The organism is Limnohabitans curvus, assembly GCF_003063475.1.
Lineage (GTDB): Bacteria > Pseudomonadota > Gammaproteobacteria > Burkholderiales > Burkholderiaceae_C > Limnohabitans > Limnohabitans curvus.
In genome coordinates this window covers 2,361,566-2,418,240 of record NZ_NESP01000001.1, presented here as the reverse complement: position 1 = coordinate 2,418,240, position 56,675 = coordinate 2,361,566, and the positions used below count along the sequence as shown (strand labels likewise).

The 56,675-nt window shown below is 56.1% G+C and carries 56 protein-coding genes (1 of these 56 cut by a window edge); 27 read left to right on the top strand and 29 right to left on the bottom strand.

The window, feature by feature from the left end:
- Nucleotides 1–531: 531 nt before the first annotated feature.
- Complete coding sequence (aceA, locus tag B9Z44_RS12160; RefSeq protein ID WP_108358955.1) at nt 532–1,863, bottom strand: isocitrate lyase; 1,332 nt, start codon at nt 1,861–1,863, stop codon at nt 532–534.
- 427 nt (nt 1,864–2,290) lie between these two features.
- On the opposite strand from aceA, the gene B9Z44_RS12155 reads away from it, so the two are divergent.
- Entirely contained in the window at nt 2,291–2,746 is a 456-nt protein-coding gene (locus tag B9Z44_RS12155; RefSeq protein ID WP_108358956.1) for an SWIB/MDM2 domain-containing protein, read from the top strand.
- Nucleotides 2,747–2,809: 63 nt separating this feature from the next.
- Here B9Z44_RS12155 and B9Z44_RS12150 read toward each other — a convergent pair whose 3' ends face one another.
- From B9Z44_RS12150 to B9Z44_RS12110, 9 genes are all read right to left on the bottom strand, one after another.
- A complete protein-coding gene (locus tag B9Z44_RS12150; RefSeq protein WP_108358957.1) occupies nt 2,810–4,018 on the bottom strand; it encodes an MFS transporter in 1,209 nt (402 codons plus the stop codon).
- A gap of 116 nt (nt 4,019–4,134) precedes the next feature.
- Complete coding sequence (gene clpB / locus B9Z44_RS12145; RefSeq protein ID WP_108358958.1) at nt 4,135–6,738, bottom strand: ATP-dependent chaperone ClpB; 2,604 nt, start codon at nt 6,736–6,738, stop codon at nt 4,135–4,137.
- Between the two features lie 151 nt (nt 6,739–6,889).
- Entirely contained in the window at nt 6,890–7,372 is a 483-nt protein-coding gene (gene moaE / locus B9Z44_RS12140; RefSeq protein WP_108358959.1) for a molybdopterin synthase catalytic subunit MoaE, read from the bottom strand.
- A 27-nt stretch (nt 7,373–7,399) separates the two neighbouring features.
- On the bottom strand, nt 7,400–7,675 hold the full coding sequence (moaD, locus tag B9Z44_RS12135; protein ID WP_170108502.1) for a molybdopterin converting factor subunit 1: 276 nt from the start codon (nt 7,673–7,675) through the stop codon (nt 7,400–7,402).
- Nucleotides 7,672–8,913 carry a molybdopterin molybdotransferase MoeA gene (locus tag B9Z44_RS12130; protein WP_108402550.1) on the bottom strand — a complete coding sequence of 414 codons (1,242 nt, stop codon included), beginning with the start codon at nt 8,911–8,913 and terminating at the stop codon, nt 7,672–7,674. Before B9Z44_RS12130 ends, moaD begins: the two co-directional genes overlap by 4 nt.
- Entirely contained in the window at nt 8,910–9,440 is a 531-nt protein-coding gene (mobB, locus tag B9Z44_RS12125; protein WP_108358962.1) for a molybdopterin-guanine dinucleotide biosynthesis protein B, read from the bottom strand. The genes B9Z44_RS12130 and mobB overlap by 4 nt, the downstream gene beginning before the upstream one ends.
- Nucleotides 9,437–10,870 carry a threonine synthase gene (gene thrC / locus B9Z44_RS12120; protein WP_108358963.1) on the bottom strand — a complete coding sequence of 478 codons (1,434 nt, stop codon included), beginning with the start codon at nt 10,868–10,870 and terminating at the stop codon, nt 9,437–9,439. The genes mobB and thrC overlap by 4 nt, the downstream gene beginning before the upstream one ends.
- Nucleotides 10,870–12,180, bottom strand: coding sequence for a homoserine dehydrogenase (locus B9Z44_RS12115; protein ID WP_108358964.1), 1,311 nt, complete (start codon nt 12,178–12,180; stop codon nt 10,870–10,872). Before B9Z44_RS12115 ends, thrC begins: the two co-directional genes overlap by 1 nt.
- Nucleotides 12,177–13,400 (bottom strand): pyridoxal phosphate-dependent aminotransferase, encoded by a 1,224-nt coding sequence (locus B9Z44_RS12110; protein ID WP_108358965.1) that lies wholly within the window; start codon nt 13,398–13,400, stop codon nt 12,177–12,179. The genes B9Z44_RS12115 and B9Z44_RS12110 overlap by 4 nt, the downstream gene beginning before the upstream one ends.
- A 64-nt stretch (nt 13,401–13,464) precedes the next feature.
- Here B9Z44_RS12110 and B9Z44_RS12105 point away from each other — a divergent pair, with 64 nt between their 5' ends.
- The 3 genes from B9Z44_RS12105 to B9Z44_RS12095 all read left to right on the top strand — a co-directional run bounded on the left by B9Z44_RS12105 (nt 13,465) and on the right by B9Z44_RS12095 (nt 16,285).
- Nucleotides 13,465–13,851, top strand: coding sequence for an Mth938-like domain-containing protein (locus B9Z44_RS12105; protein WP_108402549.1), 387 nt, complete (start codon nt 13,465–13,467; stop codon nt 13,849–13,851).
- A 149-nt stretch (nt 13,852–14,000) separates the two neighbouring features.
- Nucleotides 14,001–14,480, top strand: coding sequence for a peroxiredoxin (locus tag B9Z44_RS12100; protein ID WP_108358967.1), 480 nt, complete (start codon nt 14,001–14,003; stop codon nt 14,478–14,480).
- Nucleotides 14,481–14,635: 155 nt separating this feature from the next.
- Nucleotides 14,636–16,285 (top strand): PhoH family protein, encoded by a 1,650-nt coding sequence (locus tag B9Z44_RS12095; protein WP_108358968.1) that lies wholly within the window; start codon nt 14,636–14,638, stop codon nt 16,283–16,285.
- Nucleotides 16,286–16,288: 3 nt separating this feature from the next.
- On the opposite strand, the gene dnaB is transcribed toward B9Z44_RS12095, so the two are convergent.
- The 8 genes from dnaB to ppsA form a co-directional block, all read right to left on the bottom strand.
- Entirely contained in the window at nt 16,289–17,701 is a 1,413-nt protein-coding gene (gene dnaB / locus B9Z44_RS12090; protein ID WP_108358969.1) for a replicative DNA helicase, read from the bottom strand.
- 145 nt (nt 17,702–17,846) lie between these two features.
- Entirely contained in the window at nt 17,847–18,299 is a 453-nt protein-coding gene (rplI, locus tag B9Z44_RS12085) for a 50S ribosomal protein L9 (protein ID WP_108358970.1), read from the bottom strand.
- An 11-nt stretch (nt 18,300–18,310) separates the two neighbouring features.
- Nucleotides 18,311–18,592, bottom strand: a complete 282-nt coding sequence (gene rpsR / locus B9Z44_RS12080; RefSeq protein WP_044397946.1) for a 30S ribosomal protein S18 — start codon at nt 18,590–18,592, stop codon at nt 18,311–18,313.
- Between the two features lie 12 nt (nt 18,593–18,604).
- Complete coding sequence (priB, locus tag B9Z44_RS12075; protein WP_104799311.1) at nt 18,605–18,895, bottom strand: primosomal replication protein N; 291 nt, start codon at nt 18,893–18,895, stop codon at nt 18,605–18,607.
- A 20-nt stretch (nt 18,896–18,915) separates the two neighbouring features.
- Nucleotides 18,916–19,281 carry a 30S ribosomal protein S6 gene (gene rpsF, locus B9Z44_RS12070; RefSeq protein ID WP_104799310.1) on the bottom strand — a complete coding sequence of 122 codons (366 nt, stop codon included), beginning with the start codon at nt 19,279–19,281 and terminating at the stop codon, nt 18,916–18,918.
- 73 nt (nt 19,282–19,354) lie between these two features.
- The gene (locus tag B9Z44_RS12065; RefSeq protein ID WP_170108501.1) at nt 19,355–21,349 is read right to left on the bottom strand and encodes a VC_2705 family sodium/solute symporter; all 1,995 of its coding nucleotides are present in this window, start codon (nt 21,347–21,349) and stop codon (nt 19,355–19,357) included.
- A complete protein-coding gene (locus B9Z44_RS12060) occupies nt 21,339–21,566 on the bottom strand; it encodes a hypothetical protein (protein WP_108402547.1) in 228 nt (75 codons plus the stop codon). Before B9Z44_RS12060 ends, B9Z44_RS12065 begins: the two co-directional genes overlap by 11 nt.
- A 9-nt stretch (nt 21,567–21,575) precedes the next feature.
- Nucleotides 21,576–23,966 (bottom strand): phosphoenolpyruvate synthase, encoded by a 2,391-nt coding sequence (gene ppsA / locus B9Z44_RS12055; protein ID WP_108358974.1) that lies wholly within the window; start codon nt 23,964–23,966, stop codon nt 21,576–21,578.
- 179 nt (nt 23,967–24,145) lie between these two features.
- On the opposite strand from ppsA, the gene ppsR reads away from it, so the two are divergent.
- Nucleotides 24,146–24,973, top strand: coding sequence for a posphoenolpyruvate synthetase regulatory kinase/phosphorylase PpsR (gene ppsR, locus B9Z44_RS12050; protein WP_108358975.1), 828 nt, complete (start codon nt 24,146–24,148; stop codon nt 24,971–24,973).
- A 70-nt stretch (nt 24,974–25,043) separates the two neighbouring features.
- Here the strand turns inward: ppsR and B9Z44_RS12045 are convergent, their stop codons facing one another.
- Nucleotides 25,044–25,451: a GlcG/HbpS family heme-binding protein gene (locus tag B9Z44_RS12045; RefSeq protein WP_108358976.1), complete on the bottom strand. Its 408-nt coding sequence runs from the start codon at nt 25,449–25,451 to the stop codon at nt 25,044–25,046.
- Nucleotides 25,452–25,623: 172 nt separating this feature from the next.
- On the opposite strand from B9Z44_RS12045, the gene B9Z44_RS12040 reads away from it, so the two are divergent.
- Nucleotides 25,624–26,310 (top strand): Bax inhibitor-1/YccA family protein, encoded by a 687-nt coding sequence (locus tag B9Z44_RS12040; RefSeq protein ID WP_108358977.1) that lies wholly within the window; start codon nt 25,624–25,626, stop codon nt 26,308–26,310.
- A gap of 73 nt (nt 26,311–26,383) precedes the next feature.
- Here the strand turns inward: B9Z44_RS12040 and rlmD are convergent, their stop codons facing one another.
- The 9 genes from rlmD to B9Z44_RS11995 are packed head-to-tail and all read right to left on the bottom strand — an operon-like array spanning nt 26,384 to nt 34,389.
- Nucleotides 26,384–27,778 (bottom strand): 23S rRNA (uracil(1939)-C(5))-methyltransferase RlmD, encoded by a 1,395-nt coding sequence (gene rlmD, locus B9Z44_RS12035; RefSeq protein ID WP_108402546.1) that lies wholly within the window; start codon nt 27,776–27,778, stop codon nt 26,384–26,386.
- On the bottom strand, nt 27,778–28,560 hold the full coding sequence (locus B9Z44_RS12030) for a peptidoglycan DD-metalloendopeptidase family protein (RefSeq protein WP_108402545.1): 783 nt from the start codon (nt 28,558–28,560) through the stop codon (nt 27,778–27,780). Before B9Z44_RS12030 ends, rlmD begins: the two co-directional genes overlap by 1 nt.
- A 16-nt stretch (nt 28,561–28,576) precedes the next feature.
- Nucleotides 28,577–29,380, bottom strand: coding sequence for a protein-L-isoaspartate(D-aspartate) O-methyltransferase (locus tag B9Z44_RS12025; protein WP_108402544.1), 804 nt, complete (start codon nt 29,378–29,380; stop codon nt 28,577–28,579).
- Nucleotides 29,377–30,135 (bottom strand): 5'/3'-nucleotidase SurE, encoded by a 759-nt coding sequence (gene surE / locus B9Z44_RS12020; RefSeq protein ID WP_108358981.1) that lies wholly within the window; start codon nt 30,133–30,135, stop codon nt 29,377–29,379. The genes B9Z44_RS12025 and surE overlap by 4 nt, the downstream gene beginning before the upstream one ends.
- Before the next feature lie 26 nt (nt 30,136–30,161).
- Nucleotides 30,162–30,512 carry an AzlD domain-containing protein gene (locus B9Z44_RS12015; protein ID WP_108358982.1) on the bottom strand — a complete coding sequence of 117 codons (351 nt, stop codon included), beginning with the start codon at nt 30,510–30,512 and terminating at the stop codon, nt 30,162–30,164.
- Nucleotides 30,509–31,237 carry an AzlC family ABC transporter permease gene (locus B9Z44_RS12010; RefSeq protein WP_108358983.1) on the bottom strand — a complete coding sequence of 243 codons (729 nt, stop codon included), beginning with the start codon at nt 31,235–31,237 and terminating at the stop codon, nt 30,509–30,511. Before B9Z44_RS12010 ends, B9Z44_RS12015 begins: the two co-directional genes overlap by 4 nt.
- Complete coding sequence (locus B9Z44_RS12005; RefSeq protein ID WP_158268547.1) at nt 31,234–31,563, bottom strand: bactofilin family protein; 330 nt, start codon at nt 31,561–31,563, stop codon at nt 31,234–31,236. Before B9Z44_RS12005 ends, B9Z44_RS12010 begins: the two co-directional genes overlap by 4 nt.
- The gene (locus tag B9Z44_RS12000) at nt 31,556–34,090 is read right to left on the bottom strand and encodes a cation-translocating P-type ATPase (RefSeq protein ID WP_108358985.1); all 2,535 of its coding nucleotides are present in this window, start codon (nt 34,088–34,090) and stop codon (nt 31,556–31,558) included. Before B9Z44_RS12000 ends, B9Z44_RS12005 begins: the two co-directional genes overlap by 8 nt.
- Complete coding sequence (locus B9Z44_RS11995) at nt 34,087–34,389, bottom strand: hypothetical protein (protein WP_108402543.1); 303 nt, start codon at nt 34,387–34,389, stop codon at nt 34,087–34,089. Before B9Z44_RS11995 ends, B9Z44_RS12000 begins: the two co-directional genes overlap by 4 nt.
- Before the next feature lie 198 nt (nt 34,390–34,587).
- Between B9Z44_RS11995 and B9Z44_RS11990 the strand changes: the two genes are divergently transcribed.
- The 9 genes from B9Z44_RS11990 to otnI all read left to right on the top strand — a co-directional run bounded on the left by B9Z44_RS11990 (nt 34,588) and on the right by otnI (nt 43,090).
- A complete protein-coding gene (locus B9Z44_RS11990) occupies nt 34,588–35,358 on the top strand; it encodes a FadR/GntR family transcriptional regulator (RefSeq protein ID WP_108402542.1) in 771 nt (256 codons plus the stop codon).
- 118 nt (nt 35,359–35,476) lie between these two features.
- The gene (locus B9Z44_RS11985) at nt 35,477–36,463 is read left to right on the top strand and encodes a TRAP transporter substrate-binding protein (RefSeq protein ID WP_108358987.1); all 987 of its coding nucleotides are present in this window, start codon (nt 35,477–35,479) and stop codon (nt 36,461–36,463) included.
- A 60-nt stretch (nt 36,464–36,523) separates the two neighbouring features.
- On the top strand, nt 36,524–37,036 hold the full coding sequence (locus tag B9Z44_RS11980) for a TRAP transporter small permease (RefSeq protein WP_108359328.1): 513 nt from the start codon (nt 36,524–36,526) through the stop codon (nt 37,034–37,036).
- Nucleotides 37,033–38,325, top strand: a complete 1,293-nt coding sequence (locus B9Z44_RS11975) for a TRAP transporter large permease (protein WP_108358988.1) — start codon at nt 37,033–37,035, stop codon at nt 38,323–38,325. Before B9Z44_RS11980 ends, B9Z44_RS11975 begins: the two co-directional genes overlap by 4 nt.
- 16 nt (nt 38,326–38,341) lie before the next feature.
- On the top strand, nt 38,342–39,250 hold the full coding sequence (gene ltnD / locus B9Z44_RS11970) for an L-threonate dehydrogenase (protein ID WP_108358989.1): 909 nt from the start codon (nt 38,342–38,344) through the stop codon (nt 39,248–39,250).
- Nucleotides 39,251–39,265: 15 nt separating this feature from the next.
- A complete protein-coding gene (gene denD / locus B9Z44_RS11965) occupies nt 39,266–40,279 on the top strand; it encodes a D-erythronate dehydrogenase (protein WP_108358990.1) in 1,014 nt (337 codons plus the stop codon).
- Between the two features lie 6 nt (nt 40,280–40,285).
- Nucleotides 40,286–41,590 (top strand): 3-oxo-tetronate kinase, encoded by a 1,305-nt coding sequence (gene otnK, locus B9Z44_RS11960; RefSeq protein WP_108358991.1) that lies wholly within the window; start codon nt 40,286–40,288, stop codon nt 41,588–41,590.
- Nucleotides 41,591–41,597: 7 nt separating this feature from the next.
- Nucleotides 41,598–42,257 carry a class II aldolase/adducin family protein gene (locus B9Z44_RS11955; protein WP_108402541.1) on the top strand — a complete coding sequence of 220 codons (660 nt, stop codon included), beginning with the start codon at nt 41,598–41,600 and terminating at the stop codon, nt 42,255–42,257.
- A gap of 23 nt (nt 42,258–42,280) precedes the next feature.
- Entirely contained in the window at nt 42,281–43,090 is an 810-nt protein-coding gene (otnI, locus tag B9Z44_RS11950) for a 2-oxo-tetronate isomerase (protein WP_108402540.1), read from the top strand.
- A 15-nt stretch (nt 43,091–43,105) separates the two neighbouring features.
- Here the strand turns inward: otnI and B9Z44_RS11945 are convergent, their stop codons facing one another.
- Complete coding sequence (locus tag B9Z44_RS11945) at nt 43,106–43,654, bottom strand: SRPBCC family protein (RefSeq protein WP_170108500.1); 549 nt, start codon at nt 43,652–43,654, stop codon at nt 43,106–43,108.
- 150 nt (nt 43,655–43,804) lie between these two features.
- Here B9Z44_RS11945 and B9Z44_RS11940 point away from each other — a divergent pair, with 150 nt between their 5' ends.
- The 12 genes from B9Z44_RS11940 to B9Z44_RS11885 all read left to right on the top strand — a co-directional run.
- Complete coding sequence (locus B9Z44_RS11940; RefSeq protein ID WP_108402538.1) at nt 43,805–44,881, top strand: alkene reductase; 1,077 nt, start codon at nt 43,805–43,807, stop codon at nt 44,879–44,881.
- Between the two features lie 13 nt (nt 44,882–44,894).
- Nucleotides 44,895–45,314, top strand: coding sequence for a VOC family protein (locus tag B9Z44_RS11935; RefSeq protein ID WP_108358996.1), 420 nt, complete (start codon nt 44,895–44,897; stop codon nt 45,312–45,314).
- 58 nt (nt 45,315–45,372) lie between these two features.
- Entirely contained in the window at nt 45,373–46,026 is a 654-nt protein-coding gene (locus B9Z44_RS11930) for an ANTAR domain-containing response regulator (protein WP_108402537.1), read from the top strand.
- 221 nt (nt 46,027–46,247) lie between these two features.
- Nucleotides 46,248–47,492 (top strand): CmpA/NrtA family ABC transporter substrate-binding protein, encoded by a 1,245-nt coding sequence (locus tag B9Z44_RS11925; RefSeq protein ID WP_108402536.1) that lies wholly within the window; start codon nt 46,248–46,250, stop codon nt 47,490–47,492.
- A 36-nt stretch (nt 47,493–47,528) separates the two neighbouring features.
- A complete protein-coding gene (gene ntrB / locus B9Z44_RS11920) occupies nt 47,529–48,314 on the top strand; it encodes a nitrate ABC transporter permease (protein WP_108358999.1) in 786 nt (261 codons plus the stop codon).
- Nucleotides 48,311–49,144, top strand: a complete 834-nt coding sequence (locus B9Z44_RS11915; protein ID WP_108359000.1) for an ABC transporter ATP-binding protein — start codon at nt 48,311–48,313, stop codon at nt 49,142–49,144. Before ntrB ends, B9Z44_RS11915 begins: the two co-directional genes overlap by 4 nt.
- Before the next feature lie 10 nt (nt 49,145–49,154).
- Nucleotides 49,155–51,626 (top strand): nitrite reductase large subunit NirB, encoded by a 2,472-nt coding sequence (gene nirB, locus B9Z44_RS11910; protein WP_108402535.1) that lies wholly within the window; start codon nt 49,155–49,157, stop codon nt 51,624–51,626.
- A gap of 11 nt (nt 51,627–51,637) precedes the next feature.
- On the top strand, nt 51,638–51,988 hold the full coding sequence (nirD, locus tag B9Z44_RS11905; RefSeq protein ID WP_108402534.1) for a nitrite reductase small subunit NirD: 351 nt from the start codon (nt 51,638–51,640) through the stop codon (nt 51,986–51,988).
- A gap of 50 nt (nt 51,989–52,038) precedes the next feature.
- Nucleotides 52,039–54,936, top strand: a complete 2,898-nt coding sequence (locus tag B9Z44_RS11900; RefSeq protein ID WP_108402533.1) for a nitrate reductase — start codon at nt 52,039–52,041, stop codon at nt 54,934–54,936.
- Complete coding sequence (gene cobA, locus B9Z44_RS11895; protein WP_108402532.1) at nt 54,933–55,724, top strand: uroporphyrinogen-III C-methyltransferase; 792 nt, start codon at nt 54,933–54,935, stop codon at nt 55,722–55,724. Before B9Z44_RS11900 ends, cobA begins: the two co-directional genes overlap by 4 nt.
- Nucleotides 55,725–55,751: 27 nt before the next feature.
- Complete coding sequence (gene cynS, locus B9Z44_RS11890) at nt 55,752–56,195, top strand: cyanase (RefSeq protein WP_108359329.1); 444 nt, start codon at nt 55,752–55,754, stop codon at nt 56,193–56,195.
- Nucleotides 56,196–56,197: 2 nt separating this feature from the next.
- Nucleotides 56,198–56,675 carry the 5' portion of a nitroreductase family protein gene (locus tag B9Z44_RS11885; protein ID WP_108402531.1) on the top strand. 107 nt of this gene lie beyond the right edge of the window, so the window shows 478 of its 585 coding nt (coding positions 1–478); its start codon is at nt 56,198–56,200; its stop codon lies beyond the right edge, outside the window.

Sequence of the window (56,675 nt, the reverse complement as noted above, 5' to 3'; positions counted from 1 at the left end):
CGCTGAGCGGCCTCAACCCTGTTGAGCCTTTTTGTGCCGCCTACTGATACGGTCCATTTTTATCTTGCGTACACACAACCGCCATCACAGACAGCTAAGCCAGCTGGGTTTATTCTCGCACCACCGCCAGGCACTCTAGAACACAGACTACGCCCCAATTCATCCGTTACACACTGCCCGGGCCCCGTTACTACTCGGCCACTCTCATTGACTACTGCCCCTGCCCCTGGAGTTCTTCCACAAACAACGATTCCAAATTCATTTTTTGCGCAATGTCCTTGACCGAAGACACTCCCAACAGCCGCCGTAAAAATTAAAGTTATAAATAAATTTTTCATAGATGGTTACCTTCGATATATGTATTCGAATCATGATTTTAGTTATCTGGCCTTGTTTGAGTATTTATCTATCGTATGGACCGCCACGCCACATCCAAAAATTACCCAATAAAAAACCACCCAACGCTCTCACGCTGAGTGGTCTCAACAAACCAAGAGACAGCCCTCTCAGGCTATCTCTCACTTGAAGTGCTTAGTGGAACTGCTCTTCTTCCGTAGAACCTGTGAGGGCTTTCACAGAAGATGAACCGCCTTGGATCACAGTCGTCACGTCGTCGAAGTAGCCTGCGCCCACTTCTTGTTGGTGTGACACGAAGGTGTAACCCTTGTCGCGTGCTGCGAATTCAGGCTCTTGCACCATGTTGACGTAGTGCTTCATGCCTTCGCCGTTGGCGTATGCATTGGCGAACTGGAAGGTGTTGTACCAGTTGATGTGGATACCAGCCAAGGTGATGAACTGGTACTTGTAGCCCAAAGCCGACAAGTCTTCTTGGAACGACGCAATTTGGCTGTCGTTGAGGTTTTTCTTCCAGTTGAAAGAAGGTGAGCAGTTGTAAGACAACAGCTTGCCTGGGCACGCAGCGTGAACCGCTTGTGCGAATTCACGAGCGAAGCCAATGTCTGGCACGCCTGTTTCGCACCACACCAAGTCAGCGTAGGGAGCGTAAGCAACGCCGCGGCTGATGGCTTGTTCCAAACCGTTTTTAACGCGGTAAAAACCTTCTTGCGTGCGCTCGCCGGTCAAGAAAGGCTTGTCGTTGGCGTCGTGGTCAGAGGTGATCAAGTTAGCCGCTTCAGCATCGGTACGGGCCAACACGATGGTGGATGTACCCATGACGTCAGCCGCGAAACGTGCAGAGATCAATTTCTCGCAAGCTTCTTGTGTTGGCACCAACACTTTGCCGCCCATGTGACCGCATTTCTTCACAGCCGCCAATTGGTCTTCGAAGTGAACGCCAGCTGCACCTGAGGCAATCATGTTCTTCATCAATTCGAACGCGTTCAACACGCCGCCGAAACCGGCTTCAGCGTCAGCCACGATGGGCAAGAAGTAGTCGATGAATTCTTTGTCGCCTGGGTTGATGCCACGGCCCCATTGAATTTCGTCAGCACGCTTGAACGTGTTGTTGATGCGGCGAACCATGGTGGGCACAGAGTCATACGCGTAGAGCGATTGGTCTGGATACATGGTCTCTGACGTGTTGCCGTCAGCAGCCACTTGCCAGCCTGACAAATACACAGCTTCCAAACCCGCTTTGGCTTGTTGCATGGCTTGACCAGCAGAGATCGCGCCGAATGCGTTGACGTAGCCCTTCTTGGCACCGCCGTTGACTTTTTCCCAGAGCTTTTCAGCACCGCGCTTAGCGAGTGTGTGTTCGATAGGCATGCTGCCGCGCAGACGCACAACGTCTGCAGCAGAGTACCCACGCTTCACGCCTTTCCAGCGTGGGTTGGTGGCCCAGTCTTTTTCGAGAGCGGCAATTTGTTGTTCGCGGCTGAGTTGTTCGTTCAGTGATTGAGGCATGGTTCACTCCAGAAAGTTAAGTTGTTGACGATGGATCAACTATAAGTCTTCTATAAGAGTTGAATCACCTCTTATGTCTTATATAAGAATTTATTTATTTTCAATTAAAACAACAGGTTACAAAACATATTCTGAATTATGAAATTCAATTTCTCATATCAAGAAAAATTATTGCAGTGCAGCAAGTTAATTCACCGCAATGTGAAATGTATTTTCAGCATTAAGGCGATGTGCCTCTCGATCACAAATAAGGCGTGCGAGCGCATCAACTCGGTGCGCAGCAAAGCACACTCACAAAAAACAACATTCTCGAGAGAAAAAAGTCGTTTTAAGCTTGGAAAGACGTGCGTTCTCAATTAGCATCCGCAATGGCTTAGAGCGATATCTCTAAGGCTTGAAAACAAACACTTCTAGAAGGAAATCAACCATGGCAACTGCAAAGAAAGCTCCGGCAAAAAAAGTAGCAGCAAAGAAAGCTGTTCCCGCGAAAAAAGTAGCAGCTAAAAAAGCTGCTCCAGCAAAAAAGGTTGCGGCAAAGAAAGCTGCTCCTGCTAAGAAAGTAGCAGCTAAAAAAGTTGTTGCTAAAAAAGCCCCAGCGAAAAAAGTTGCAGCCAAGAAAGCACCAGCTAAAAAGCGCACGCCTAACGCAGCATTTATGAAGGCTCTCACGCCAAGCGCCGCTTTGGCCGCAGTGATCGGTAGCACGCCAGTGCCCCGTACTGAAGTGGTCAGCAAGATGTGGACATACATCAAAAAGCACGGCCTGCAAGACAGCGTGAACAAGCGCAACATCAACGCTGACGAGAAGCTCAAGTCGGTCTTCGGCAAAGCTCAAGTCACGATGTTTGAGTTGGCTGGTTTGATCGGCAAACACCTGAAGTAATTCAGTTTTGCTGAAACAAAAAAGGGACCTAACGGTCCCTTTTTTTTATGCATAAAGATCAACTCATGCCTGCACAGTTCGACGTCCAACGCCTAAGGCGACCACCACACTCAGCAGCAACACCAAGGCAGCGCCCAATAGGGTCGCACCATACCAGCCATGGTCCATGAACACACCAAAAATCAACGGCGAAATCGCAAAGCCCACATCTAAGCCTGAATACACCATGCCGTAAACCCGACCTGTGGCACCTTTCGGTGTCGCCTTTTTGATCATCATGTCGCGCGAAGGCCCGCCCACACCAATCGCCAAGCCTGTAGCCGCCAAGATGGTCATTGTGGCCGTGGCGTCAAAGATGCCGCTACCACACAGGGCCATGAATAAAGCGGCAACTGTCATACAACTGGCAACCACTTTGTCACTGTGACGCGGCCAGCGCGCCGCTACAAAACCACCAACAAACATGCCTGCAGCCGCACACAACATGTACGCTGTCAAAGTAAAGGTGGCTGCTTCAAATGTCACGCTGTGCATGGCTTGCAGAATCGAGACAGCAAAGCTTTGCACCACAGCCAAAGTCATGGTGGACAACAAAAAGAAACCAAAGCACCACCACACCACGGGAATTTTCAAAAATGCCAGGGTGCTCACGCTCGCGGTATCTTGCTTGTGATCAACCACCTCAGCCAGCAAGAACTCGCGCTGCCAAACCAGCAACACAAAGATGGCCAAAAACAAGCCAGCGGCTCCTACATAAGCCGTCCGCCAACCCAATGCAGCGCTCAAGCCCACCATGAACACAGGCGCAAGGGCCCAGCCCAAATTACCCGTCAATCCGTGCGCACTGAAGGCATAGCCCAATCGCGGGGGCGATACCTTCTGATTCAGAATGGTGAAATCAACAGGGTGAAAAGCACAGTTGCCAAGCCCCAAACAAGCAGCCCCCAGCATCAAACCCAAATAGCTTTGCGCCACCGCCACGGTCAGACAGCCGGCAGCCAAAATGACCAATGAAGCAAACAACACAGGACGTGCGCCAAAACGGTCGACCACAAAACCAGCCGAAGCTTGCCCGATGCCCGAGACGACGAAAAAGACCGTCATCAGAAAACCAAGCTCTGAGTAGCTCAAACCAAACGTGCTCATGAACACAGGGAACATGAGCGGCAACAACAGGTGCGAGAAGTGAGAACTGGCGTGGGCAATACCCACCAAGCCAATGACGGCAGCGTCATCGCGCCAAGGGTGGGATGCGGGGTTCAAAGTTGTCATAAAAAAGCGCAACAGAAAGAATGAAAGCATCCTAACTGCTGCGCTTGTTTGCCGCCGTCCAGTGGGGGACAAGCCCCCTGACCCAACAAGGGACAAGCCCCATCAGCTACCTAGGGTCAAACCTCGGCTTTGGTGAAGGCAAATTCACCTGGCGCACGCACGGGGTCCACGTTGACCGCAATCGTGTCTTTGGGCAAGAACTTGCCTTCCAACAACAATTTGGACAATGGGTTTTCGATGCGCTGCTGAATGGCGCGCTTCAAAGGCCTCGCACCAAACACAGGGTCAAAGCCCACCTTGGCCAGCTCAGCCAAAGCGGCAGGCGACACCTCCAAGGTCAAGTCCATCTTGGTCAAACGTGCGCCCAAAATCTTGAGCTGAATACCCGCGATGCTGGCAATGTGCTCGGCATCCAAAGCGTGGAACACCACGGTCTCGTCAATACGGTTCAAGAACTCAGGACGGAAGTGCGACTTGAGCTCATCCCACACGGCATCTTTGATGTCTTGCGCGTCTTGCCCCACCATGCTCTGGATGATGGGCGAGCCAATGTTGGACGTCATCACGATGACGGTGTTTTTAAAGTCCACCGTGCGGCCTTGGCCATCGGTCAAGCGGCCATCGTCGAGCACCTGCAACAAGATGTTGAACACATCGGGATGCGCCTTCTCCACCTCATCCAGCAACAACACGCTGTAGGGGTTGCGACGCACGGCCTCGGTCAAGTAGCCACCTTCGTCGTAGCCCACGTAGCCGGGAGGCGCGCCCACCAAGCGGCTGACCGAGTGCTTCTCCATGAACTCGCTCATGTCGATGCGAATCATGTGGTCTTCGCTGTCAAACAAGAAACCTGCCAAGGCCTTGCAAAGCTCAGTCTTACCCACACCCGTTGGGCCAAGGAACAAGAACGAGCCTGTAGGACGGTTAGGGTCGCCCAAGCCCGCGCGTGAACGTCGAATGGCGTTGGCCACAGCGGTGATGGCTTCTTCTTGGCCCACCACACGGTCATGCAACTTGTCTTCCATTTGCAAGAGCTTGTCGCGCTCGCCCTGCATCAGCTTGGACACAGGAATGCCCGTGGCGCGTGCCACCACTTCGGCAATTTCTTCAGCGCCCACTTGTGTGCGCAGCAAGCGATGGCCACCGGCTGCAGCCGTCTTGCCGCTTTCGCGGGCGTTGGCTTCTTTCATCCGCTTTTCAAGCTCGGGCAATTTGCCGTATTGCAACTCGGCCACTTTGTTGAAATCGCCCTTGCGGGTGAGTTCTTCAATTTGATGACGCAGACGATCAATCTCTTCTTTGATTTGCGCACCACCGTGAGCAGATGACTTTTCAGCCTTCCAAATTTCATCGAGGTCGGCGTACTCTTTGCCAATCTTTTCAATCTCTTCTTCAAGCAACTCCATGCGCTTTTGTGAAGCTTCGTCTTTTTCTTTGCGCACAGCTTCGCGCTCAATCTTGAGCTGAATCAGGCGACGGTCTAGCTTGTCCATCACCTCAGGCTTGGAGTCGATTTCAATTTTGATTTTGGCGGCGGCCTCGTCAATCAAATCAATCGCTTTGTCGGGCAAGAAACGGTCGGTGATGTAGCGGTGGCTCAACTCGGCTGCCGCCACGATGGCGGGGTCGGTAATCTCGACACCATGGTGCACTTCGTACTTCTCTTGCAAGCCGCGCAGAATCGCAATCGTTGCCTCGACCGAAGGCTCGCCCACAATGATCTTTTGAAAACGACGCTCTAAGGCTGCATCTTTTTCAATGTACTTGCGGTATTCGTCCAAGGTGGTGGCGCCCACGCAGTGCAGCTCGCCGCGCGCCAAGGCGGGCTTGAGCATGTTGCCCGCATCCATCGCGCCATCGGCCTTGCCAGCGCCCACCATGGTGTGCAGCTCGTCGATGAACACAATGGTTTGGCCTTCGTCTTGCGCCAACTCTTTGAGCACGCTTTTCAAGCGCTCTTCAAACTCGCCGCGGTATTTCGCACCGGCCAACAAAGCGGCCATGTCGAGCGACAACACGCGTTTGCCTTTGAGGGAATCGGGCACCTCGCCTGCCACGATGCGTTGGGCCAAGCCCTCCACAATTGCGGTCTTGCCCACACCTGGCTCACCGATGAGCACAGGGTTGTTTTTGCTACGACGTTGCAGCACCTGAATGGCGCGACGAATTTCATCGTCGCGGCCAATCACAGGATCGAGCTTGCCTTGACGGGCGCGCTCGGTCAAATCCATGCAGTATTTTTTGAGCGACTCGCGCTGGCCTTCGCTCTCTGCGTTGTCCACTTTTTGGCCACCACGCACCGCCGTGACCGCCGCCTCCAAAGACTTACGGCTCAAACCGTTTTGCGTGGCGAGCTTGCCCCAGTTGCCTTTGTTGTCGCACAGAGCGAGCAAGAACAATTCACTGGCCACAAATTGGTCGCCACGTTTGATGGCTTCTTTTTCCGCAGCCTGAATCAAGGACACGGTGTCGCGCCCCACTTGCACCTGGTCTTGACCTTCGACTTTGGGCAAGCGGTTCATCGCATCTTCGGCAGACGACAACAGGCCCGACACATTGGCACCTGCGCGCTGCAAAAGCGATTTAGGCCCATCGTCTTGGCGCAGCATGGCGACTAACACGTGGGAGGGTTCGATGTAGGCGTGGTCGCCCCCGAGGGCGAGCGACTGTGCATCGCCCAAGGCTTCTTGGAACTTGGTGGTGAGTTTGTCAATACGCATGGAAACTCCGAGAACTTTGTTGAATTAGTCAATATTTGAGGCTGCCACCTGCTATTTCAAGTGGCAGGAAAGCCAATGACCTTGACGTGGGTCAAAGCACCACACATTCAACCATCCACCAGCCCAACCATCCGTGCGCTGGCACACACCGCTACGGCGCGACGGAATTGCTCGCTTCAATGCCCCAGCGCGCCAAGGCTTGGTCATCGCTCACACGCGCATCCACCCAGCGCGCGCCTTCGGGGGTGACTTCTTTTTTCCAAAAAGGTGCCTGTGTTTTAAGGTAGTCCATCAAAAACTCACAGGCCTTGAAGCTCTCGCCGCGGTGCGCCGAGGTCACCGCCACAAACACAATTTGGTCTTCGGGCTGCAACAAACCCACGCGGTGAATCACGCGGGCCGCAAAGATGTCAAAGCGCTGCTTCGCTTCTTCCATCATGGCGGCGATGGACTTCTCGGTCATGCCGGGGTAGTGCTCAAGTTCCATGCTGGCCACCGAGCTGCCATCGTTGCGCTCACGCACCGTGCCTAGAAAAGAGCATACGGCCCCAACGCGCGCATCACCCGCACGCAAAGCCGAGAGCTCTTGGCTCACATCAAAGTCTTGGGTTTGGATGCTGACAGTGAAAGTCATCAATCGCCTCGCGAAATTGCTGAAGGTTTAGCCGCCGGTCACGGGTGGAAAGAACGCGACTTCGCAACCTTCGCTGAGGGCCGCGTCGCCGTCACACAAATCTTGGTTCAAAGCCGTGCGCACAGCGCGGCCAGGTGCCAATACCTCCGCATAAGCACCGCCGCGCGCCAATAACTCATCACGCAAAGCGTTGAGCGTGGTGGCTTGCGTACGCACGGTTTCACCGCCCTGCCCGATGGCTTCGCGAATGGACGCAAAGTATTTGAGATTGACATTCAAAGTCACGTGAGGCGTTTCAGTCATGCCAGCCACTCCGCAAAGGAAATAAAGCGAACGGTATCGCCTTTTGAAATGGTTTGCCCAGCGGGGTTATCCACCACGCCATCGCCCCACACCGCCGACGTGAGCACGCCAGAGCTTTGATTGGGGAACAAATCGAGGCCGCCTTGTGCGTTGCGTTTGACACGCAAAAACTCACGGCGCTTGTCAGCGCGGGGCCAGTCGAAGTGCGCCGTCATGTCGGTGCGTGTGATGTCGGTCTTCGTCACACCTTGCAAGGCCAACACAAAGGGGCGCACCAACAACAAGAAGGTCACAAAGCTGGACACAGGGTTGCCGGGCAAGCCCATGAAGTGGCAAGCGTCAGCTTGTGCTTCACGGTTCACCTTGCCATAGGCAAACGGTTTACCGGGCTTGATGGCGAGTTGCCACAGGTTCAATTCGCCCAAGCTCTCCACCGCAGGTTTGATGTGATCTTCTTCACCCACCGACACACCACCGCTGGTCAAAATCAAATCGTGGTGCAAAGCTGCATCACGCAAAGCGGCAATGGTGGCGTCGCGCTTGTCGGGCACGATGCCCAGGTCGGTCACCTCGCAACCCAAGCGCTGCAACATGGCGCGCAAGAAAAAACGGTTGGAGTTGTAAATCGCACCAGCAGGCATGGCTTCAGGCGCCACATCGCCGGGCATGACCAGCTCATCACCCGTCGAGAACAAAGCCACGCGCGGACGTGCAGACACCTGCAACTGCGCCAAGCCAATGCTGGCGGCCAAACCCAGCTCAGCAGGCGTCAAGCGCGTGCCTTGGCTGAGCACCGTGGCACCGCGTGTGACGTCTTCACCCGAACGGCGAATCCACTGCCCTGCAGGCACTGCCTTGGTCACTTGAACTTGCTCGCTCTCTAAAGCGTCGCAGTCTTCTTGCATCACCACGGCATCCGCACCAGGGGGGATGGGCGCGCCTGTGAAGATGCGTGCAGCTTCGCCTGCATTGAGCTGCGTACCGTGTGTGCCTGCGGGTATGCGCTGCGTCACGCGCAGCACCGCACCTGCTTGCGCGCAATCTGCTGCACGCAGCGCATAGCCATCCATCGAGCTGTTGTCTTGTGGTGGCACTTGCAAGGCCGCAACCACGTCTCGCGCGAGCACGCGGCCATCAGCGTCAAAGGTGGACACCAATTGCACGCCAGTCAATGCACGAGCTTGCGCCAGCAATTGCGGCAAAGCGTCATCGAGTGAAAGCAAAGCAGGACGGGTCATAGCAAAGGCGGGTTGTATTCGAAACGGTCTTCATTGGCCACCAACCATTCGGTGATGGCGTAGGCATCATTCAAATCGAGCACAGGGCGTTGCGTGACCTCTGGCAGGTCTTGCGGCGAATCCGTGGCAATGGCCACCACAAAATCATCTTCAGGGTAGCGCACGGGCTGCTCGGACGCTTTGCGCCAGACCTCGACCTTGAGCAAATCGCTTTTCTTAAAGCCTTCGACCAAGACCCAATCCACACCGTCGTACACCTCGGCCAACAAGTGATGCACTGAGAGCTGCGCAGGTTGCTCAAACTGGCGCTGCAACACCAAGCGTTGGTTGGAGGCCACCAGTACCTCAAACGCACCGGCTTCACGGTGTCGCCAGCTGTCTTTGCCGGGTTTATCGATGTCAAAGTTGTGGTGCGCGTGTTTGACCACCGACACGCGCAAGCCACGCATGCGCATGCAGCCAATCAGCTGCTCCACCAAGGTGGTTTTTCCTGAACCGGAGTAACCGGCAAAGGCGACGACCTTCATGCGTGATCGCAATGCTTGGCGATGTAGGCTTTGATTTGCGCCACATCTGCCTTCATCACCTGCACGCGTTTGGGCAAGGCTTCGATGCCTTCAAACTTGGCTGGGCGATGGGGCTCTTGGCCCAAGGCTTCCACGATGGTGGCGGCAAATTTGATGGGCAACGCAGTTTCCAACACGATCATGGGCACGCCGGCCTTGAGGTGTTCACGCGCCACTTTCACGCCGTCGGCCGTGTGGGTGTCAATCATTTCACCAAAGCGTTTGTGCACGTCTTGGATGGTGGCCAAACGGTTGGCATGTGTGCTCTTGCCGCTGGCAAAGCCGTAGCGTGCTGCAGCTTCTGCAAAGTGTGGGTTGCCGCTCAGGTCGAACTTGCCGTTCTTCGAGATTTGCGCACCGAACAAGTCTTTGGTCAGTGCCGCATCGCGACCGAGCAAATCGAACACAAAGCGCTCAAAGTTGCTGGCCTTGGAAATGTCCATCGACGGGCTGGAGGTTTCGTGCGTGTCGGCACTGCCGCGCACGCGGTACACACCGGTACGGAAGAACTCGTCCAACACATCGTTTTCGTTGGTGGCGGCCACCAAGGTGTCCACAGGCAAGCCCATCATGCGGGCCACATGGCCGGCGCACACGTTGCCAAAGTTGCCACTGGGCACGGTGAAGCTCACCTTTTGGCTGTTGGCCGTGGTCGCTTGGAAATAGCCCGCGAAGTAGTACACCACTTGCGCCAACAAACGCGCCCAGTTGATGGAGTTGACCGTGCCAATTTTGTATTTGGTTTTGAAGTCCAAATCGTTGGACACGGCTTTCACCAAATCTTGGCAATCGTCAAACACGCCTTCGATGGCGATGTTGTGGATGTTCTCGTCCATCAAGCTGAACATTTGCGCTTGTTGGAACGGGCTCATACGGCCATGTGGGCTGGTCATGAACACGCGCACACCTTTTTTGCCGCGCATGGCATATTCGGCGGCGCTGCCCGTGTCGCCACTGGTCGCACCAAAAATATTCAGTTCTTCGCCACGGCGGGCCAACTCGTACTCAAACAAGTTGCCCAGCAGTTGCATGGCCATGTCTTTGAACGCGAGCGTGGGGCCGTTTGACAAAGCCTCCACCAACAAGCCGTCTTCTAACTTGCGCACCGGCACGATGGCCTCGGTGCCGTACACCTCTTGGGTGTAGGTCTTGGCGCACAAGGCTTTCAAGTCAGCCGCCGGGATGTCGTCGATGTAGAGCGACAGCAGTTCAAACGCTAAGGCTGCGTAGCCTTGGGTATTGAACGTGTGGCGCAAACGCGTGAGCGCGGCATCGTCCACCTGTGGGTAGTGCTCGGGCAAATACAAACCGCCATCGGGGGCCAAGCCTTCGAGGAGGATTTCACAAAAACGCTTGCGCTCGGCGTGGCCGCGCGTGGACAAATACAGCATCAGTTCAACTCTTCTTTGCGGATGCGGGTGATCGGGGCCAACACGGTGGTCAGCTTTTGCATTTCAGCCAAGGCTTGATTCATCTTGGCTTCCACGCAATCGTGGGTCAAGATGATGAGGTCGGTGTGGCTCTCGCCCTCACCGGCTTCGCGCTGCAACACGGCATCAATGCTGATGTCGGCGTTAGCCAAAATGCCTGTGACCTTGGCGAGCACACCGGCTTGATCTGCCACGCGCAGGCGCAAGTAGTAGCTGGTGACCACTTGGGCCATCGGCAAAATGGGTAAGTTGCTCATCGCGTCAGGCTGGAAGGCCAAATGCGGCACGCGGTTCAACGGGTCTGCGGTGTGCAAACGTGTGATGTCCACCAAGTCGGCAATCACGGCACTGGCGGTAGGCTCACTGCCCGCACCTTTGCCGTAATACAGCGTCGTGCCCACGGCGTCGGCGTGCACCATCACGGCGTTCATCGCGCCCTCGACGTTGGCAATCAAACGCTTGGCTGGCACCAAGCAAGGGTGCACGCGCAGTTCAATGCCTGCGGCGGTGCGCTTGGAAATACCCAACAACTTGATGCGGTAACCCAGTTGCTCGGCGTACTTGATGTCTTGCGATTCAAGCTTGGTGATGCCTTCGACATACGCCTTGTCAAACTGCACAGGCACGCCAAACGCGATGGCCGACATGAGGGTGGCTTTGTGCGCCGCGTCCACACCTTCGATGTCGAAGGTCGGATCGGCTTCGGCATAGCCCAAGGCTTGTGCTTGCTTGAGCACGTCGTCAAAGGTCAAACCCTTGTCGCGCATCTCCGACAAGATGAAGTTGGTCGTGCCATTGATGATGCCGGCCAACCATTGAATGCGGTTAGCAGTCAGGCCTTCACGCAAAGCTTTGATGATCGGAATACCGCCAGCAACCGCGGCTTCAAACGCCACCATCACGCCCTTTTTGTGGGCGGCTGCAAAGATTTCTGTGCCATGCACGGCCAGCAATGCCTTGTTGGCCGTCACCACATGCTTACCCGCATCGATGGCTTCGAGCACGAGTTGCTTGGCAATGCCGTAGCCACCAATCAACTCGACCACGATGTCGATGTCAGGGTTGGCGATGACTTTGCGCGCGTCGTCCACCACTTGCACATTCGCACCCACGATGCTTTTGGCACGTGCCACATCGAGGTCAGCCACCATCGTGACTTCAATGCCGCGACCGGCGCGACGTTGGATTTCTTCTTGGTTACGTTTGAGCACCTCAAAAGTGCCGCTGCCCACAGTGCCAATGCCTAACAGGCCTACTTGAATCGGTTTCATGCTTTTCTATTTCGGTAGTTTTCTAAGAATTTTGCGATGCGTGAGATGGCCTCACGCAAGTCATCTTCGTGGGGTAAGAACACGATACGGAAGTGGTCCGTGGTCTTCCAGTTAAAGCCCGTGCCCTGCACCAACATGACCTTGGTTTCTTGGAGCAACTCCAAGAAAAACTGCTGGTCGTCTTTGATCGGGTACACCTTGGGGTCCAAGCGCGGGAACATGTACAGCGCGGCTTGCGGCTTCACGCACGTCACACCAGGAATGGCGGTGATGAGTTCATAGGCCAAGTCGCGTTGCTTGCGCAAACGACCGCCCTCACCCACCAAATCGTTGATGCTTTGGTAGCCACCCAAGGCGGTTTGAATCGCCCACTGGCCTGGCACGTTGGCGCACAGGCGCATGTTCGAGAGCATGTTGAGGCCCTCGATGTAATCGGCCGCAGGCTTTTTGTCGCCCGACACCACCAACCAACCCGCGCGGTAGCCGCATGAGCGATAGCTCTTGGACAGCGAGTTGAAGGTGAGCGTCAACACGTCTTCGCTCAAGCTGGCGATGGGCGTGTGTTTGACACCGTCGTACAACACCTTGTCATACACCTCGTCCGCAAAAATGATCAAACCGTGTTTGCGTGCGAGCTCGACGATTTGCATCAGCAACTCGTCTGAGTACAAAGCACCCGTCGGGTTATTGGGGTTGATGACCACAATGCCCTTGGTGTTCTTGGTGATCTTCGAACGAATGTCTTCAATGTCAGGCATCCAGCCATTCGACTCATCACATACATAGTGCACAGGTGTGCCGCCAGACAAGCTGACCGCCGCTGTCCACAACGGATAGTCAGGCGCAGGCAACAACAGCTCATCACCGTTGTTGAGCAAACCATTGGTGGCCATGACGATGAGCTCGCTCGCGCCGTTGCCAAGGTAAATGTCATCAAGCGTGACGCCTTTGATGCCTTGCTTTTGCGTCTCGTGCATCACCGCTTTGCGGGCACCAAAAATGCCTTTGCTGTCCGAATAGCCCGCCGAGGTGGGCAGGTTACGGATCATGTCTTGCTGAATTTCTTCAGGCGCATCAAAGCCAAACACGGCCAAATTGCCGATGTTGAGTTTGATGATCTTGTGGCCTTCCTCCTCCATTTGACGCGCTCGGTCCATGATGGGACCGCGAATGTCATAACAGACGTTGGACAGCTTGTTGGATTTTTGGATCTTCTTCAAAGTCCCTCCGAGGGCTCTTTTACGGGGTGAAACCTATAATTTGACCACAGATCTCAAGGCATTTATGAAATTACAACCCGATCGTATCGAGACCCAGTCAGTCACGGCTTATGGCCCAGGATGGGTCGCCATTCAAGGCGAAAAAATCACGCACAGTGTGCTGATCACCTCAGAAGGCGTTCGCCTTGACTGGCATTGCCAAAATTTTGAAGATTTGGGCCCACAACACTTTGCACAACTGGCTGAGTTAGACGTTGAGTTGGTCATCTTCGGCAGCGGCGAACGTTTGCGCTTCCCCAGGCCCGAATGGCAAGTGGGTCTGATGCAACGCCGTGTGGGCCTAGAGACCATGGACACACAGGCCGCGTGCCGCACCTACAACATCTTGGCGGGTGAAGGCCGCAAGGTTGCCGCAGCGCTGCTCATCGAAAGCGTCACAAGTAATGATTAAGAACACGCTTCGCTTTGCAACGATGGCTGCATGAAGAACCGCATCGAGACGAGGTTTCTAAGTTAAAATAGCGGGTTGCCGGAAGGAGGCTGTCTCGACAGTCGCCTCCTTCATCCGGCTGTCTTCACTGTCACACCTGATTGAGCGCTATGGCAATTGTTGTCAACAAACCCCTCCCCGAATTTGAAGCCAATGCAACAGGCGGCATCAAGGTTACCAACAACTCGCACACGGGCCAAATGATGGTCTTGTATTTCTATCCCAAGGACAACACCCCTGGCTGCACCACCGAAGCTATGCAGTTCCGCGACAAATACAAAGACTTTGTCAAAGCCGGCGCTTTGGTATTTGGCGTGTCACGCGACAACATGAAATCGCACGACGAATTCAAAACCAAGCTCGAATTGCCGTTTGAGTTGATTGCCGACACAGAAGAAAAAATGTGTCACATGTTTGGCGTCGTCAAAAACAAAATCATGTACGGCAAAAAAGTCAAAGGCATTGAGCGCAGCACGTTTTTGGTAGGTGCCGACGGCCTGCTCAAAGAAGAGTGGCGCGGACTCAAAGTACCAGGCCATGTGGACGAAGTACTGAAAGCCGTCAAAGCCTTGAAGAAAGCTGCGGCCTGAAACGACCCACATAAAGTGTCACAGAGCTCGGTTATAGTGGCTCCATGACATTGACAGAAGCGAACACGTTTCCAACAAAAAGCCGCCTTGGCCTCCAGGCGGCTTTTTCGCTTTTTAAGTCAGTCTTTTGCGTCTCAACTCTTTAAGCTTCATCTATGCCACTGCCTCCCGCCCCAGCCAAACGCGCCGCCTTGTTGAACACCGAGGGGTTAGATACGGCACCCGCCAAATCGCGCAGCACACGCAAATCGGCGCCGCGACATGAGGAACGTGTGACCGAAGAACACGTACACGCCAAGGTGCGCGAAACAGCAGCGGCAGTGCCTCAAGATAAACATGAGGTCATCCCAGCTTACAAAGGCGAACGCAAGGCGGCACCCGCACGCGCGGTAACGCCCAAAAAAGCCAAGCACACGGGACCAACCAAGCTGTTTGTGCTCGACACCAACGTGTTGATGCACGATCCCATGTGTTTGTTCCGCTTTGAAGAACACGATGTGTTCTTACCCATGATCGTCCTGGAAGAGTTGGATGGTCACAAAAAAGGCATGACCGAAGTGGCGCGAAATGCCCGTCAAACGAGCCGCTCCCTCGATGCCTTGGTGGCCTCACACAACGCAGACATCATCACAGGCATCAAGCTCGATGGCACCGGTCACATCGAAGTGGGTGGACGTCTGTTCTTCCAAACCGAGCCACTCGACTTCACACTGCCCTCTAGTCTGCCCCAAGGTAAAGCTGATAACCAAATTTTGGGAGTGGTTGAAGCGCTGCGCGTCAAGCATGCCCCGCGCGAGGTGGTGCTGGTGTCTAAAGACATCAACATGCGGGTCAAAGCCCGCGCGCTGGGCTTGGCCGCTGAAGACTACCAAAACGACAAGACCCTAGAAGACGGCGACTTGCTGTATTCAGGTGCCATGGCCTTACCAGAAGATTTCTGGATCAAACATGCCAAATCGGTTGAAAGCTGGCAAAGCGGCAGCAACACCTACTACCGCCTCAGCGGCCCCTTGGTGCCCGATCTGCACATCAACCAGTTTGTGTATTACGAATCGGCGGGTGAGCCTAGCCTGTATGCCCGTGTGACCGAGATTCGCGGCAACACCGTGGTGCTCAAAACCCTCAAAGACTTTACACATCTCAAAAATGCCGTATGGGGTGTCAGCACCCGCAACCGCGAACAAAACTTCGCGATGAACTTGCTCACCGATCCAGAGATTGACTTTGTCACACTGACCGGCACAGCAGGTACGGGCAAGACCTTGATGGCTTTGGCCGCAGGTCTCACACAAGTGTTGGACGACCGCCGCTACACCGAGATCATCATGACCCGTGCCACGGTGAGTGTGGGCGAAGACATTGGCTTCTTGCCCGGCACCGAAGAAGAAAAAATGGGGCCATGGATGGGCGCTTTAGACGATAACCTTGAAGTATTGGCCAAGACCGAAACCAATGCTGGCGAATGGGGCCGGGCCGCCACCAACGATTTGATTCGCAGTCGCATCAAAATCAAGAGCCTGAACTTCATGCGCGGGCGCACATTCCTGAACAAGTACCTCATCATTGATGAAGCCCAAAACTTGACGCCCAAGCAAATGAAAACACTCATCACGCGCGCGGGCCCCGGCACCAAGATTGTGTGCATGGGGAACTTGGCACAGATCGACACGCCCTACCTCACCGAAGGCTCATCGGGCTTGACGTATGCTGTGGACCGCTTCAAGGGGTGGCCACATGGCGGCCACATCACCTTGGCACGCGGCGAACGCTCACGACTGGCTGACTTTGCCAGCGAAGTACTTTAAGCCTTAGTAATCGCCACCACTGCTGTAGCCACTGGCCAAGCTTTCGAACTTGGTGAGTGGCTTCAAGAAGGCCAGCTTGACGGTCCCGGTGGGGCCGTTACGCTGCTTACCGATGATGACTTCGGCCACGCCTGGCTCTTTGGACTCTTTGTTGTAGTAGTCGTCGCGGTAAATGAACATGATCACGTCCGCGTCCTGCTCAATGGCGCCGGACTCTCGCAAGTCACTCATCATGGGGCGTTTGTCGGTACGCTGTTCCACACTTCGGTTGAGCTGAGACAAGGCAATCACGGGGCATTGCAGCTCTTTGGCCAGCATCTTCAAACCGCGAGAAATTTCACCAATCTCTGTCGCACGGTTGTCGCCACCGCTGCTGCTAGAGCCACTCATGAGCTGCAAATAGTCGACCACGATGAGGCCGAGCTTGCCGCACTGACGCGACAAACGACGGGCGTTGGCACGCAGCTCACTCGGCGTCAAACCTGGTGTTTCATCGATGTGCAACGACACATTGCGCAGCTTCTCAATGGCTTCGGTCAAACGCGGCCATTCGTCATCGCTCAGCTTGCCCGTGCGCAAATGGCCTTGGTCCACACGACCAATCGAACCCACGATACGAACCGCCAGTTGCGAAGCGCCCATCTCCATCGAGAACACAGCGACAGGCAGACCTTCGTTCAAAGCCACGTGCTCGGCAATGTTGATGGCCAGCGCCGTTTTACCCATGGACGGACGCGCCGCCAACACGATCAAGTCACCAGGTTGCAAACCTGAGGTCATGCGGTCAAAGTCAATGAAGCCTGTGGGCACGCCGGTGATGTCGTTTTGGTTGTCCGCCATTTCTTGCACGCGGTCGAGCAAGTCCACCACCAACTGCGGCATGGCTTGGAAACCCTGCTTCATGCGTGAGCCTTCTTCACCGATGTTGAAGATCTTTTGCTCGGCTTCATCCAAGATTTGAGCCACTGCCCTGCCCTGTGTGTTGAAGGCATTGGTGGCGATTTCGTCGCTGGCTGTCACCAGCTTGCGCAGAATCGAGCGCTCGCGCACGATCTCTGCATAACGGCGAATATTGCTCGCACTCGGCACGTATTGCGCCAAAGCATTGAGATAACCCAAGCCACCGATTTCTTCGGCCTTGCCTAAGGCTTGTAGATGCTCGTAGACCGTGATGACGTCAGCTGGACGGCTGGTATTCACCAGCGCGCCAATGGCGGCATACACCTGCTTGTGTTCGTAACGGTAGAAGTCACCATCGACCAACAAATCGCCCACGCGGTCCCATGCCCCGTTGTCCAACAACAAGCCACCCAACACGCTGGACTCGGCCTCGATGGAGTGCGGAGGAATGCGCAGTTGTGCAATTTGCTGGTCGTGAGAGAAGCTCTCATCAAAGCTGTTAGAAGCGGCTGACATGGTGATCCTGTAAAACACACATCCTAAGCCCAGAGACGCCAAACGCTTGGGATAACTCTGTGGATAAGAGGTGGGTTAGCTGGGGAAATGCAAAGAACAAATAAAAAAGCCGCTCCGAAGAGCGGCTTTTCAGGTGCGGGGAAACTTAAGCAGTCTCGCCTTGCACGTTGACAGTGATTTCAACAATCACGTCCGTGTGCAATGCCACGCCCACAGCGCTTTCGCTGACTGTTTTGATCGGGCCATGAGGCATGCGGATTTGAGCTTTCGCCACTGGGAAACCTTCTTTCGTCAACGCTTCAGCGATGTCGTGGTTGGTCACAGAGCCGAACAAACGACCGTCCACACCCGCTTTTTGGCTGAGCTTGATGACTTTGCCAGTCAACTTCTCGCCTTGAGCTTGTGCAGCAGCCAATTTCTCAGCAGCAGCTTTTTCGAGTTCAGCGCGGCGCACTTCGAATTCTTTGATCGCTGTTTCAGTGGCGCGACGTGCGCGGCCTGATGGGATCAAAAAGTTACGGGCGTAACCATCTTTCACACGGACGATTTCGCCGAGGTTGCCGAGGTTCACGACCTTGTCGAGCAGAATAATTTGCATGGTCGGTCTCCTTAGATCTTGTGCTGGTCGCTGTATGGCACCAAAGCCAAGAAGCGTGCGCGCTTGATGGCAGTGTTCAGCTGACGTTGATAAATAGCGCGTGTGCCAGTCAGGCGTGCGGGGATGATCTTGCCGTTTTCGGCAATGAAGTCACGCAATGTGTCGACGTCTTTGTAGTCGATTTCTTCAACGCCAGTGACGGTGAAGCGGCAGAAGCGCTTGCGCTTGAAAAGCAATGATTGCGTGTTGCGCTTTGGGCGCTTGTCTTTGTTGAATTTCTTGAATGTGGCCATGATCTGGGCCTCCTATGAAATTTGCTGAAAATCTTGAATGTGAAAAACGACGTTTTTGCTGTTACGAGGTGAGGCTAAAAAGCCGCTGAACTGCCAAAGGCTACCGAGGGGAAGTTGAGCGAGACGCTCAGCCAAAGATCCCAAGGCGACTGTTTTGACGGTTGCTTTGACTTGTCGCTTTTGCCCTGCTTCTTGAATTTCAGACTCGTGTTCGAGACTCAAATCAATGGCGGGTAAACCGGCTGGGGTGTATCGCAGGGCCGAGGCCTCCACAACACAAGCATTCAAAACAACGTGGTTCAAACCTTGTAGTAAGTCAGCAATTAGCCCGCGAACTCAGCTTGCTGGTTCTTGCGAGCTTCTTCGCGCTCGACTGTCTTCATCATGATGGAAGGCGCGGTGTCGGCCTTCTTACGCAAGACAGTCATGTGGCGCAACACAGCATCGTTGAACTTGAACGCGTGTTCGAGTTCAGACATCACAGCTTGGCTAGCTTCGATGTTCAAGCAAATGTAGTGAGCTTTGGCAAGCTTGTTGATCATGTAGGCCAACTGGCGGCGACCCCAGTCTTCCGTACGATGAATAGCACCACCACCTGCGGTGATCATGCCTTTGTAACGCTCCAGCATGGCTGGAACTTGTTCGCTTTGATCCGGGTGGATCAACAAAATGATTTCGTAATGACGCATGGACACTCCTTGTGGATGTGAAGCTGCCTGCGGCGTCTGACGCTGGCAGCAAGGGAAAAGCCTACGATTATAGTCAATTTTTATCTCGGCAAAGCTGGCTTACCAAAATGCCAAAGCACAGCCCCACCGGAACACCAAAAACGCCTGAGCAAACTGGGTCCAAATCCCACCACAAGGTATTGACCGCTTGCAGCTGAAGACGCATCTGTACCCATGGGTGGTTGGAAGCGATGTAGTACAAACTCACCGCCAAGCCCGACACCATCGCGGCAATAGCGCCTAGGCGCGTCATGCCACGCCAGTAAAGACCTAATAACAGCACCGGAAAAAAGGTGGAGGCAGCCAAAGAAAAGGCGCAGGTCACCCAAAACAAAATGCTCACCGGACGGTTCGTGGCAAACCAAGCAGCCATCAAAGCCACCACCATCAGCAAAATTTTCGACAACATGACACGTCGCAGCGGTGGCGCGTTCGGGTCCGCCGTCTGAAAATACAAGTCTTGCGCCAAGGCGTTCGAAATGGTCAGCAGCAACCCATCTGCTGTCGACAACGCGGCGGCCAACGCTCCTGCTGCGAGCAAGCCTGTGAACACCGAAGAAATGTGCGTCATCTCGGGTACACCCAACACCAAGTAGTCATTGAACAAACGAATGTCTGCAAACTGCACGATGCCATCTTGGTTGTGATCCTGAATGCTCAAAAGCGCCAGCTTTCGCAACTTCAAACGATCGGCCCAATCGGGGAGCTGGTCTAAATGCGCGCCGACCAACTCGTTCAACACGAATGATTTCAGCAAGACGGCTAAGGCAGAAGCGCACAAGTACACGATCACAATGAAGAACAACGCCCAAACGATGGAGCGCTGCGCCTCTGCTGGCGTTGCTGTTGTGAAGGAACGCACCAACACATGAGGCAACGCAGCTGACCCCAACATCAAGCAAAAGATCAGGGCAAGGCTATTGAACCAACCCTGATTCCACCCAGCCAGATACGGCGCCTGAAACCCTACAGGTCGACTGATGGCTTGAGCAAACACTTCTCGCTCAGCCTGCCAAGCCCCCACCAAACGGTCCACCGTTGGCTCTCGCCATGCGGGATTCGCCTCTAAGCGCTGGATCTCGCGCAGCGGCGCATTGTCAGCCTTCGCCCTCGCCACTTGGCGCATCACTGTTTGACGTTCGATTTCACGTGCGTTCACGGGATCGGCAATCTTCGCGTCCAAGTTACTCATGCGCAGGCTGATCACTTCACGTGTGGATTGCTCGGCGGGATCCGCTTCAATTTGTTTAGCGCGGGCTTGAATCTGCGGCAGCGACTGCGCCGCTGCAATCGTGACAAATGGATGGCCTTGTGTTTTGAACGACACCGCCATGCTCAACACGACCATCGAGACAACGATCACCACGCACTGCACACCTTGGGTCCACGTCACGGCACGCATACCGCCTAAGAACGAGCACAAGAGCACGCCCCCCAAAGCCAAGAACACGCCAAGCTCAAACGTCAAACCAGACAACATCGAGGCCACCAAGCCAATGCCGTAAATTTGTGCCACCAGGTAAATGCTGGAACACAAAATAGCCCCCCAAGCGGCCAACCAGCGCACGGCATCGCTGTTGAAGCGGCGACCTAGAAATTCAGGAATGGTGATCGATTGCGAGCGGTTGAGCTTGGCTGCGAATAAAAAACCCAAGATGCAAAAGCCGCCCGTCCAACCCAGCAAATAAGCCAAACCACCGGGGTGCTGCCCATCCCCCACAAAACCATCGGATAACAACAGTCCGGTTAAGCCCAAAAAAGAGGCGGCAGAAATCCAGTCTGCCGCCGTTGCCATGCCATTCAGCGGCGCGCTAATGCGCCGCCCCGCAACAAAATACTCCTCAGGAACAGTTGTTCGGCAGAACATGCCGATCACGGCATAGCCGATGATCGATAAAACCAAGAAAAACCCGTTCACCAAAGCCCGAGGCACGCCAGCAAAGTCGGCCAAAAGCAGCAGCAATGTGAGCACGACCAAACCAGCAAAGCCACCCAACAGCAAAGGCCACGGCCAGGACTTAAGGCGCATGGTCATCACGCTGGGACGCTTGCGTGCCCCACCAAACCAAAAGAAAATAAAGAATGGGAACGGCTTGCGCGACCCACAAAAAATGCAGCATCGTCATGTCTGGCAACAGCCAAGCCACCGCCAACGATCCAATTGTCAGCACAACCAAAGCCAGCAAGCCCCACCGAGAGCGAAGGGGCAAGCTGGCTGAACTGATGCGTGCTGGAGGTTGCTGCATCAAGGCTGTTTATTTAGCCAATGACTTCCAAGTGTCAATCACGCTGTCTGGGTTGAGCGAGATGGAGCTGATGCCCTCGTCTGCCAACCATTGCGCAAAGTCGGGGTGGTCGCTGGGGCCTTGGCCACAGATGCCCACGTACTTGCCTTGCGCCAAACATGCGGCAATCGCTTTGCTCAGCAAAGCTTTCACAGCAGGGTCACGCTCGTCAAAGTCAGCGGCCAACAACTCCAAACCGGAATCACGGTCCAGACCCAAGGTGAGTTGGGTCAAGTCGTTGGAACCGATGGAGAAACCGTCGAAGAACTTCAAGAAATCGTCGGCGAGGATGGCGTTGCTTGGTACTTCGCACATCATGATGACCTTGAGGTCGTTCTCTCCGCGCTTCAAACCGTGTTCGGCCAACAAGTTGGTCACGCGTTCGGCTTGACCCAGGGTACGCACGAATGGCACCATGACTTGCACGTTGGTCAGGCCCATGTCTTCGCGCACGCGACGCATAGCTTCGCATTCCATCGCAAAGGCTTCACCGAAGTCTTCGCTGATGTAGCGTGCGGCACCACGGAAGCCGAGCATTGGGTTTTCTTCCTCTGGCTCGTAGCGGCTGCCACCAATCAGTTTGCGGTACTCGTTGGACTTGAAGTCCGACATACGCACGATGACTGGCTTTGGATAGAACGCAGCCGCGATGGTCGCAATGCCTTCGGCCACTTTGTCCACATAGAACGCGCGAGGCGAAGCGTGGCCACGGGCCACAGACTCCACCGCCTTTTTCAAGTCGGCATCCACATTGGGGTAGTCAAGAATAGCCTTGGGGTGCACGCCAATATTGTTGTTGATGATGAACTCCAAGCGGGCCAAACCCACGCCTTCGTTGGGCAACTGGCAGAAGTCAAACGCCAACTGTGGGTTACCCACGTTCATCATGATCTTGGTTTTAATCTTGGGCATTTCGCCGCGTTGCACTTCGGTCACTTCGGTCTCTAACAAACCGTCGTAAATCATGCCGGTGTCGCCTTCTGAACAGCTCACGGTCACGAGCGTGCCGTCTTTGAGACGCTCGGTTGCGTCACCGCAACCCACCACCGCAGGAATGCCCAACTCACGCGCAATGATGGCGGCGTGGCACGTACGGCCACCGCGGTTGGTCACGATGGCGCTGGCACGCTTCATCACAGGCTCCCAGTTAGGGTCTGTCATGTCGGTCACCAACACATCGCCGGGCTGAACGGTGTCCATCTCGCTGATGTTGTGCACCAAGCGCACAGGGCCCGTACCAATCTTTTGACCAATCGCGCGACCTTCGGCCAGCACGGTACTGTGGCCTTTGAGTTTGTAGCGGAATTCAGATTGGCCTTTGGCTTGGCTCTTCACAGTTTCTGGGCGTGCTTGCAAGATGTAAAGCAAACCGTCTGTGCCGTCTTTGCCCCATTCGATGTCCATGGGACGGCCGTAATGGGCCTCAATCACCATGGCGTAGTGGGCCAATTGTTCGACGTCAGCGTCTGTCAGTGAATAACGGTTGCGCAGCTCTGTGGGCACATCGGTAGTCTTGACCAATTTGCCGGTGGCTTTTTTCTCTTCGGCCGTCGAGAACTCCATCTGCAAGAGCTTGGAGCCCAAGTTGCGGCGAATCACAGCACGCTTGCCTGCTTTGAGGGTTGGCTTGTGCACATAGAACTCGTCAGGGTTCACAGCGCCTTGCACCACGGTTTCACCGAGGCCGTAGCTTGATGTGATGAACACCACGTCTTCAAAACCAGATTCGGTGTCGATGGTGAACATCACACCAGCAGCGCCCAAGTCAGAGCGCACCATGCGTTGCACGCCGGCAGACAAAGCCACATCGGCGTGGGCAAAGCCCTTGTGCACGCGGTAGCTGATGGCGCGGTCGTTGTACAACGAGGCAAACACCTCTTTCATCTTGTGCAGCACTTCGTCAATGCCATGCACGTTCAAGAAGGTTTCTTGTTGGCCGGCGAACGAGGCGTCAGGCAAGTCTTCCGCTGTGGCAGATGAACGCACGGCGAATGTGGCGGCTGCATTACCTGCAGACAAAGTGGCAAAAGCTTCTGCAATGGCTTTTTGCAAGTCGGCAGGGAAAGGCTGAGCTTCCACCATGGCGCGAATTTCGGCACCGGCCTCAGCCAAGGCACGCACGTCTTCAGTGTCGAGCGCGTCCAAGCGGGCGTTGATTTTGTCGACCAATCCGTCGTAAGCCAAAAACTCACGGAAGGCATGAGCTGTGGTGGCAAAGCCGGTGGGCACGCGAACGCCTGTGGGCAATTGCGAAATCATTTCGCCGAGGCTGGCGTTTTTACCGCCAACGGATTCGACGTCAGTCATTCGAAGTTTTTCGAAAGGAACCACCAAAGCGGTAGGGCTGAAAAGTGCAGTCATAGACAAGCTCCAAAAGTTAAAACGGGTGCGGCCATGCAGCGCGGCGACTTTTTAGTTTTTCGAATGGGTCGATCAGTCTGCTTGGCGAAATTCGGATAATGCAACATTGTAGGTGGCCGATATGGCGCCTCGCCCGCCAAAACCTGTCTTTTTGGCTTTACCCACTTTGAAAGTTTTTCATGCCCAATCCCAGCGTTTTCTTTGTGTCTGACGGCACCGGCATCACCGCAGAAACCTTTGGTAACGCCATCTTGGCGCAGTTCGAGGTGAAGTTTCGCCACATCCGGATTCCGTTTGTGGACTCGGTAGACAAAGCGCACCAAGCCGTGCGTCAAATCCTTCACACGGGCGAAATCGAAGGCCGTAAGCCGATTGTGTTCACCACACTGGTGAACATGGAGGTGTTGAGCGTCATCTTGGAAGGCTGCAAAGAAAAAACCATGCTGATGGACATGTTTAGCATCTTTGTGAACCCACTCGAAAAAGAACTGGGCATCAAGTCAAACCACCGTGTGGGACGTTTCTCTGATGCGAGCAAGAGCCAGGAGTACCGGGATCGCATCGAGGCCATCAACTTCAGTTTGGCGCATGACGATGGTCAGCTCAACCGCGATTTGGAGTTGTCTGACGTGATCTTGGTGGGCGTGAGCCGCAGCGGCAAAACCCCCACCAGCTTGTATTTGGCCATGCAACACGGATTGAAAGCCTCCAACTACCCGCTTATTCCCGAAGACTTTGAGCGCCGCCAGTTGCCCCCTGCCCTGATGCCACACAAAAAGAAAATCTTTGGACTGACCATTCAACCCGAGCGCCTGAGCGAAATTCGCAACGAACGCCGCCCTGACTCCAAATATGCCAGCTTGGCCAACTGCCGCCACGAAGTGGCCGAAGCAGAGGCCATGATGCGCCGTGCGGGCATTCGCTGGTTGTCCACCACCCACAAGAGCATTGAAGAAATTGCCACCACCATCCTTCAAGAAATCAACCCTGAGCGTTTGATTTACTAAATTTCAAACGCCCACAAAAAAGCCCCGCAGCTTCTAAAACTGCGGGGCTTTTCTTTGAGAGCGCTCCGATTTACAGACCGATAGCCGCAATGCCTGCCTTGGCAATTTGCGCGTCTTCGTTGGATTTGACGCCGCTCACGCCCACAGCGCCAATGCACTGGCCATCTTTCATGATGGGAACACCACCTTCGAGCATGCCTTTGATTTCAGGCGCGCTCAAAAAAGAAGTACGGCCGCCGTTGATGACGTCTTCGTAAATCTTGCTTTCGCGACGACCCAACGCTGCTGTGTGGGCTTTGGCTGGGGCGATGTGCGAAGAAATAGGCGCGGCACCATCCAAACGCTGCAGATTCAACAAGTGGCCGCCGTCATCCACGATGGCGATGGTCACGGGCCAGTTGTTTTTCAAAGCTTCCGCTTCAGCGGCTGCGGCAATGGCTTTGACGTCGGCAGATTCGAGAAAGTGTTTGGTTTTCATGAGGTGCAAATGTGAAGAGTAGTAAAACCCCAAGCATACCGACTCTGAACACCCCACTGCCCCACTCAAACGCAAAAGAAACCTCAATAAAAGTAAGCGATAGAGTCACCACACTTGAAACCTCTAGAATGCGCCTCATCTGAATGATCAGGTTTTATCTGGAGAGCTAAACATGAATGAACACATTCAAACCGTTGACTACTACGTCTTGCCGGCGCAAGAACGCAACCGCGTGGTACGCAACACCTATTGGCTGCTTGCACTGAGCATGTTGCCCACCGTGTTGGGCGCTTGGGTTGGCGTGGCCACCGGCATCAGCTACGCCATCTCTGGCGTGATGGGCATGATTTTGATGGTGGCTGGCGCCTTTGGCTTCATCTACGCCATTGAGCGCACCAAAGAAAGCGCCACCGGCGTGTACGTGCTGCTGGGCTTCACCTTTTTCATGGGCCTCATGCTCTCGCGCATGATCGCCATGGTGTTGGGCTTTAAAAATGGTTCGGAACTGGTGATGACTGCGTTCGCAGGCACCGCAGGCGTGTTTTTTGTGATGGCCAGTTTGGCCACCGTCATCAAGCGCGACTTATCTGGCATGGGCAAATGGCTCATGGTGGGTGCTGTCGTTTTGATGGTGGGCAGCATCATCAACGTGTTCGTCGGTTCATCGGCAGGCATGATGGTGATTTCCATGTTGTCCATGGCCATCTTCAGCGCCTTCATGCTGTATGACTTGAAACAAGTGATGGACGGCGGCGAAACCAACTACATCAGCGCCACGCTGACCTTGTACTTGGACATCATCAACGTGTTCCAAAGCTTGTTGTCCTTGCTCGGCATCTTTGGTGGCGAACGCGAATAAGCGTTTGAAGCGCCAACAAAAAAGGGACCTCACGGTCCCTTTTTTACATCTGCAGTTTTTTGAGCTCTGCTTTTTAGATCAAATCGAACACAGCCATGCTCTCGACGTGCGCCGTGTGCGGGAACATATTCACCGCGCCAGCAAACGACATGCGATAGCCTGCTGAATTGACCAACACGCCCGCGTCGCGCGCCAAGGTCGCAGGGTTGCAGCTCACATACACAATGCGCTTCGGAGGTGTCCAGCCCTGGCGAAGCTCGGGCTGCTGATGCAGTTCAGCCAAGACCTGCACCAACGAGAACGCCCCCTCACGAGGGGGGTCGACCAACCACTTATCTGCCGAACCGTCTTGGCACAACAACTCAGGCGTCATTTCAAACAAGTTACGCGCCACAAAGCGGGTAGGTGCCAAAGGCTTGTCGCGGTTGGCTTGGTTGAACACATAGTTCTCGCCCGAACGGGCCACCAAAGCCTCGCTGCCCTCAATGCCCAACACCTCGCGGGCGAGTGTGGCCAATGGCAGCGTGAAGTTACCCAAACCGCAGAACCAGTCAATCACACGCTCGGTCGGCTTCACATCCAGCAAACGCAGGGCACGCGTGACCAGCACACGGTTGATGTGCGGATTGACCTGCGTGAAGTCGGTAGGCTTGAACGGCATGGTGATGCCAAACTCAGGCAAGGCGTAAGAGAGTGACTCACCCAAGGCGCCGTCCATCAAACACACCGTGTCTGGGCCTTTGGATTGCAGCCACCATTGCACGTTGTGTTGAACAGCAAAAGCGCGCAAAGCATCCATGTCATGTGCGCTCAACGGCTCCATGTGACGCAGCACCATCGCGGTCACGTGATCGCCACAGGCCAATTCGATTTGCGGCAAAGTCTCGCGCGCTTCCATGCTGCCGATGAGCTTGCGCAGCGGCATGAGCATGGCGTTGACATGCGGCGGCAAGATGGGACATTGGCGCATGTCGGCCACATAGCGGCTCTTGCGCTCGTGAAAGCCCACCAGCACTTCGCCCTTTTTCACCACATAGCGCACCGACAAACGGGCGCGGTAACGGTAGCCCCATGCAGGGCCTTGGATGGGACGAAGAATAGTTTCGGCCTTGACCTTGCCGAGATGCCACAGGTTGTCTTCTAAGGCGCGCTGCTTGACCGCGATTTGTGCAGCCGCATCCAAGTGCTGCATCTTGCAGCCGCCGCATGCGCCTGCGTGCAAGCCAAAGTGGGGGCAGCCTGGTGTGACGCGCTGCGACGATTCGTGCAGCACTTCCAGCAATGAGGCTTTTTCCCAGTTGTCTTTTTTGCGATGCACATTGGCGCGCACCACCTCAAACGGCAAGGCCCCATCGACAAACACCACTTTGCCATCGGCGCGGTGGCCCACGCCTTGCGCGTCCATGTCCATGGATTCGATGGTGAGCGCGTTATCCGGCCATTGTTTTTCTGTCGTGATCTCGGTCATCAGTTGCCCTGCAAATACTTAGCAGGATCAACCGGCTTGCCTTGACGGCGAATTTCAAAATGCAGTTTCACTTGGTCGGCGTCGCTGTTGCCCATCTCGGCAATTTTTTGGCCACGTTTGATGGCTTGGTCTTCTTTGACCAACAAAGTTTGGTTGTGCGCGTAAGCCGTCAAATACGTGTTGTTGTGTTTCAAGATGATGAGGTTGCCGTAGCCGCGTAAACCTGCGCCGGCGTACACCACACGGCCATCTGCGGCGGCCAACACGGGGTCGCCCACTTTGCCACCAATGTCCAAGCCTTTGTTTTTAGACTCGTCAAAACCAGAAATGAGGTTGCCGCGTGCGGGCCATTGAAAGCTGATCGCATCCTCTGCAGCCGAAGGCACTGGCAACGGTGCTGGCGCCGATGCAACAGGGGCAGACGCTGGCGCGGCGGCAGGCGATATGGCAGGACGTGCCACAGCCACGTCAGGCGCTGGCGGGGCCACTCGTAACACTTGACCTGTTTCGATCAAGTTGGGGTTGTCCAGCTTATTCCAACGGAGGATGTCGCGCCAGCTTTGGCCGTTGTCCATGCCAATGCGAATCAAAGTGTCACCGGGCTTGACGGTGTAGTAACCGGGCTTGCCAGCGTTTTCAGCACCCGGCAACACACGCGTGGCTCCACGTACACCGCCAATCGAGTGGTCATCCACGGGGGCGAGACGGCCTTTGTTAGAGCAACCCGACAGCGCTAAAGCTGCCACGAGGGCAGCAAGACCCCACATTCCGGCACGAAACATTCTGAATTCCCTGTATTCAAGCAATGCCTGATTTTAGAGGTACAAAGTTCACGGGTTCGAGAAGCATTTGTTGAAAGCCTTGAGGCGTTTTGTCGATCACAACCAAAGCTTGTTGACCGCTTTGGGTTTGCGTCGGCGCGACCAAGCGCCCCCCCATGGCGAGCTGATCCATCCAAGCTTGCGGCACGTTCTCACCGCCCGCTGCAGAAATGATGGCGCTGTAGGGCGCGCCTTGCGCGTAGCCCAGCATGCCGTCACCAAAAATCATGTGGACGTTGGGCAAACGCATGGGACGTAGGTTCTCACGCGCTTTGTCATGCAGGCCACGCAAGCGCTCAATGCTGTAGACCTCACGCGCCACACAAGCCAGCACCGCCGCTTGGTAGCCGCAGCCTGTGCCGATCTCTAAGACGCGGCCCATCAGCTGTGCACCTTGCAAACCCGGCGCTTCGCGCAACAAGGCAATCATGCGGGCCACCACGTTGGGCTTGGAAATGGTTTGACCCAGGCCAATCGGTAAACTCGTGTCTTCGTAGGCTTGGTTGACCAAAGCACTGTCCACAAAACGATGCCGCTCCACGCGGCCCATGGCTTCGAGCACTACCGCATCGTCAATGCCCTGCTCTGCCAGTTTTTTCACCATGCGCGCGCGAATCGCCGACGAGTCCAAACCCACGCCCGTGGGGCTGGCCATGCCCACAGGTTTGGCACGGGCGGGCGACTGTGGCGTCACCACACGCGTGGCACCCAGCAAAGTTTTGGGCGCGGCTTGCGGTTTGCCTGAATCTAAACGCGCCGGAAAACTGGGGCGTTGCTTCATGCGTGCGCTCCGCTCAAACGCTTGGTCCACGCTGGCAAGCTGGCATGTTCCGTCAAGTCCACGTGCAACGGCGTGACAGACATGTGGCCTTCAAACGTGGCATGAAAGTCGGTGCCATCGCTGTCGTCTTTGGCAGCGCCAGCGCTGCCAATCCAATACATGGTTTCGCCGCGTGGGCTGGTTTGCGTGATGACACGCTCTGCCGAATGGCGTCGTCCCAAACGCGTGACACGCAAGGGTTTGATGTGTGCAACGGGCTGGTTGGGAATGTTCACATTCAACAACCAAGGCGAGCCCGCCACTTGAGGTTGCGCCATCATTTGTTGCACCAGCTCACGGGCTTTGGCCGCCGCTGCATCAATGTGGCCCCAGCCTTTTTCGACTTGCGAAAAGGCAATGGCGGGAATGCCAAACAAATAGCCTTCCATCGCCGCACCGACCGTGCCCGAGTAAATCGTGTCATCGCCCATATTGGCGCCGTTGTTGATGCCAGACACCACGAGGTCAGGTTTGTAGTCCAACAAGCCCGTGAGTGCGATGTGCACACAATCGGCAGGTGTGCCGTTCACGTAGCGAAAGCCATTGCTCGCTTGGCTCACATACAGCGGTGAATGCAAGGTGAGCGCGTTGGACTTGGCGCTGTTGTTGTGCTCGGGCGCGACCACTTCGACGCGGCCCAAGTCTTTGAGCGCCTCGTACAAAGCCACAATGCCCGGGGCTTGAAAGCCGTCGTCGTTGGAGATCAGAATATTCATGATGCCTTAGGGTTGGGCCTCAGCGGCTATGGGGTTGCGCGAAATACACCGTAAGCCAGCATCAACAACGTCCCCGTCAGCAATGCAGGCACCAAGCGACGTTGCGGGCTAGAAACCATGACCGCAAGGCTGAGCGCACAGATCACCACGCGCAACAACACAGGGACCGTGGCCAACAAGCCAAGCGGCATCAAAATCATGCGAACCGTCAGTGCCGCCACCATGGCATAGGTCACCGTGGAGAGCCAGCGAAACACTTCGCTGTCTTGATGGATGTGACCCGACAGTTTGACACCCGCAGCACGGCAAACGTAGGTGCCCACGCAGGCCGCACTGAGTGCTAGCCAAACGCCCCAGCCTTGCATATCGGCATTCATGCTTGCACCTCCGTGGGACGTGGGCGTAACCATCGGCGGTCAATGACATAAGCCAAAGAGCCTGCCACCAAACCTGTCAAAAGCAAACTGCTGTCAGCGTCCAGCACATAAAACGCGGGGCCAAACAGGCAGCCCAAGCCAATGGCCAGGCGGTTAGCCCAAGGTTTCACATCGGTGAAGGTGAGCAAAAAAAACAAGGGGTTGATGAACACCAAGCCCAAAGTAACGGCAGCTGGCACCCAGCCCGCCACGAAATAACCCAACACGGTGCCCAACGGTGCAATCAACCAGCAAGGCAAAGCCAAACCGATGAAGTAATTCAAGCGGTGCTGTGGAGACATGCGGGGAAACTCGCGCATCGACACTGCCCATGCGGTCATGGCCAGCATGTGCACCCACAGATAGAGCAGCGGGTTGCGGTCGCGTCGGTGGAGCTGGGGGAAAAGCGTCACCACCATGGTGACAAAACGGGTCGAGGTCAGCGTGACGGCAAAGCCAATGGCTAGCAACGAGGAGCCCGAGATGAACATCTCCAGCATCACCACCTGACCGGGCAACGCAAACATCAGCAAACTGGTGAGGCCAGTCATCCAAGCATCGAAGCCGTGGGAATGGCCCATGGCTCCGAAACCAACCATGCCTGCGAATAAAACTAAAACTGGCGCGCCCAAGGCATCGCGGATGCCCTGCCAAAAGGCTTCGCGCCGATTGGCGAACCGATTCATTTCTGGTTCATATTGCCTTTGAACTTACCGCCGCGTTGGATTTCCAACTCGTGATACTCCAAGGTCCCTGACACTTTGCCTGTGCTGTGAATCAACAGGTGTTCTTTGCAGACGATGTCTTCGTTGAGTTCGCCATGCACATCAATTTCACGGGCACGCACAGTGCCAGTCACTTGACCTTTGGTGCCAATCAACAAATCGTCGGCTGTCAGCTCGCCTGTGACGTTGCCATTGATCACGGCTTTGCCAGGCGCAGAGATAGAGCCTTTGAAAGTGACGCCCTCGCCGATCACGAGGTTGTTGTTGGTTGGATTGATATCAGCCATGCTCTGCTCCTTTGAATGGCCCATCATACCTAAGCAAACCCAAGCAAAACCACGCTGCCAAGACACTTGCGATACCCAAACCTAAAGCTGTCGCCAGTTGCGAGAGATCAAGCAGCGCCAAATTAAGCGGTGCGGCAAGCCACGGCACGTAAATGCCGAACAAGACCAAGGTCAGCGCCCCCACCATCACCCAGACAGCAACCCAATTGCGCGCACGGTTCAAAAAAATCAGCATGGCGTTGGCTGCCACCAAGGTGACGAGCACCATCGCGCGCTGCGCTTCAGCAGAAAAATCCAAAGAGACCCAATAGGCAGCCCCTGTCGCGACCAACACACACGCCCCCTGAAAGAAAGAGGCCAGCATTTGCTGAAATCCAAAAATAGGCGCCAAGGTGTCACGCGGCGGACGCTGCATCACATCAGCCTCGGCGGGTTCGTTTTCAAAGGCGATGGAACACGAGGGGTCCACCACCAGCTCCAACAGCGCGATATGCAAAGGCATCAACAAAGGTGGCAGGGCAAACAACATGGGCACCAGCGCCAAACCTGCAATAGGAATGTGAATGGCAAAGATATAGGCCATTGATTTTTGGAGGTTGCCAAAAATGCGACGCCCCAAGCGTATGCCTTTGACGATGGAGGCAAAGTTGTCATCCACCAACACCAGCGACGAGGCTTCGCGTGCCACATCGGTCCCCCGCGCGCCCATGGCGATGCCCACATGGGCTGCGCGCAATGCAGGTGCATCGTTCACGCCATCGCCCGTCATCGCCACCACCTCGCCACGGCGCTTGAGCGCTTGGACGATGCGCAGCTTTTGATGCGGCGAAATGCGGGCACACACGCTGACTGTTTTGAGGTGCGCACTCAGCGCCTCGTCGGACATGGCGTCAATGGTGTCGCCCGTCAAAGTCTCGCCGCCCTGCAAGCCTGCTTGGTTGGCAATGACACGTGCCGTTTGCGGGTAGTCACCGGTGATCATGATGACTTTGATGCTGGCCGAATGGCAATCGGCAATGGCTTGCGCAATCTCAGGGCGCAAGGGATCGCTCAAACCAATCAGTCCTAGCCACTCAAAATCAAACCCATGCGCAGAGCTAGGCCATGCGTCACCGACAAACCGCCCCTGCGCCACAGCCAACACGCGCAAGCCCTCAGAGGCCATCGCATGCACCACCTCACCCCATTGCGCTTGCAACGCGGGCGACAAATGACACAAATCCATCACCGCCTCTGGTGCGCCCTTGGCAGACACAATGTGCGCGGCATCTTCACTGGCACGCCATACATGTGACATGGCACGCAAAGCGGGACTCAAGGCATAGGTTTGCACCAAATCCCAATCGGGATGTAAATGTTCCTCGTGGAGCCACGTTTGGCCCAGCGCATGAAAAGCAACTTCCATCGGGTCAAACGGCTCAGGCGCACTCGCCAAGATGGCGTGTTCGACCAAGCCATGAAAATCGTCTGGCAGCGATTCGCCATTGATGTTGAACAGACGTGGCGCAGACGCATCCCCCACCGCCAAGGCTGCCACCTTCATACGGTTTTCAGTCAAGGTGCCCGTTTTGTCTGTGCACAACACCGTGGTGGCGCCCAAGGTTTCAATCGCGTTGATGTGTCGCGTCAGCACCCCCTCCTGCGCGAGGCGATGTGCGCCCAAAGCAGGAAAGATGGCCATCACCACCGGGTACTCTTCGGGCAAGATCGCCATGGCCAACGCAATGCCCGACAACAGCGCAGGCAACCATGCCCCATTGCGCAGCCCTAAGGTGAGAATCATCAGCACACACAAGCCAAATGTGATCCACGCCAACACCTTCACCAACTGAGCGGTTTGTTTTTGCAATGGCGTCAGCGCGGTTTCGATTTGGTTCAATGACGCACCAATGCGCCCCATCTGACCACGCATGCCCGTGGCCGTGACACGCACCACCCCTTGACCACGAACCACAAAGGTGCCGCCAAACACAGCCGCCAATTCATCGCCCCCCGGCTGCTGGCTATGCACCAAGGCCTCATCGAAAGCTGCCCCCACTTTGGTCACGGCCAATGACTCGCCTGTCAACAAGGACTCATCCACTTGCAATTGATCGGACTGCAAGACCCAAGCGTCAGCGGCAATGCGGTCCCCCTCGGAGATGAACAACATGTCCCCCACCACCACATCACGCGAAGGCACGTTGATGCGCTGGCCATCACGCATGACTTGCGCGAAAGGCTGGCTCAATTGCCGCAACGCATCAATGGCGGCCTCTGACTTGCCCTCTTGGTAAAAAGTCAAAGCCAGCACCGCCAACACAAACACAAACAGTGTGAGGCCTTCGGTCAAATCGCCCAACACCAAATACAGTGAAGCGGCCAACACCAGCAAGGCAAACATGGGCTCTCGCAACAGGGCCCACAGCCTGCCCCACACGGTTCGGCGCTGTGCAGCATCCAGCGCATTGGCGCCGTCGCGGGCCAACTGCTGCGCCGCCTGCTCAGATGTAAGGCCTGCAAGCTGCGGTGATGGTGCCGTGCTCAAGGCGCTACACCGTCAATCAACCACTGCAACAACAGCGTGGCTTTTTCTGAACTCAACATGCGGTGCGGTGTGATGTCTTGGCTCTCATCATCCGTTTTCAGCTTCTCGCCCTTGCGTGCAGCTGCACCAGTTTGCCCTTTGTATTTCGCAAGATGCCGTGACAACTGGGCAAATGTTGGAGAGCCACCGCGCGACGGTTCGCCATGACAACTGAAGCAACCGTGTTCAAGCGCCAAAGCGGCACTGGCACTCGCGGCAGGAGCGGAAGATGCGCTGATGACAAAGAAAACAACGGTCATTGCATGTCGAAATTTTAAAAACTGCATCGTCATTCGGCGTTCACTCTTTCAAATGTTGGTACGTCTTGAATTTACTGCTTTGCAGCAGCTCGTGGCTATGCGCTAGATCAATCAACACCTGACATCTCTGCATGATTCATTTGTCGCATATGATTTATTAACAAGCAACCCTCTGCCACACCAGCAACATTTTTCACCATGCCCCGCATTCAATTAGGTGCCTCGCTGTCTGAAAAGCTAGCCCAGACCTTGGAAACAAGCATTCGAGAAGGAAAACTCAAGACGGCTGAAAAACTTCCCACCGAAAACGCATTGGTGCAAAAGCATGGGGTTAGCCGAACCGTGGTACGTGAAGCGTTTTCGCGGCTCAAAACATTGGGGCTCATTGAAACGCGACAAGGCTCAGGCGCTTTTGTGAAAGCGCTTCCAACGCCAGACACCGGAAAACTCAAACTCATCCCAGATGGCTCGGTCGATGCGGTCTTGAAAGTCGTCGAAGTCAGACGTGCCCTCGAAGCTGAATCGGCGGCCCTCGCCGCCGAACGCCGAACCACCAAGTCACTGCAAAAAATCAAACAAGCCATGCGCGCGCTCGACAAAGCCGTGGCAAGCGGCGGTGATGGCGTGAGCGAGGATGTGGCCTTTCATGCCGCCATTGCGCAAGCGGCGAACAACCCTTTTCTCTTAGACACCCTGTCTTACCTCAATCAATTTTTAGAAAACGCCACGCGCGTCACCCGCGCCAACGAAGCCACGCGCGCAGACTTAGAAGATGCGGTGCGAGACGAGCACCAGGCCATCGTGCAAGCCATTGAAGCTGGCGACGTCAAAGCCGCCCGCCAAGCAGGAACCAAGCACATGCTCAATGCGGCCAAACGCATTGGCAACGCTGACCCCGTCTTTTGGACATCCCAAGGACTCGCGCTGGCCAAGCCCCTGCGAACCGAGCTGACAAAACCCAAAATCTAAACCCTGCATCACGGGTTACCCCCTAGACTGAGTACCTGATTAGTTCAAGATAATTTGTCATACAACCTGACAGCATGATTGCTATTCAGGTTGCTGCTCTTAACAATCAGGAGACACGATGTCAAAGACTTTTCTCAGCAAAAAATGGGTGGCAGCACTCGCCGCCACTGCCGCATTTGCCGCATTTCCCACACAAGCCCAAACCGTTTTGAAAATGGGTCACGTGCTGGCCAAAGGCTCTCACTACGATGTGGGCGCCAATGTGTTTTGCGACACGCTCGACAAAAATACCCAAGGCCGCTACAAGTGCCAGGTCTACCCTGCCAGCGCTTTGGGTGGTGAACGCGAAGAAATTGAAGCTGTACAAATCGGCACACAAGACCTAGTCATCACCTCCACAGGGCCCGTCGGCAACTTCGTTCCTGAAATGAAAATCGTGGACGTGCCCTTTTTGTTCCGTGACTACGACCACGCGCGCAAAGTGCTGGACGGAAAAATTGGTCAAGACATGTTGGCCAAGTTCAGCAACCACGGCTTGGTGGCTTTGGCTTGGAGCGAAAACGGCTTCCGTCACATGACCAACAACAAGCGTCCCATCGTCAGTGCTTCGGACGCCAGCGGCTTGAAGATGCGTACCATGGAAAACAAGGTGCACATGGAAGGCTATCGCTCATTCGGCATCCAACCCACCCCCATGGCATTTCCTGAAGTGTTTGGTGCCTTGCAACAAGGCGTTGTGGATGGTCAAGAAAACCCCATCCCAGTCATCTTGGCTTCCAAGTTTTCACAAGTACAAAAGCACTTGTCACTCACAGGCCATGTGTACTCACCTGCGCTCATCATCACCTCGCCACGCATCATGAACAAGCTCAGCGATGCCGACAAAAAGGCATTCATGGACGCAGCGACCAAGAGCGTGGCCGCCACACGTAAGAAAGTCAATGACGACGAAGCCAATGGCATTGCCCAACTCGAACGTGAAGGCATGCAAGTGGTGAAAAAGGTCAACAGCACCAGCTTCAGCGATGCACTCAAAGGCCCTTACGCCAACTACGCCAAAGAATTTGGCGCAGACAAGCTCGCAGCAATCCAAGCTGTGAAGTAATCGGGTTTTCTTCACCTTTCAACGAGCCAGCTTGCTGGCTCGTTGAGCATGGGACACACCATGAAATTTTTCGAAAAATATTTAATGATCGCCAACCGAAGCGTGTTGATCGCTTTGCTTGCTGCCATGGCCATCATCATCTTCTCTAACGTGGTCTTGCGCTACGCCACCAACCAATCCATCGAATGGGCCGAAGAAGTGGCTCGCTACATGATGGTGTGGCTCACTTTCGTGGGCGCCGGCCCCGTGTTGCGCTACGGCGGCCACATTGCCGTCGAAAACCTACAAGACAGTTTGCCCATCGCTTGGGCACGCGCCATTCGCGTCTTGATTGCCGTGATGCTCACTGGCTTTTTCATCTTCATCATTTGGTATGGCCTCATCTATGTGGACCGTGTTCAGTACCAAATGACACCGACCACACAAGTTTCCATGTCATGGGTGTATGCATCCATGCCCGTAGGCGGCGCTTTGCTGCTTGCACATTGGCTCATCATTGTTCGCGACTATGTGCTCACCCGCACCTTCGCTTCCGATTCACATTTCGACGCTAACGCCAGCGCATCCCTATGAGTCTCAGCCTAATTCTTTTACTCAGCTGTTGCTTCTATTTGGCAATTGGCTTACCCGTTGCGTTTGCGCTCGGCTTTTCCACACTCACCGCCTTGGTGTTTGGCGCGGACTTCCCACTCTTTGTGTTGCTCAAGCAAACCTACGAAGGTGTGGACAGCTTCCCATTGATGGCTGTGCCGTTCTTCATCTTGGCGGCGGAGCTGATGAGTGGTGGTTCACTCACAGAAGTGTTGCTGAAGTTTGCGGCGCAGTTTGTGGGCCACAAACGCGGCGGCTTGGGCTACACCAACGTGGCGTCACTCACCTTCTTCTCAGGCATTTCTGGCTCAGCCTTGGCAGATGCTGCAGGCCCTGGCTCCATGATGATTCGCATGATGGACAAAGCCGGTTACGACCGTTCATACGCCGCAGCACTGACTGCAGCAACGGCCATCGTTGGCCCCATCATTCCGCCCTCCATCATCATGATCATCTATGCGCTGCAAGATGAACGTGTCTCTGTGGGGGCGCTGTTCATCGCAGGTTTTATCCCCGGCATTTTGATTGCCGGCGGCATGGCCGCGGTCAACTGGTACATCTCTAAACAGCGCAACTACAAAGGCATCCCGGGCAACGAAACCTTTGCCGAAAAAATGCTGGTCACTTGGAAAGCCATTCCTGCACTCATGTTGCCCGTGATCATTTTGGGCGGCATGCGCGCAGGTTGGTTCACACCCACCGAAGCCTCTGTCGTGGCGGTGTTCTACGCCTTGGTGTGTGGCAAATGGATTTACCGCACGCTGGAATGGAAAGCGGTGCCTGACATCTTGTCGCGCTCCGCCCTCATGACGGCTTCGGTGCTCATCATCATCGGCACGTCCAACGCCTTTGCCTGGATTTTGACCATCGACGGCTTGCCCATCAAACTGGCCGAATGGATGGGCGGACAAGACATGTCGGCCTTCACGTTCTTGATTGCCGTGAACATCTTCTTGCTGATCTTTGGCATCTTCATCGAGCCACTGCCAGGCGTGATGGTGTTGGTGCCAATCTTGGCACCCGTGGCTGCCAAGCTGGGCATTGACCCGATTCACTTTGCCATGGTGGTCATCTTCAACTTGACGCTGGGCATGATCACGCCGCCTGTGGGTGGCCTGTTGTTCGTCACCTCCAACGTGGCCAAAGTACCTTTGGATGCGCTCACGCGAGAGCTCAAACCGTTCTTGATTGCGCACGCCATCATTTTGGTCATGCTGACTTTCATCCCCGCTTTGAGCACGTGGGCACCACATGCCTTCGGTTTTCAATAAACACTGAACAGACGTTATGACAACTCAAAACCAAACCACACTGTCGATTGGCGTGATTGGCCTAGGTGCCATGGGCAAAGGCATGGCCAACTCGCTGCGCCGTGCTGGCCACCACGTCAGTGTGTGCGACGTGCGTTACGAAGCGGCCGAAGCCTTTGCACAAGAAGGCGGCACAGCCCACAAGACCCCCGCAGCGCTTGCGCAAGCCGCAGACATCATCGTCAGCGTTGTGGTCAACGCGGACCAAACCGAGCAAGTCTTGTTTGGTGCCAACGGCGCTGCTGCGCACATGAAAGCGGGCAGCTTGTTCATCATGTGCTCCACCGTGGACCCCAATTGGTCCGTGGCATTGGAAAAGCGCCTCAACGACATGGGCCTCTTGTATTTAGACGCCCCCATTTCGGGAGGGGCTGCCAAAGCGGCCTCTGGCCAAATGACCATGATGACCTCAGGTCAAGCTGCCGCGTACACCAAAGCGGGCAACGCACTCGAGAGCATGGCCGCCCATGTGTACAAACTTGGTGACCGCGCGGGCTATGGCAGCAAAGTCAAAATCATCAACCAGTTGTTGGCCGGTGTACACATTGCCGCAGCCGCCGAAGCCATGGCCTTAGGTCTTCGCGAAGGTGTGGCGGCAGACGCTTTGTATGAAGTCATCACCAACAGCGCGGGCAACAGCTGGATGTTTGAAAACCGCATGGCCCACGTGCTCAAGGGCGACTACACCCCGCTGTCAGCCGTGGACATTTTTGTGAAAGATTTGGGGCTCGTGCTTGACACCGCGCGTGCCACCAAATTTCCACTGCCCTTGTCAGCCACCGCTCACCAAATGTTCATGCAAGCCTCCACGGCAGGACATGGCCGTGAAGACGACTCGGCTGTCATCAAAATCTTCCCTGGCATTGAGTTGCCACAAGCCCACTGAGTCAAAGGTCAAGCAATGCGCATCCTCATCACAGGCGGCAGCGGCTTTCTGGGCGCGAGCCTCGCGCGCGAACTGTTGCAGCAGCCGGCCATTCACCTCGAAGGCAAAGGTTCAGGCCCTGTCACCGAATTGGTGCTGACCGACCTCGTCGCACCACCGGCTGACTTGCAGCAAGACACGCGCGTGCGCGCAGTGGTGGGCGATTTGAGTGACTTGCTCCACACACAAACCCTCAAGCTCGACGGTGTCGATGCCGTGGTGCATTTGGCAGCGGCGGTCAGCGGCGAATGCGAAGCCAATTTGGATTTGGGCTTGCAAAGCAACTTGCAAACCTCTTTGAACTTGCTGCAAGCCGCGCGTCACCAAGCCAAGCAACCCGTGTTTGTGTTTGCCAGCTCGGTGGCGGTGTTTGGTGCGTCGGCGGGTCAACAACTGCCCAGCAGCATTTCCGACACGTACCAGCCCACACCACAAAGCAGCTACGGCATTCAAAAGTTCATGGTCGAACAGCTGGTCGCCGACTTTTCACGCAAAGGCTTGATTCACGGACGCAACGTGCGATTGATGACCGTGTCGGTTCGCCCGGGCAAACCCAACGGTGCGGCCTCTAGCTTTTTGAGCGGCATGTTCCGCGAACCCTTGGCAGGCCAAGCATGCACCGTCCCCGTGCCTGCTGACACCCGTGTGGCCCTTGCATCGACGGACAAAACCATGCAAGGCTTGATGTGCGCCCTCACCGCGCCCACAGCGACATGGGGCGCCCCCACGGCCGTGAACCTGCCCGCACTCACCACCACGGTGGGCGAGATGGCGCAAGCGTTGAAAGAAATTGCAGGCGATGCATGCGCTGCTTTGCTCGATTGGAAAGTGGACGCCAAAGTACAAGCCATCGTCAGTGGCTGGCCCAGCCAGTTTGACAACGACCGCGCCAAGCGCCTTGGTCTTGTGGCAGACAGCTCGGTCAAAAGCCTCATTCAATCGTATGCCGCGCGCCACCCACACGCCATCACCTGTGCGCTGAAGTTTTAAACACACATGACTCAACATTTGACAAAGCCTTTGCTGGGCTGCATTGCCGACGACTTTACGGGAGCAACTGACCTGGCCAACAACTTGGTTCGCGCAGGTATGCGCACCGTGCAAACCATTGGCGTGCCCACGGACAATCAGCCCATTGACGCAGACGCCATCGTGGTGGCGCTCAAGTCACGCACTATTCCAGCCCAAGACGCCATCGCCCAATCGCTCCAAGCCCATGCGTGGTTGAAAGCGCAAGGCGTGGAACAGATTTATTTCAAATACTGCTCGACCTTTGACTCCACCCCGCAGGGCAACATCGGCCCCGTCACCGAAGCCCTGATGGACGCCATGGATGGCCCGGGCAAAGGCTTCACCATCGTCTGCCCCGCCTTCCCTGAAAACAACCGCACCATTTTCAAAGGCCACTTGTTTGTGGGCGATGTGCTGCTGTCAGACAGCGGCATGCGCAACCACCCGCTCACCCCCATGACGGATGCCAACTTGGTACGCGTCATGCAATCACAAACCCAACGCAAGGTGGGTTTGGTTGAGCAATCGTGCGTCTCTGCCGGACCTGACGCCATTCGGGCTCGCTTTCAAGCCTTGCAAGCCGAAGGTGTTGGCGTGGCCGTGGTGGACGCCATCAGCAACCAAGATTTGATGCACATGGGCCAAGCCTTGGCCGACATGCCCCTCGTCACCGCGGGCTCGGGCGTGGCCATTGGCCTGCCTCAAAACTGGAAAGCGCGTGGCGTTTTAGCCGCCAACGCAGCGGCAGACACACTGCCTGCCGCCACAGGCTACCAAGCCGTGGTGTCTGGCAGCTGCTCGGTCGCCACCAATGCCCAAGTGCTGCACTGGCGCCAAGCGGGCAAGCCCGCATTTGCCGTGGACCCTTTGGCTGTGGCCTCAGGCACAGACGTGGTGCAACAAGCCCTGAGCTGGGCCGCACCTCAACTCAAAGACGGCCCCGTGTTGATTTACGCCACCGCAGAACCTGCAGCCGTCAAAGCCATTCAAAACCAATTGGGTGTGGCCCAAGCCGGTGAACTGGTGGAGCACACCCTCTCGAACATCGCCAAAGGTTTGGTACAAGCCGGCGTGCGTCAACTCGTGGTAGCGGGCGGCGAAACCTCTGGTGCCGTGGTGCAAGCCCTCGACGTCGAACGCATGGTCATTGGCCCTCAAATTGATCCCGGCGTGCCATGGACCTCCGTGACATCCAAGGTCTGCCACGGCGATACAGTTCATGTCACTTTGAAATCTGGAAACTTCGGCACGCATGATTTTTTTGAAAAATCGTTTTCGCTGTTGAAGTGACACGCCCATGACTGAACTTGAAATTCGCCAAGAAATCTGCCGCGTCGGCGCTTCGCTGTATGCACGTGGTTATGTGCATGCCAGCGCTGGCAACATCAGCGTCAAGCTGCCAGACGGTAGTTTTTTAATCACACCCACCGATGCTTGCCTCGGCAACTTGGTTGCCAGTGAATTGGCGCACGTCAGCGCTGAGGGTGAACAACTCAGCGGCGCACGCGCCTCGAAAACTTTGGCCCTGCATCGCAGCATCTACGATGCGTCGTCGCAAGCCCATTGCGTCATTCACACCCATGCCACGCATTTGGTCAGCCTCACTCTGCAAGGCGTGTGGCGCACCTCAGACATCGTCCCACCGATCACGCCTTACTACGTGATGAAAGTGGGGCACATCCCCTTGGTGCCGTACCAACTCCCCGGCGCACCAGAGGTGGCCGCAGAGGTTGCATCCCTCATTGCCAAAAGCAACACACAGCACATGCCCCTTCGCGGCGTCATGCTCGAACGCCTTGGCCCTGTGGTGTGGCACCAAACGCCTGCCGAGGCCAGTGCCGTCCTCGAAGAACTCGAAGAGACAGCCAAACTCTGGCTCATGTCAGAGCGCCAAGCCAGCGCACTGAGCGAGGCCCAAATTCACGAACTCCGTGAGCGCTTTGGCGCGCTCTGGTAACCCTTCATTTTCAAGATACACCTATGCCACGCTTCGCCGCCAACCTCAGCATGCTCTACAACGAGCATGCATTTTTAGACCGCTTTGCTGCAGCTGCCAAAGACGGCTTTCAGGCTGTTGAATATTTGTTCCCTTACGCCTTCGATGCCCATGACTTGAAGCAACGCTTGAGCGACAACGGTTTGCAACAAGTGCTCTTCAATGCACCTCCCGGCGATTGGGATGCAGGCGAACGCGGCTTGGCCTGCTTGCCCGGGCGCGAAAACGAATTTCAAACGGGCTTTCTCAAAGCGCTGACCTACGCCGATGTGTTGAATTGCCCACGCATCCACGTCATGGCTGGCTTGAAGCCGAATGGTGCAGACGCTGCCGCGCTAGAAAAAACCTACATTCAGAACATCGCGTGGGCCGCCGCTGAAGCCAAAAAATCTAGCCGTGATGTGTTGATTGAACCCATCAACACCCGTGACATTCCTGGCTTCTTCTTGAACTACCAAGCGCAGGCGCACGAGATTGTTCAACACATCGGCGCGTCCAACGTCAAAGTGCAGATGGACCTGTACCACTGCCAAATCATGGAGGGCGACTTGGCGAGCAAGATTCGCCAATACCTGCCAACTGGCCGTGTGGGCCATTTCCAAATTGCAGGCGTGCCCATGCGCCATGAACCCGATTTAGGTGAGTTGAACCACCCTTACCTTTTTGAGGTCATCGACGAAGTGTCCGCCGCTTGCGGTTGGGAAGGTTGGATCGGTTGCGAATACCGTCCTGCCCGAGGTGCTGTGGCCAATGGCACGCACGATGGCTTGGGTTGGTTGCATTCGCAGAACTGACACGGCCAAACATTCTCAGCAAGGCTGTTTCAGGCGCTCAGCCCCAGCCTTGGCCATCGCTTCAAAACTGCTGTTCAAGCGGTTCTTGATGAAATACTCAATCACCGCGATGGGGAGAATCGAATCTGGCTCAGATTCGGTGCGGTACTTGAACCGCGTGCCATTGCCGTCTTGCTCTAAGCGCCATGCGCCTTTGTACGACTTGGCCTCGCCACTGATTTGCACAAAGTCTGTGCCAATGTTAGGCAGCTCGGTGACTTCCAACACCATGCGCATCTTGATGGGGAAAAACAAAATGCGCTCTTGTAGCAAACGTTCTACACGTGCCTTACGGGCCTCAAGACGCGTGGTCGTTGAGGCCACCACACCGGGGATATTGGTGGCAGCGTCATAGTCCGTGAGGTAGCGGTACGACTGGCAACCGCTCAAGGGTAAATAAAAACTGGCTTGGGTCAGAAACACATTGCCCTGTTGCGTCACATCGACTTTGATTTTGTAGTCATCGGCAGCCGCAGCGCCTGCGCAAGTGCACACCATCATCCAAGCACACCACAGCTGTTTCATCGAATGTCCCTCTATTGGTCTGGGCATATTAGCGGAACCACGAAACAAGTCGCTTGAAAAAAGAACAATACGCCCCATATAAAAAAATGCACGGCAGTGAGAACCCCCCACTGAACTTTTTTACTATTTCACGATTTTTAGAAATTACACATGACGACATCTCAGCTTTTCCAACCCACACGCATCGGCGACATCGACGTAGCCAACCGCATCGTCATGGCGCCCCTCACGCGCAGCCGCGCAGATGACGGCGACATCCCCGGCAGCGCCATGAATGTGGACTATTACCGCCAACGCAGTGGCGCAGGCCTCATCATCAGCGAAGGCACACAGATTTCGCCCGTGGGCAAAGGCTACATGGCCACTCCCGGCATTTATTCAGATGCCCAAGTCGATGGCTGGAAGCCCATCACCCAAGCCGTGCATGACGCAGGCTCCAAAATCATTGCGCAAATTTGGCACGTGGGCCGCATCACCCACCCAGACCTGACGGGTGGCGTACAGCCCGTGGCGCCTTCGGCCATTCAGCCCAAGGTGGTGGCCTACACACCCAACGGCAAAGTCGATGTGCCCGTGCCACACGCGTTGACCACCGCCGAAGTGAAAGACGTGGTGCAGCAATTCCGCCAAGCCGCCGCCAACGCCATTCGCGCGGGTTTTGATGGCGTGGAGATTCACGGTGCCAACGGTTATTTGGTCGACCAGTTCATCCGTGACGGCGCCAACCAACGCACTGACGCGTACGGTGGCTCGATTGAAAACCGCTGCCGCTTCGCGCTCGAAGTGGTGGATGCCTGTGTGGCCGAAATCGGCGCGGGCCGTGTGGGCATTCGTTTGTCGCCCCTCACGCCCTTCAACGACTTGGCTGACAGCAACCCACAAGCCGTGTTTGGCTATTTGGTGGAAGAACTCAACAAGCGCGGCATCGCGTTCATTCACTTCATCGAAGGTGCCACCGGTGGCCCACGTGACGTACCTGGCTTTGACTACACATGGGCGCGCCAAGCCTTCAAAGGCACCTACATCGCCAACAACGGTTACGACCGCCAAATGGCCATCGACACGATTGAATCTGGCAAGGCAGATGCCATCGCGTTTGGCCGCTTGTTCATCTCTAACCCCGACTTGGTGGCGCGTTTGAAGTTGAATGCGGCTTTGAACGAGCCCAACCCCAACACCTTCTACACACCCGGCCCCGTTGGCTACACCGACTACCCCACCCTCTAAAGAAAGGCCCACCATGAAATACCTACACACCATGGTGCGCGTGACCGACCTAGAAGCGTCGCTGCACTTTTACCGTGATGCGCTGGGCCTGACAGTGCTGCGCACCAACGAGTACCCGCAAGGTCGCTTCACCCTGGTCTACCTTGCTGCGCCTGGCGATGAAGACGCACAAGTGGAGCTCACCTACAACTGGGACCCCGAGGTCTACACCGGTGGTCGCAACTTTGGTCACTTGGCTTATGCCGTCGACAACATTTACGCCACCTGCGAAAAGTTGCAAGCGCATGGCGTGACGATTCTGCGTCCGCCCCGCGATGGCCGCATGGCGTTTGTGCGTTCGCCCGATGACATCTCGGTGGAGCTGTTGCAAAAAGGTGAAGCCTTGGCACCACTTGCGCCGTGGGTGGACATGCCCAACATCGGCAGCTGGTAAACAAGCGGCCGTTTGGCCCAATACTTGCTCACCATGAAGGTCCACACGATGAACCTTCATGAAAAGCAAGTCTCAAAAAAATAAAAAACACGAAGCCTTGAAGATCGTCGTGGTCGCCCCAGACTTGGATGTGCAAGACATGGGTGACGACCACGCCGTCTCTCAGGCCAAGCGTTCTCGCGCCTTGCGAATTGGTTTGCTAGAAAGCGGCTTTAACCTGATTGCCACGCTGCCTGCCGATGTGTTCTTGTCAGACCGCATCCACCAGTTGCAACCCGATCTCATCATCGTGGACGCTGAATCTGAAGCACGCGATGCCTTAGAACACGTGGTGTTCGCCACCCGTGACGAGCGCCGCCCCATCGTGCTGTTCACCGACGACAACGACACCACCCATGTGCGCGACGCTGTGGCGGTGGGCGTGTCGGCCTACATCGTCGACGGGCTATCGAGCACACGCATTCGCCCCATCCTCGATGTGGCCATGGCCCGCTTTGAATATGAAGAACGCTTGCGCGATGAGCGCGACGATGCGCGCCATGCGCTGCAAGAACGCACCGTGGTCGACCGCGCCAAAGCGCTGCTGATGGAACGCCAAGGTTTGAGCGAGAAAGACGCCTTCACCAAGCTGCGCAAAATTGCAATGGACAAAGGCCTAAAGATGGCCGAGGTGGCGCAACGCACCTTGGACATGGCAGACCTCTTGTCCTAGTTTGGTGCGCCTTCTTGGTGCGCTTTGATGCAAACGCCCCGCCATGGGGCGTTTTTTCATACAGGAGAACCCTCAACAGCTGGCACAGCTATTGCAAACAGTTCACGGCAAGAACCAATGACGGTTCAAGGACAAAGGCGTCCCCACCCATGCACCCCAGGTGCGTGCGGTGAGGACGCCTTTGTCGTTTCTGCCCCAGTTTTTTATTTAGGAGTGATGTCATGACGAAACTTTTGGAGACCCCCATGAGCCGCCGCAATGTCTTGCAAGCCGCCACCGCAGGCGCTCTCACCATCGCCCCCGCTTTGCGTGCCGCGGTGTATGCCCAAGGTTCAGACAAGCCTGAAAAAGAAGAAGTGCGCATTGGCTTCATTCCCCTCACCGATTGCGCCAGCGTGGTGATGGCCTCCGTGCTGGGCATCGACAAAAAGTACGGCGTCAAGATCATCCCGTCCAAAGAGTCCAGCTGGGCGGGTGTGCGCGACAAGTTGGTCAACGGCGAGCTCGACTTTGCCCACGCCTTGTACGGCTTGATTTATGGCGTGCACATGGGTACCGCCGGTCCTAAAAAAGACATGGCTGTGTTGATGAATTTGAACCAAAACGGCCAAGCCATCACGCTGTCCAAAAAGCTCGCCGACAAAGGCGCGGTCGATGCAGCCAGCCTCGCCAAGTTGATGGCCACCGACAAACGCGAATACACCTTCGCCCAAACCTTCCCCACCGGCACACACGCCATGTGGCTGTATTACTGGTTGGCCAGCGTGGGCGTGAACCCACTCAAAGATGCCAAGGTCATCACCGTGCCGCCGCCCCAAATGGTGGCCAACATGCGCGTGGGCAACATGGACGGCTACTGCGTGGGCGAGCCTTGGGGCCACCGCGCGATTGCCGATGGCATTGGCATCACCGCAGCCACCACGCAAGACATCTGGCGTGACCACCCCGAAAAAGTGTTGGGCACCACCGGCGACTTCGTGAAGAAATATCCCAACACCGCACGCGCCGTGACCGCCGCGATTTTGGAAGCGGGCAAGTGGATTGACGCAGGCTTGCAAAACAAAATGAAGATGGCCGAAACCATCGCCGACAAGTCGTATGTCAACACCAGCGTGGACGTGATCAACCAACGCATCTTGGGCCGCTACCAAAACGGTTTGGGCAAAACCTGGGACGACCCCAACCACATGAAGTTCTTCAACGACGGCACGGCCAACTTCCCTTACCTGTCGGACGGCATGTGGTTCCTCACACAGCACAAGCGTTGGGGTTTGCTCAAAGACCACCCGGACTATTTGAAGGTTGCCAAAGAGATCAACCAAATCGACATCTTCAAACAAGCGGCAGCCGCCAGCAACACACCCGTGCCCAAGAGCGCGATGCGCAGCAGCAAACTGATGGACGGTGTGGTGTGGGACGGCTCTGACCCAAAGAAATACGCCGACAGCTTCAAAGTTCACGCTTAAAGCACCCACGAACGCTCTCGCACAAGGACACATCTCATGACTTTGAAACACCTGTTGTCACGCGTGGTGCCGCCCTTCATGGGCTTGGCACTGCTGGTGGGCATTTGGTCACTGGTGTCCATCACCAGCACCAACAACTTTCCCAACCCAACCGACACCTTCTGGCAAGCCGTGGATGTGTTCAGCAACCCGTTCTACAGCAACGGCCCCAACGACCAAGGCGTGGGCTGGAACGTGTGGAGTTCTCTCAAGCGCGTGGCACTGGGTTTTGGTTTGGCTGCGTTGGTGGGCATTCCTTTGGGCTTCTTGATTGGGCGCTTCGAGTTTTTGTCGCGCATGTTCAACCCGCTCATCAGCTTGTTGCGCCCTGTGTCGCCCCTGGCTTGGTTGCCCATTGGTTTGTTGGTGTTCAAAGGCGCCAACCCTGCGGCCATTTGGACCATCTTCATTTGTTCGATTTGGCCCATGGTCATCAACACCGCGGTGGGTGTGCAACGTGTGCCGCAAGACTACATGAACGTGGCGCGTGTGCTCAACCTCTCGGAATGGAAGATCGTCAGCAAGATTTTGTTCCCTGCGGTGTTGCCCTACATGTTGACCGGCGTGCGCTTGGCCGTGGGTACAGCGTGGTTGGTGATCGTCGCTGCGGAGATGCTGACCGGTGGCGTGGGCATTGGCTTTTGGGTGTGGGACGAGTGGAACAACCTGAATGTGAAAAACATCATCATCGCCATCTTCGTGATTGGCATTGTGGGCTTGGTGTTGGAGTACGCCCTCATCAAACTCGCCACCGCATTCACCTTTGAGGAGGTGCAGTCATGAACGCATCGTTGACCAGCAAATATTTGCAAATTCAGGGCGTGGCCCAAACCTTCAAAACAGCCAAAGGCAATTTCCCTGCGCTGCGCGACATCGACCTGACCGTGGGCAAAGGCGAGTTCGTCGCCCTCATCGGCCACTCGGGTTGCGGCAAGTCCACCTTGCTCAACCTGATTGCAGGTTTGACCACGCCAACCGAAGGCACCTTGATTTGCGCCAACCGCGAAATCGCAGGCCCAGGCCCCGAGCGCGCGGTGGTGTTTCAAAACCACTCGCTCTTGCCTTGGCTGACCTGCTTTGAAAACGTTTACCTCGGCGTGGAACGCGTGTTCGGCCAAACCGGCATCGTGGACGGCAAGCCCAAAGAAGACAAAGCCCAACTCACCGCACGCACCCACGCGGCACTCGACATGGTGGGCTTGAGCCACGCCGCACAAAAACGCCCTGGCGAAATTTCGGGTGGCATGAAGCAACGTGTGGGCATTGCACGCGCCTTGGCGATGGAGCCGCAAGTGTTGTTGATGGACGAACCCTTTGGCGCTTTGGATGCATTGACCCGCGCCAAGCTGCAAGACGAGTTGCTGGCCATCGTGGCCAACACCCAAAGCACCGTGGTGATGGTGACGCACGATGTGGACGAAGCCGTGTTGCTGTCCGACAAGATTGTGATGATGACCAACGGCCCCGCTGCCACCATCGGCGAAGTGCTGCATGTGGACCTGCCTCGCCCCCGCTCACGCGTGACGCTGGCCGACGACCCTGCCTATTTGCACTACCGCAAAGCCGTGATTGACTTTTTGTACACGCGCCAAGCGCACGTGGAAAAACACTAAGGAGTTGGACATGACCAACAAACTCAAACTCGTGATGGTGGGCAACGGCATGGCCGGTGTGCGCACCTTGGAAGAACTCATCAAGCTCACGCCCGACCTGTACGACATCACCGTCTTCGGCTCGGAACCACACCCCAACTACAACCGCATCTTGTTGTCGCCGGTGTTGGCGGGTGAACAAACCTTGGATGAAATCATCCTCAACCCACGCGACTGGTACAGCGACAACCACATCACCCTGCACACCAGCTGGACGGTGACCGAGGTGGACCGTGTCAAGCGCGTGGTGCATGCCACCAACGCCGCAGGCGAAGTCAAAAGCGCAGCGTATGACCGCTTGATTTTGGCCACGGGCTCTAACCCCTTCATGCTGCCTGTGCCGGGCCGCGAGTTGGACGGCGTGCTGGCCTACCGCGACATTGCCGACACACAGGCCATGATTGATGCGGCCACGAAATACAAACATGCGGTGGTGATTGGCGGCGGTTTGCTAGGCCTTGAAGCCGCCAACGGTTTGATAAAGCGTGGCATGCGCGTGACCGTGGTGCACGTCGGTGAATGGCTGATGGAGCGTCAACTCGACAAAGTCGCGGGCGGTTTGTTGCAACGCTCGCTCGAAGAACGCGGCATGCAATTCCGCATGGGCGCACACACCCAAGAATTGCAAGCGGACAAAAACGGGCGCGTGGCCTCGGTCTTGTTCAAAGACGGTTCACACGTGCCCGCCGAGTTGGTGGTGATGGCTGTGGGCATTCGACCCAACACAGTGCTGGCCGAAAAGATGCACCTGCATTGCGAGCGCGGCATTGTGGTCAGCGACACACTGCAAACCGTGACCGACCCACGCATCTATGCCGTGGGCGAATGCGCGGCCCACCGTGGCATTGCCTATGGTTTGGTGGCGCCTTTGTTTGAACAAGGCAAGGTGCTGGCTAACCATTTGGCCGAGTTCGGCATTGGCCGCTACACCGGATCGCTCACTTCGACCAAGCTCAAAGTCACGGGCATTGATTTGTTCAGCGCGGGTGATTTCATGGGCAGTAACGACGGCAGCACCGAAGAAATTGTGCTGAGCGATCCGCACGAAGGCGTGTACAAAAAACTCGTCATCCGCAACGACCAATTGGTGGGCGCGTGTTTATACGGCGACACCGTCGACGGCAGCTGGTACTTCAAGCTGCTGCGCGATGGCCGCAGCGTGGCCGACATCCGCGAGAAGCTGATGTTTGGCGAATCCAACATCGGTGACGTGGGCCATGAAGGCCACAACAAAGCCGCCAGCATGCCCGACGATGCCGAGGTGTGCGGTTGCAACGGCGTGAAAAAAGGCGCGATTTGCAAAGCCATCAAAGACAAAGGTTTGTTCACCTTGGATGAGGTGCGCAAGCACACCAAGGCCAGCGCTTCGTGCGGCTCCTGCACGGGCTTGGTCGAACAGATTTTGATGTTCACCGCCGGTGGCGACTACTCGGCCACGCCGAAGAAAAAAGCCATCTGCGGCTGCACCGACCACAGCCACCAAGAAGTGCGCGATGCCATTCGTGACCACAAGCTGTTGACCAACGATGCAGTGTTCGAATTCTTAGAATGGAAAAAACCAAGCGCCGATAGCAAAGCCACAGGCTGCGCCACCTGCCGCCCAGCCATCAACTATTACCGCATGAGCAGCTGGCCCAAAGAAGCCTTGGACGACCCGCAAAGCCGCCTCATCAACGAGCGCAGCCACGCCAACATCCAAAAGGATGGCACTTACAGCGTCATCCCACGCATGTGGGGCGGCGAGACCACCGCCGACGAGCTTCGCCGCATTGCAGATGTGGTGGACAAGTACAACATTCCCACCGTCAAGGTCACGGGCGGCCAACGCATTGACTTGCTTGGTGTGAAGAAAGAAGACTTGGTCAATGTGTGGAAAGACATTGGCATGCCTTGCGGCCACGCCTACGCCAAAGCCTTGCGCACCGTCAAGACCTGCGTGGGCAGCGAGTGGTGCCGCATGGGCACGCAAGACAGCACACAAATGGGCAAGGACCTTGAGAAAGCCATGTGGCGCATGTACGCCCCACACAAGGTGAAGTTTGCGGTGTCGGGCTGCCCGCGCAACTGCGCAGAAGCAGGCATCAAAGACGTGGGCATCATCGGCGTGGACAGCGGCTGGGAGATGTACATCGCAGGCAACGGCGGCATCAAAACCGAAGTGGCCGAGTTCTTCGTGAAGGTGAAAACCTCCGAAGAGGTGATGGCGTACACCGGCGCCTTCATGCAGCTCTACCGCGAAGAAGGCTGGTACTTGGAGCGCACCGTGCACTACGTGAATCGCGTGGGCATGGACTACGTGAAGAGAAAAATCTTGGACGACGAAGCAGGCCGCAAAGCCTTGTGGGCACGTTTGCAATTTGCGCTCGACGGCGAACCCGACCCTTGGTTTGAGTTCGACAAAGCACAAGTCGACACGCGCCAGTTTGAAGCCATCACCGTTTAAGGACACACACCATGACCGAATGGAAAGTCATTTGCAAAGTTGACGACATCCCCGTGCTGGGCGCACGCCGCGTGCAGCGCGCCAAAGGCGTGGAGGTGGCGGTGTTTCGCAACGCCGAAGACAAGGTGTTTGCCCTGCTCGACCAATGCCCGCACAAGCGCGGTCCTTTGAGCCAAGGCTTGGTGTTTGGCGAAACCGTGGTGTGCCCGTTGCACAACTGGCACATTGGTTTGGTCGACGGCTGCGCCCACGCGCCCGATGAAGGCTGCACCACCCGCTTTGCGGTGCGGGTGGAAAACGGCGATGTGGCCTTGGATGTGAACGAGCTCAACACGCTCGCCATTGACGACGCCCCACACTAAAACACACACCCACCGCCTCACACCCCGTCACCCACTGCCCGAAAGCCGCCATGAAAGAAACGCGTTCAACCTGCCCCTACTGCGGTGTGGGCTGCGGCGTCATCATTGAATCCAAGGGTGGGCACATCACGGGCGTGCGTGGCGACCCCGCGCACCCTGCCAACTTTGGCCGCTTGTGCAGCAAAGGTTCAACGCTGCACCTCACAGCCAGCCCCGTGATGGCCGAACAAACGCGTTTGCTGCAACCCATGCGCCGCTTGGTGCGTGGCGGTAGTTTGCAACCCATGGCGTGGGACAACGCCATGCAATTGGCCAGCCAAACACTGGCCAGCATCGTGCGCGCACACGGGCCTGATGCTTTGGGGTTTTATGTGTCGGGCCAGTTGCTGACCGAAGACTATTACGTGTTCAACAAATTGGCCAAAGGCCTGCTGGGCACCAACAACATCGACACCAACTCGCGCCTGTGCATGAGCAGCGCGGTGGCGGGCTACAAGCTCACCCTCGGCGCCGACGCCCCACCCGCTTGCTATGACGACGTGATGCACGCCAACTGCCTGTTCATCGCGGGCAGCAACGCGGCCTATGCGCACCCGATTTTGTTCAGGCGCATCGAGGACGCACGGGCGAAAAACCCCAACCTCAAAATCATCGTGGCCGACCCGCGCCGCACCGACACCGCGAGCAGCGCCGACCTGCATTTGCAGCTGCAACCCGGCACGGATGTGACCCTGTTTCACGGCATGCTGCATGTGATGTTGGCCGAGGGCTGGGTCGACACGGCCTACATCGCCGCGCACACCGAGGGCTTTGAAGCACTGCAAACTTTGGTGGCCGACTACACGCCCGCACGCGTGCATGAGGTGTGCGGCATCACCCCCGAACAACTGCTGCAAGCGACCCGCTGGTTTGCGGGAGTGCCACCGCACAGCACACGCAACGCGCCTGAGCCCGCATGGCGCACGCTCAGCCTGTATTGCCAAGGCTTGAACCAGTCCAGCAGCGGCACAGCCAAGAACGCCTCGCTGATCAACTTGCATTTGGCTACGGCTCAAATTGGCAAAGCCGGCGCAGGCCCCTTCTCGCTGACGGGCCAACCCAACGCCATGGGCGGTCGCGAGGTGGGTGGTTTGGCCAACCTCATCAGCGCGCACCGCGACATGAGCAAGCCCGAACACCGCGCCGAAGTGGCCGCTTTGTGGGGCATTGCCGATGTGCCGTCCAAGCCCGGCAAAACCGCGGTGGAAATGTTTGAAGCCGCTGCCGACGGCGAAATCAAAGCGCTGTGGATTGCCTGCACCAACCCGGCACAATCCATGCCCGACCAAGCCACCGTGCGCCGCGCCTTAGAACGTGCGGAGTTTGTGGTGGTGCAAGAAGCCTTTGCCACAGCCGAAACCTGCGCCTTCGCTGACCTGTTGCTGCCCGCCACCACCTGGGGCGAAAAAGAAGGCACCGTCACCAACAGCGAACGCCGCATCACCCGCGTGCGTGCGGCGGTGCCCGCACCCGGCCAAGCACGGCACGACTGGCAAATCGTGGTGGACTTGGCCGCGCGTTTAGCCGAAGAGCCGGGTGTCACGGCACACGCCACACCCAACAACGCCTCCTCGTTGGGACACCTCAACAACGCCCCACATGGCCTGCACATGGCCTACACCTCGCCCGAAGAAATTTGGGTGGAGCACCGCGAATCCACCCGCGGCCGTGACCTCGACATCACGGGCCTGAGCTACGCGCACTTGGAAAGCACACCCGAGCAGTGGCCCATGCGCGAAGGTGCAGCCCACGGCCAAGCGCGTTTGTACGAAGACGGCGTGTTCGCCACCGCCAACGGCCGCGCCAAATTTGCGGCACTGCCCTACGTGCCCACAGCGGAAGCACGCGAGTCACGCTTTCCGTTCTCGCTCAACACAGGCCGCTTGCGCGACCAGTGGCACGGCATGACGCGCACCGGCTTGGTCGGCAAACTCTTTGGCCATGTGGCTGAACCCGTGGTGCAGTTGCACCCCGACGACATGGCGCGACTCAACCTGACCGAAGGCAGCTTGGTGCACGTCACCAGCAAGCGCGGCTCCATCGTGGTGCCTGCCCAAGCCAGCAGCGACCTCGGCGCCCACCAAGCCTTCATCGCCATGCATTGGGGCCCTGCGTTTTTGAGCGGTCGCGACCACCAAAACAAACCGCTCGCAGGCGTCAACGCCATCACCACCTCGGCGTATTGCCCCAGCTCCAAGCAACCCGAGCTCAAGCATGCGGCGGTCAAAGTGCTCAAAGCCGAACTGCCTTGGACCTTGCTGGCCGTGGCTTGGTTGCCCGAGCACAAAGCCCAAACCATTTTGCAAGCCCTGCGTGCGCGCATGGTGCAGTTTGAATTTGCCAGCTGCGTGCCTTTCAGTGGCGACGCCCCCGACAACGGCGTCATCCAGTGCCCCGCACGCCAAGGCGTGCTCATGCGCGCCGCGTGCAGCGAAGCGCCCGACATGACCTTGGTGCACGACATGGAGCAACTCTTGGGTTTGAGCGGCAGCGACAGCTTGCGTTACGTCGATGCGAAACGCAGCCAATTGCGCAGCATCCGCCTGCAACACAGCGAAGCAAACAAAGTGCATGACACTCAGCTGGAGGCCTTCATCATCGCGGGCGACACCTCAGCTGAGACATGGCTCAAAGCTTTGCTGCAAACACAAGCTTCCACCCAAGAATACGGACGCCGCTTGCTGATGACAGGCAGCAAGCCACCAGTCGCCTTGGTGGATGCAGGCATCACCGTGTGCAGCTGCGTGGGCGTGAAAGATGTGGCCATTCGCAATCACCTGAAGATTTACAAAGGCGACAGCGCACAGCGCTTGGCATCGTTGCAAGGCACGCTCAAGTGCGGTACCCAATGCGGCTCATGCGTCCCCGAGCTGCGCCGCATGATTCAACTCACCGAGAGCACAACATGACACACAACGATACGCACACACAGGCGCACGTCACACTTGTGGGCGCAGGCCCAGGCGACCCTGAACTGCTAACGCTCAAAGCGGTGAAGGCCATTGAAGCAGCCACCGTCTTATTGGTCGATGATTTGGTGAGCGACGCCATCGTGGCCTACGCATCTAGCACCGCACGCATCATCTATGTCGGAAAACGGGGCGGTTGCAAATCAACCCCACAAGCCTTCATTGAAAAGCTGATGCTGCAAGAAGCCTTGGGCGGGGAAAACGTGGTGCGACTCAAAGGCGGCGACCCTTTCATCTTTGGACGTGGCGGTGAAGAAGTCGAACACTTGCGCGCGCAAGGTGTGAAGGTCACCGTCATCAACGGCATCACCGCAGGTTTAGCAGGTGTGACATCGTTGGGCGTGCCATTGACACACCGCACACATGCGCATGGTGTGTTGTTCATCACTGGCCACGCCAAACAAGGTGCCACCGACACGGTGGATTGGACCGGGTTGTCACGCACGGCAGCGCAAGCCAAGCTCACCTTGGTCATCTACATGGGGATGCACGGTGCAGCGCAACTGCAAGAAGCGCTGCTGCACGGATTAAGCCCCCACACACCCGTCGCTGTGATTCAACACGTGAGTCTTCCCACACAACGCCATGTGGTGTGCACGCTGGATGAGCTACACAACACGGTGGTGCAAAACCAAATGGCCAGCCCCTCCGTCATCGTGGTGGGCGATGTCATTCTTGGTCTCTTACAACTCGAACAGAGCAACCAGCGCCTTGTCGCTGCGGGCTAAACCTTTTCAACCAACCTAGGAATGCACATGAACCGCCTCGACGTGACAGAGAAAATCATCAGTACCAAAGTGTCTAAAGGCATCAAATGGGAAGACGTGGCTAAAAAAGTGGGGCTTTCCAAAGAATGGACCACTGCCGCCTGCCTTGGCCAAATGACCTTGGATGCCAGCCAAGCCAAAATCGTTGGCAAAATTTTCGGTCTCAATGTAGAAGAACAAAAGTGGCTGCAAGTGGTGCCTTACAAAGGTTCGTTGCCCACGCCTGTGCCCACTGACCCGTTGATTTACCGCTGGTACGAAATTGTCAGCGTGTACGGCACCACCATCAAAGAATTGATTCACGAAGAATTTGGCGACGGCATCATGAGCGCGATTGATTTTTCCATGGACATCGTGCGTCAATCTGACCCCAAAGGTGACCGTGTGAATGTGGTGCTCTCTGGCAAGTTCTTGCCCTATAAACAATATTGACCATGCGCACGGACGCGGCTGAGTTGCTTCTGGCGCACATGCGTGCCAGAAGCCATGTCGCGCCCAAGCGGCTTGAAGCGCCAGGGCCGAATGCCGATGCACTGAATTTGATGTTCAGTGCCGCCGCACAAGCGCCTGACCACGGTCGCATTCGCCCTTGGCGATTCATCGTGATACCGCAAGAAAAGCGTGAGGCCTTGGGTCAAGCATTTGTACAAGCATTGCAGGCGCGAGACGCCAAGGCCAGCCAAGCAGAACTGAACACCGCATATGACAAAGCATTTCGTGCGCCGTGCTTGGTATTGGCCGTGCTTAGCCATGTTCCCTCCGAACCTCAAGTGCCTACACATGAACGCTTGGTTTCTTTGGGGTGTGCGATTCAAAACATGTTGCTGATGGCGCAAACACTCGCGATCGGCAGCGGCATTACCAGCGGGCAATCCATGAATGCGTCGAGCATTCGCGAATTGTTCAAGCTAC

Excerpts from the sequence above, each read along its gene's own strand:
- B9Z44_RS12060 (WP_108402547.1), bottom strand. The coding sequence starts at position 21,566 with ATGCAGCAACCTCCAGCACGCATCAGTTCAGCCAGCTTGCCCCTTCGC.
- B9Z44_RS11995 (WP_108402543.1), bottom strand. The coding sequence starts at position 34,389 with ATGACCGTTGTTTTCTTTGTCATCAGCGCATCTTCCGCTCCTGCCGCG.
- thrC (WP_108358963.1), bottom strand. The coding sequence starts at position 10,870 with ATGCTGTATTTGTCCACGCGCGGCCACGCCGAGCGCAAGCGTTTTTGT.
- aceA (WP_108358955.1), bottom strand. The coding sequence starts at position 1,863 with ATGCCTCAATCACTGAACGAACAACTCAGCCGCGAACAACAAATTGCC.
- mobB (WP_108358962.1), bottom strand. The coding sequence starts at position 9,440 with ATGAAGGTCGTCGCCTTTGCCGGTTACTCCGGTTCAGGAAAAACCACC.
- B9Z44_RS11900 (WP_108402533.1), top strand. The coding sequence starts at position 52,039 with ATGAAAGAAACGCGTTCAACCTGCCCCTACTGCGGTGTGGGCTGCGGC.
- denD (WP_108358990.1), top strand. The coding sequence starts at position 39,266 with ATGCGCATCCTCATCACAGGCGGCAGCGGCTTTCTGGGCGCGAGCCTC.
- ltnD (WP_108358989.1), top strand. The coding sequence starts at position 38,342 with ATGACAACTCAAAACCAAACCACACTGTCGATTGGCGTGATTGGCCTA.
- moaE (WP_108358959.1), bottom strand. The coding sequence starts at position 7,372 with ATGACTTTCACTGTCAGCATCCAAACCCAAGACTTTGATGTGAGCCAA.
- B9Z44_RS11985 (WP_108358987.1), top strand. The coding sequence starts at position 35,477 with ATGTCAAAGACTTTTCTCAGCAAAAAATGGGTGGCAGCACTCGCCGCC.
- nirB (WP_108402535.1), top strand. The coding sequence starts at position 49,155 with ATGACCAACAAACTCAAACTCGTGATGGTGGGCAACGGCATGGCCGGT.
- clpB (WP_108358958.1), bottom strand. The coding sequence starts at position 6,738 with ATGCGTATTGACAAACTCACCACCAAGTTCCAAGAAGCCTTGGGCGAT.
- B9Z44_RS11980 (WP_108359328.1), top strand. The coding sequence starts at position 36,524 with ATGAAATTTTTCGAAAAATATTTAATGATCGCCAACCGAAGCGTGTTG.
- B9Z44_RS12030 (WP_108402545.1), bottom strand. The coding sequence starts at position 28,560 with ATGTTTCGTGCCGGAATGTGGGGTCTTGCTGCCCTCGTGGCAGCTTTA.
- B9Z44_RS11930 (WP_108402537.1), top strand. The coding sequence starts at position 45,373 with ATGAAAAGCAAGTCTCAAAAAAATAAAAAACACGAAGCCTTGAAGATC.
- otnI (WP_108402540.1), top strand. The coding sequence starts at position 42,281 with ATGCCACGCTTCGCCGCCAACCTCAGCATGCTCTACAACGAGCATGCA.
- B9Z44_RS12025 (WP_108402544.1), bottom strand. The coding sequence starts at position 29,380 with ATGAAGCAACGCCCCAGTTTTCCGGCGCGTTTAGATTCAGGCAAACCG.
- rlmD (WP_108402546.1), bottom strand. The coding sequence starts at position 27,778 with ATGACCGAGATCACGACAGAAAAACAATGGCCGGATAACGCGCTCACC.
- B9Z44_RS12130 (WP_108402550.1), bottom strand. The coding sequence starts at position 8,913 with ATGACCCGTCCTGCTTTGCTTTCACTCGATGACGCTTTGCCGCAATTG.
- B9Z44_RS12150 (WP_108358957.1), bottom strand. The coding sequence starts at position 4,018 with ATGACAACTTTGAACCCCGCATCCCACCCTTGGCGCGATGACGCTGCC.
- B9Z44_RS11915 (WP_108359000.1), top strand. The coding sequence starts at position 48,311 with ATGAACGCATCGTTGACCAGCAAATATTTGCAAATTCAGGGCGTGGCC.
- ppsR (WP_108358975.1), top strand. The coding sequence starts at position 24,146 with ATGCCCAATCCCAGCGTTTTCTTTGTGTCTGACGGCACCGGCATCACC.
- moaD (WP_170108502.1), bottom strand. The coding sequence starts at position 7,675 with ATGACTGAAACGCCTCACGTGACTTTGAATGTCAATCTCAAATACTTT.
- B9Z44_RS11935 (WP_108358996.1), top strand. The coding sequence starts at position 44,895 with ATGAAATACCTACACACCATGGTGCGCGTGACCGACCTAGAAGCGTCG.
- rpsF (WP_104799310.1), bottom strand. The coding sequence starts at position 19,281 with ATGCGTCATTACGAAATCATTTTGTTGATCCACCCGGATCAAAGCGAA.
- surE (WP_108358981.1), bottom strand. The coding sequence starts at position 30,135 with ATGAATATTCTGATCTCCAACGACGACGGCTTTCAAGCCCCGGGCATT.
- B9Z44_RS12040 (WP_108358977.1), top strand. The coding sequence starts at position 25,624 with ATGAATGAACACATTCAAACCGTTGACTACTACGTCTTGCCGGCGCAA.
- cynS (WP_108359329.1), top strand. The coding sequence starts at position 55,752 with ATGAACCGCCTCGACGTGACAGAGAAAATCATCAGTACCAAAGTGTCT.
- B9Z44_RS12115 (WP_108358964.1), bottom strand. The coding sequence starts at position 12,180 with ATGAAACCGATTCAAGTAGGCCTGTTAGGCATTGGCACTGTGGGCAGC.
- B9Z44_RS12100 (WP_108358967.1), top strand. The coding sequence starts at position 14,001 with ATGGCAATTGTTGTCAACAAACCCCTCCCCGAATTTGAAGCCAATGCA.
- B9Z44_RS12045 (WP_108358976.1), bottom strand. The coding sequence starts at position 25,451 with ATGAAAACCAAACACTTTCTCGAATCTGCCGACGTCAAAGCCATTGCC.
- dnaB (WP_108358969.1), bottom strand. The coding sequence starts at position 17,701 with ATGTCAGCCGCTTCTAACAGCTTTGATGAGAGCTTCTCTCACGACCAG.
- B9Z44_RS11990 (WP_108402542.1), top strand. The coding sequence starts at position 34,588 with ATGCCCCGCATTCAATTAGGTGCCTCGCTGTCTGAAAAGCTAGCCCAG.
- B9Z44_RS12005 (WP_158268547.1), bottom strand. The coding sequence starts at position 31,563 with ATGGCTGATATCAATCCAACCAACAACAACCTCGTGATCGGCGAGGGC.
- cobA (WP_108402532.1), top strand. The coding sequence starts at position 54,933 with ATGACACACAACGATACGCACACACAGGCGCACGTCACACTTGTGGGC.
- B9Z44_RS12010 (WP_108358983.1), bottom strand. The coding sequence starts at position 31,237 with ATGAATCGGTTCGCCAATCGGCGCGAAGCCTTTTGGCAGGGCATCCGC.
- rplI (WP_108358970.1), bottom strand. The coding sequence starts at position 18,299 with ATGCAAATTATTCTGCTCGACAAGGTCGTGAACCTCGGCAACCTCGGC.
- B9Z44_RS12105 (WP_108402549.1), top strand. The coding sequence starts at position 13,465 with ATGAAATTACAACCCGATCGTATCGAGACCCAGTCAGTCACGGCTTAT.
- B9Z44_RS11945 (WP_170108500.1), bottom strand. The coding sequence starts at position 43,654 with ATGAAACAGCTGTGGTGTGCTTGGATGATGGTGTGCACTTGCGCAGGC.
- B9Z44_RS11940 (WP_108402538.1), top strand. The coding sequence starts at position 43,805 with ATGACGACATCTCAGCTTTTCCAACCCACACGCATCGGCGACATCGAC.
- B9Z44_RS11955 (WP_108402541.1), top strand. The coding sequence starts at position 41,598 with ATGACTGAACTTGAAATTCGCCAAGAAATCTGCCGCGTCGGCGCTTCG.
- B9Z44_RS12065 (WP_170108501.1), bottom strand. The coding sequence starts at position 21,349 with ATGCGCCTTAAGTCCTGGCCGTGGCCTTTGCTGTTGGGTGGCTTTGCT.
- ntrB (WP_108358999.1), top strand. The coding sequence starts at position 47,529 with ATGACTTTGAAACACCTGTTGTCACGCGTGGTGCCGCCCTTCATGGGC.
- nirD (WP_108402534.1), top strand. The coding sequence starts at position 51,638 with ATGACCGAATGGAAAGTCATTTGCAAAGTTGACGACATCCCCGTGCTG.
- otnK (WP_108358991.1), top strand. The coding sequence starts at position 40,286 with ATGACTCAACATTTGACAAAGCCTTTGCTGGGCTGCATTGCCGACGAC.
- ppsA (WP_108358974.1), bottom strand. The coding sequence starts at position 23,966 with ATGACTGCACTTTTCAGCCCTACCGCTTTGGTGGTTCCTTTCGAAAAA.
- B9Z44_RS11925 (WP_108402536.1), top strand. The coding sequence starts at position 46,248 with ATGACGAAACTTTTGGAGACCCCCATGAGCCGCCGCAATGTCTTGCAA.
- rpsR (WP_044397946.1), bottom strand. The coding sequence starts at position 18,592 with ATGGCCACATTCAAGAAATTCAACAAAGACAAGCGCCCAAAGCGCAAC.
- B9Z44_RS12095 (WP_108358968.1), top strand. The coding sequence starts at position 14,636 with ATGCCACTGCCTCCCGCCCCAGCCAAACGCGCCGCCTTGTTGAACACC.
- B9Z44_RS12015 (WP_108358982.1), bottom strand. The coding sequence starts at position 30,512 with ATGAATGCCGATATGCAAGGCTGGGGCGTTTGGCTAGCACTCAGTGCG.
- B9Z44_RS12155 (WP_108358956.1), top strand. The coding sequence starts at position 2,291 with ATGGCAACTGCAAAGAAAGCTCCGGCAAAAAAAGTAGCAGCAAAGAAA.
- B9Z44_RS11975 (WP_108358988.1), top strand. The coding sequence starts at position 37,033 with ATGAGTCTCAGCCTAATTCTTTTACTCAGCTGTTGCTTCTATTTGGCA.